The organism is Bradyrhizobium sp. AT1, assembly GCF_001590795.1.
GTDB lineage: Bacteria > Pseudomonadota > Alphaproteobacteria > Rhizobiales > Xanthobacteraceae > Bradyrhizobium.
The window spans coordinates 5,179,100-5,223,072 of record NZ_JXDL01000001.1 but is presented as its reverse complement, the minus strand read 5'-3'; the positions used below and the strand labels follow the sequence as shown (position 1 = coordinate 5,223,072).

Below are 43,973 nucleotides of genomic sequence, written 5' to 3'. Positions count from 1 at the left end.
CGCGCCCCGGCGCACCCGCTGCACGCCCTGGAACCACGACGGCCCGCCCTGGAACAACGACGGCGCGCCCCGGAAGCACCACGCAACGCCCCGGCGGCGGACCAGTGGGTCGCGCGCCAGCGGTCGCGGCCGGACCGGACGAGGACGATGGTCCGCGCCAGATCCGTCGTGGTCCCGGCGGCGCCGCGCGTCCCGTGGTCGCCCCCAAGCCCACCCACAAGCCCGGCCCGCAGAAAGAGCGCGGCCGCCTGACCGTGGTGACCGCCCTCAATGCCGACGAAGTGCGCGAGCGTTCGATCGCCTCGTTCCGCCGCCGCACGCAGCGCCTCAAGGGCCACGCTTCGAACGAGCCGAAGGAAAAGCTCATTCGCGAAGTGGTCATCCCGGAAGCGATCACGATTCAGGAACTCGCCAACCGCATGGCCGAGCGCGCTGTTGACGTCATCCGCATGCTGATGAAGCAGGGCGCGATGCACAAGATCACCGACGTGATCGACGCCGACACAGCGCAACTGATCGCCGAAGAGCTCGGTCACACCGTCAAGCGCGTCGCCGCGTCCGACGTCGAAGAGGGACTGTTCGACGTCACCGACGATTCCACCGACACCGAGACGCGGTCGCCCGTGGTGACCGTGATGGGTCACGTCGACCACGGCAAGACCTCGCTGCTCGACGCGCTCCGTCATGCCAACGTGGTCTCCGGCGAAGCCGGCGGCATCACGCAGCATATCGGCGCCTATCAGGTGGTGTCGCCCGAGAGCGGCAAGAAGATCACGTTCATCGACACGCCCGGCCACGCCGCGTTCACCGCGATGCGTGCCCGCGGCGCCAAGGTCACCGACATCGTCGTGCTGGTGGTCGCGGCCGATGACGGCGTGATGCCGCAGACGGTCGAAGCCATCAACCACGCCAAGGCGGCGCGGGTGCCGATCATCGTTGCCATCAACAAGATCGACAAGCCCGACGCCAAGCCCGAGCGCGTGCGCACCGAGCTGCTCCAGCACGAGGTGCAGGTCGAATCGTTCGGCGGCGACGTCGTCGACGTCGAAGTGTCCGCCAAGAACAAGACCAATCTCGACAAGCTGCTCGAGATGATCGCGCTTCAGGCCGACATTCTCGACCTCAAGACCAATTCGGAACGGCCGGCCGAAGGCACCGTGATCGAAGCCAAGCTCGACCGCGGCCGCGGTCCGGTCGCGACCGTGCTGGTCCAGCGCGGCACGCTCCGGGTCGGCGACATCATCGTCGCCGGCGCCGAGATGGGCCGCGTCCGCGCGCTGATCTCGGATCAGGGCGAGACCGTGCAGGAAGCAGGTCCGTCGGTGCCGGTCGAAGTGCTCGGCTTCAACGGTCCGCCGGAAGCCGGCGATCGTCTCGCCGTGGTCGAGAACGAAGCCCGCGCCCGCCAGGTCACCAGCTACCGCGCGCACCAGAAGCGCGAGAACGCGGCTGCCTCGATCTCCGGCATGCGCGGCTCGCTCGAGCAGATGATGTCGCAATTGAAGACCGCGGGCCGCAAGGAATTCCCGCTGATCATCAAGGCCGACGTGCAGGGCTCGCTGGAAGCGATCCTCGGCTCGCTGGAGAAGCTCGGCACCGACGAAGTCGCAGCCCGCATCCTGCATGCCGGCGTCGGCGGCATCTCGGAATCCGACGTGACGCTGGCCGAAGGCTTCAACGCCGCGATCATCGGCTTCTCGGTTCGAGCCAACAAGGAGGCCGCTGCGGCCGCCAAGCGCAACGGCATCGAGATCCGCTACTACAACATCATCTACGATCTCGTGGATGACGTGAAGAAGGCGATGAGCGGCCTGCTCGCGCCGACCTTGCGCGAAACCATGCTCGGCAATGCCGCCATCCTGGAGATCTTCAACATCTCCAAGGTCGGCAAGGTCGCCGGCTGCCGCGTTACCGACGGCACCGTGGAACGCGGCGCCAATGTGCGCCTGATCCGCGACAACGTCGTCGTGCACGAAGGCAAGCTGTCGACGTTGAAGCGCTTCAAGGACGAAGTGAAGGAAGTCCAGTCCGGTCAGGAATGCGGCATGGCCTTCGAAAACTACCACGACATGCGCGCGGGTGACGTGATCGAGTGTTACCGCGTGGAGACGATCCAGCGCTCCCTGTAAGTCCAAATCTTACCGAAGCGGTCCGGATCTTTTTGAGCTGAAATTGCGGGAGTGCGATGGCCGGATCTTATCCGGCCATCCACCCCTCATTCGTTTCAACAGGACAAATGACAATGCCCGTGTCCCAAACACGGGCATGACGAGGTGATTTTCGACAATGCCACGCCATCATCAGAAGAAGAGTTCCGCCCCCGGCGGAGGCTCGCAACGTCAGTTGCGCGTCGGCGAGCAGGTTCGCCACGCGATGGCCGATATTCTGGCGCAAGGCAATGTGCATGATGCGGATCTCGAAGGTCACATCATCACCGTGCCGGAGGTACGGATGTCGCCCGACCTGAAGCTCGCGACAGTCTATGTAATGCCGCTCGGTGGCCGCGACACCGAAATCGTCATCGCTGCGCTCGAACGCAACAAGAAGTTTCTGCGCGGCGAAGTCGCGCATCGCGTTAACCTGAAATTTGCACCTGATCTTCGTTTCCGCGTCGACGAACGATTCGACGAAGCGGAACGGATCGAGAAGCTTTTGCGAACACCTGCGGTGCAGAAGGATCTCGAACAGGATTTGGAACAGGATCCGGCGACGGATCGGGAAGAAGAGCGATGACGATGGACCCGGCTCACGACACGATCAGCGGCGAACAGGCCGATCAGCGCGACGTGCAGAAAAATAATTTCGCGGACATGAGCGGCAATTCCGAGCCGCATCAGGAGCCGCGCCGCGTCAACAACGATCCGCGTGCCAACAGCAAGCAGAAGGGCAACCAGCCGCGCCGCGACCGGCGCGACGTCCATGGCTGGGTCGTGCTCGACAAGCCGATCGGCATGACCTCGACGCAGGCGGTCGCAGTGCTCAAGCGCCTGTTCAACGCCAAGCGCGCCGGACACGCCGGCACGCTCGATCCGCTCGCCTCGGGCGGTCTGCCGATCGCGCTCGGCGAAGCCACCAAGACCGTTCCCTTCGTGATGGACGGCCGCAAGCGCTACCAGTTCACGGTGTGCTGGGGCGAGGAGCGCGACACCGACGATATCGAGGGCAGGGTGACCGCGACCTCGGACCAGCGTCCGACCCGGGAGGCCATCCTGGCTCTGTTGCCCCGTTTCACCGGGGTGATCGAGCAGATTCCGCCGCGTTATTCCGCGATCAAGGTCCAGGGCGAGCGCGCCTACGACCTCGCCCGCGACGGCGAGGTGGTCGAACTGGCCCCCCGGCCGGTCGAAATTCATCATTTAACCCTTGTGGATCAACCGGATAACGACCACGCCGTGTTCGAGGCCGAATGCGGCAAGGGCACCTATGTCCGGGCGCTGGCCCGCGATATGGGCCGGATTCTCGGCACTTTCGGCCATATTTGCGCGCTTCGGCGGACCCTGGTCGGCCCATTTGGCGAAAACGACATGATTCCGCTGGATCAGCTGGAGGCTTTGTGCGATAGAGCCGCGTCCGGCGAGGGTAGCCTCGCGGACGCGCTTATGCCCGTTGAGACCGCGCTGGACGACATCCCGGCACTGGCCGTCACTCGGGCTGATGCGGCAAGGCTCCATCGGGGTCAGGCCGTTTTGTTGCGCGGACGGGATGCGCCCACTTGTAGCGGCACAGTCTATGTCACGGTGGCAGGCCGTCTTTTGGCGCTTGCTGAAGTTGGCAATGGCGAAATCATCCCCAAGCGTGTGTTCAACCTGACCGGCCTGACTGCCAGCACCGGTCGCAACGAGAGAAATTGACGATGTCGATTGCCGCAGAACGCAAAGCGGAAGTCATCAAGACGAATGCCAACAAGGCCGGCGACACCGGCTCGCCCGAGGTTCAGGTCGCGATCCTGTCGGAACGCATCAACAACCTCACCAACCATTTCAAGACCCACGTGAAGGACAACCATTCGCGTCGTGGCCTCTTGAAGCTGGTCTCGACCCGCCGCTCGCTGCTCGACTACCTCAAGAAGCGGGACGAAGCGCGGTACAAGGCGCTGCTCGAGAAGCACAACATTCGTCGTTAACAGTTCTTGCGCGCGCCATCGGCGCGCGTTTTCGCACGTCGCTTCGAACGAAAGCGCCTATTTTAAGCTTTTTGATCGAGGCTGCGCGCACGTCGGATGCGAGTCGTTGACGGCTGGCATCCGGGGCACGATCGGCGAAGACCGCGGTTCGGTGTTCGCATTCGTGCCGACTGAAAGTCCAGCAGCAATCCGGCGGCTGGGCACAACGGGCAAGGCGCCCGTATGACCCGAAAGGATGGACGCCATCCGAAATCCAAAAACCATGGCAGGATCGCAGGACGCTGATCACCCGCTTCGATCAGCGCCCCGCAATCTTGCGCATGGTTTTTGTTTTTCGAGAGCCGTCTCCTCTTTCGAGAACCCATGAAAGAAGACATCTATGTTCAATAAGCATTCAGTCGAGATCGACTGGGGCGGACGCCCTCTCAAGCTGGAAACCGGCAAGATCGCCCGCCAGGCCGACGGCGCCGTCGTCGCCACCTATGGCGAGACCGTGGTGCTTGCCACCGTCGTCGCGGCGAAGGCGCCGCGTGAAGGCGTCGACTTCCTGCCGCTGACCGTCGACTACCAGGAAAAAACCTACGCTGCGGGCCGCATTCCCGGCGGCTATTTCAAGCGCGAGGGCCGTCCGACCGAGAAGGAGACGCTGGTCTCCCGCCTGATCGACCGTCCGATCCGTCCGCTGTTCGTCGACGGCTGGCGCAACGAGACCCAGGTAATCGTCACCGTGCTCTCGCATGACATGGAAAACGATCCCGACATCGTCGCGCTGGTGGCCTCGTCCGCGGCGCTGACCCTGTCCGGCGCGCCGTTCAAGGGCCCGATCGGCGCGGCCCGCGTCGGCTTCGCCAATGACGAGTTCATCCTCAACCCGACGCTCGACGAAATGGTCGACACCCAGCTCGACCTCGTCGTCGCCGGTACCGCCGACGCCGTCCTGATGGTGGAATCGGAAGCCAAGGAGCTGAACGAAGACATCATGCTCGGCGCCGTGATGTTCGGTCACCGCCACTTCCAGCCGGTGATCAACGCGATCATCGAGCTCGCCGAGAAAGCCGCCAAGGAGCCGCGCGAAGTCACCGTCATCGACAATTCCGCGCTCGAGAAGGAAATGCTCGGCCTCGTCGAGCAGGAGCTGCGCGCCGCCTACGCCATTCCGGTCAAGCAGGATCGCTACGCCGCGGTCGGCAAGGTCAAGGAAAAGGTGATCGCCCACTACTTCCCGGAGGGCCAGGAGCCGAAATACGACAAGCTGCGCATCGGCGCCGTGTTCAAGGAGCTCGAGGCCAAGATCGTTCGCTGGAACATCCTCGACACCGGCAAGCGCATCGACGGCCGCGACAGCAAGACCGTGCGCAATATCGTCGCCGAAGTCGGCGTGCTGCCCCGCGCCCACGGCTCGGCGCTGTTCACCCGCGGCGAAACCCAGGCGCTGGTCGTGACCACGCTCGGCACCGGCGAGGACGAGCAGTACATCGACGCGCTGTCGGGAACGTACAAAGAGACGTTCCTGCTGCACTACAACTTCCCTCCCTACTCGGTCGGTGAGACCGGCCGCCTCGGCGGCACCAAGCGCCGCGAGATCGGCCATGGCAAGCTGGCCTGGCGCGCGATCCATCCGGTGCTGCCGCCGCACCATGAATTCCCCTACACCACGCGCGTGGTGTCGGAGATCACCGAGTCGAACGGCTCGTCCTCGATGGCTTCGGTCTGCGGCGCTTCGCTCGCGCTGATGGATGCCGGCGTGCCGTTGAAGCGGCCGACCGCGGGCATCGCGATGGGCCTGATCCTCGAAGACAAGCGCTTCGCGGTTCTCTCGGACATCCTCGGCGACGAGGACCATCTCGGCGACATGGACTTCAAGGTGGCCGGCACGGAAGCGGGCATCACCTCGCTCCAGATGGACATCAAGATCGAGGGCATCACCGAAGAGATCATGAAGGTCGCGCTCGCCCAGGCCAAGGATGGACGCATCCACATCCTCGGCGAGATGGCCAAGGCGCTGACAAACGCCCGCGCCGAGCTCGGCGAATACGCGCCGCGCATCGAAACCTTCAAGATCGCCACCGACAAGATCCGCGAAGTGATCGGCACCGGCGGCAAGGTGATCCGCGAGATCGTCGAGAAGACCGGCGCCAAGGTCAACATCGAGGACGACGGCACCGTGAAGGTCGCCTCCAGCGACGGCGAGGCGATGAAGGCCGCGATCAAGTGGATCAAGTCGATCGCGTCCGATCCGGAAGTCGGCCAGATCTATGACGGCACCGTCGTCAAGGTGATGGAGTTCGGCGCCTTCGTGAACTTCTTCGGCTCCAAGGACGGCCTCGTCCACATCAGCCAGCTCGCTTCGGCGCGCGTGCAGAAGACCTCCGACGTCGTCAAGGAAGGCGACAAGGTCAAGGTCAAGCTGCTCGGCTTCGACGACCGCGGCAAGACCCGCCTGTCGATGAAGGTGGTCGACCAGACCACCGGCGAAGACCTCGAAGGCAAGGGCGGCGAGGGCGAGAAGGCCCCGCGCGAAGCCGCCGGCGAGTAAGCCGCTACACTGCAGAAAAACGAAAGGGCGGCCGAAAGGCCGCCCTTTTTGCTTGTCGCTCGCTCCGGGCGATCTGCGCCCCCTCTCCCGCACGCGGGAGAGGTGAGGCACGTCACGCCGCGAGGTCGTAGCGGTCGAGGTTCATCACCTTGGTCCAGGCCTTGGCGAAGTCAGCCACGAACTTCTCCTTCGCATCCGAGGTGGCATAGACTTCGGCGTAGGCGCGAAGCTGCGAGTGCGCGCCGAAGATCAGATCGACGCGCGTGCCGGTCCACTTCACCGCATTGGTCTTGCGGTCGCGGGCCTCGTAGCTGCCGTCAGCCACCGGGGTCCACTGCGTGCTCATGTCGAGCAGGTTGACGAAGAAGTCGTTGCTGAGGGTTCCCACCTTCGCGGTGAGGACGCCGTGCTTCGAACCGTTCGCATTGGCACCGAGCACGCGCAGACCGCCGACCAGCGCAGTCATCTCGGGGCCGGTGAGCCTCAAGAGCTGGGCGCGGTCGACCAGGGCTTCTTCCTGCTGCATGAACTGATGCCGCTTGCCGATGAAGTTGCGGAAACCATCAGCGCGCGGCTCCAGCGGAGCAAAGGAGGCGGCGTCAGTTTGTTCCTGCGAGGCGTCCATGCGGCCCGGCGTGAAGCCGACCTTGACGTCGACGCCGGCATCCTTCGCCGCCTTCTCGACCGCGGCGGTGCCGCCGAGGACGATGAGATCGGCGAGCGAGACCTTCTTAGCACCGGACGATGCGTTGAAGTCCTTCTGGATCGCTTCGAGCTTGCCGAGCACCTTCGAGAGCTGGGCCGGCTCGTTCACCTCCCAGTCCTTCTGCGGGGCCAGGCGAATGCGCGCACCATTGGCGCCGCCGCGCTTGTCCGAGCCGCGGAACGTCGAGGCCGACGCCCAGGCGGTCGAGACCAGCTCGGACACCGACAGGCCCGATGCCAGGATCTTGGTCTTCAGCGCCGCGATGTCCTGATCGCTGACCAGCTCGTGGTTCACGGCCGGAATCGGATCCTGCCAGATCAGCGTCTCCTTCGGCACCAGCGGGCCGAGATAGCGCTGGATCGGGCCCATGTCGCGATGGGTGAGCTTGAACCAAGCGCGGGCAAAGGCGTCCGCGAACTGAGCCGGGTTCTCAAGGAAGCGCCGTGAGATCTTCTCATAGGCCGGATCGAAGCGCAGTGAGAGGTCGGTCGTCAGCATCGTCGGCCGGTGCTTCTTCGACTTGTCGAAGGCATCGGGAATGATCGCGTCGGCGTTCTTGGCCGTCCACTGCTGCGCGCCGCCCGGGCTCTTCGTGAGTTCCCATTCGAAGTTGAACAGGTTCTCGAAGAAGTTGTTGCTCCACTTCGTCGGCGTCGTGGTCCAGGTGACTTCAAGACCGCTGGTGATGGCATCACCCGAGTGGCCTGACGCGTGCTTGCTCTTCCAGCCGAGGCCCTGATCTTCCAGCGCGCCCGCTTCCGGCTCCGGTCCGACCAGCGAGGGATCGCCCGCGCCGTGAGTCTTGCCGAAGCTGTGACCGCCGGCGATCAGCGCAACGGTTTCCTCGTCGTTCATCGCCATGCGCGCGAAGGTCTCGCGGATGTCCTTGGCCGCGGCGACCGGATCCGGCTTGCCGTTCGGACCTTCCGGATTAACGTAGATGAGGCCCATCTGCACTGCGCCGAGCGGTTCGGCGAGTTCGCGTTCGCCGCTGTAGCGCTCGTCGCCGAGCCAGGTGCCTTCCGGACCCCAATAGAGTTCTTCCGGCTCCCAGACATCGACGCGGCCACCGGCGAAGCCGAAAGTCTTGAAGCCCATCGATTCCAGCGCGACGTTGCCGGCGAGAACCATCAGGTCGGCCCAGGAGAGCTTGCGGCCGTATTTCTGCTTGATCGGCCAGAGCAGGCGGCGCGCCTTGTCGAGATTGGCGTTGTCGGGCCAGCTGTTGAGTGGTGCGAAACGCTGCTGGCCGGCACCGGCGCCACCGCGGCCGTCAGTGGTGCGATAAGTGCCCGCGCTGTGCCAGGCCATGCGGATCATCAGGCCGCCATAATGACCGAAGTCGGCGGGCCACCATTCCTGCGAATCCGTCATCAGGGCGGTGAGGTCCTTGATCACCGCGTTGAGATCAAGCGACTTGAACTCCTTGGCGTAATCGAAGTCCTCGCCCATCGGATCGGACTTGTCGGAATTCTTATGCAGCATCTCGATGCTGAGCTGCGTCGGCCACCAGTCGCGGTTCGCCGGCACGCGTTTTCCACCCGAAAACGGGCACTTCGAAGTGTCGTCCATGAATACCTCCTCTGGTGGCGTCGAACTCGCGCCTTTGACCAGGTAGAACCACTCTAAGCGCCGCCTCCCATCAGGTAAAGTTGACTTTAATGATCGCTGCGATAGGATTTTCTGATGATGAACCTGACGCTGCGTCAGCTCCGGTATTTCGACGCGCTGGCGCGGCACGGCCATTTCGGCCGCGCGGCCGAGTCCTGCGCCATCTCGCAACCGGCCTTGTCGATGCAGATCAAGGGGTTGGAGGAGACCCTCGGTGGCCTGCTGCTGGAGCGCAGCGCCCGGCAGGTGGCGCTGACCCGCTTCGGCGAGGAGCTCGCCCAACGCGTCCGCGACATCCTGCGCTCGGTCGATGAACTCGGCGATTTCGCCCGCGCCTCGCAGGACCGCTTCGCGGGCCGCCTGCGCATCGGCATGATCCCGACCATCGCGCCCTATCTCCTGCCCACCATCACCAAGAATCTCACGCGCATGCATCCGGAGCTCGACATCCGCGTGCGCGAGACCATGACGCCGCGACTGATACAGGAACTGGTGGAAGGACGGCTCGACACCGCCATCGTGGCGCTGCCGGTGTCCGAGCCCTCGCTGACAGAGGTCGCCCTGTTCGAGGAAAAATTCCTGCTGGTCCGGCCGGGCGCGGATGAGGGAACGCCGGCACCCTCGCGTGAGATGATGCGCGAGATGCGGCTGCTGCTGCTCGAGGAGGGCCATTGCTTCCGCGACCAGGCGCTGTCGTTCTGCAACATGCAGTCGGCGCCGCCGCGCGAGATGCTGGATGCCAACTCGCTGTCGACGCTGGTGCAGATGGTCAGCGCCGGCATCGGCGTGACGTTGATTCCGGAGATGGCGGTGCCGGTGGAGACGCGATCGGCCTCGGTCTCGCTCGCGCGTTTCCGCGATCCCGAGCCGTTCCGCACCATCGGCATGGTCTGGCGCAAGACCAGCCCCTTGGCGCGGCAGCTGCTGCAGATCTCCGAAGTGGTGTGCCTGTCGGCCGGCAAGGTGCGGGCGCGGCAATCCGTGCGCAGCCAAAGGGCTTAGCTTGTCGATGCCGCATCCCCTCATCCGCCCCGCGCGCGCAGACGAATACGATGAGGTCGGCCGGGTCTGGATGGAGAGCTGGGTCTCGACCGGCCTCGGCGAGGCCAGCGACTTCCTGCTGGCAAACCTGCGCGCACGCATCCGGCACGAGATCGCGGACGGCTGGAGCCTGTTCGTTGCCGACGATCGCGGCACGATCGCCGCCATGCTGGCGCTCCATGTGCCAAAACTCTATCTCGACATGCTGTTCGTCGCGCCGGCCTATCAGGGCCAATCGCTCGGCCGGCAATTGCTCGCCTTCACCCGCACGCAAATGCCGGATGAGATGCACCTGCGCTGCGTCCGCGAGAACGAAAAGGCCTGGCGCTGGTACGAGCGCGAAGGTTTTGTGTTCGAGAAGCAGGAGATCGAGCCGTCGAACGGGTTCATGATGAAGTACTATCGGTGGAGGCGGCTGCGGCCGGCCGGATAGGCAGCAATACGCGGGTGCAGCTTGCGGTTGTCACCGTCCTAATCTAGGGTGGCGTGATCGATATTCTCCCGCTGTTGATGCCCTGGAATCCATGATTCGATTTGCTGCTTCCGCGATCGTTTTGCTGTCTTCTCTAGCTCTGGCAGCAGCTCAAACTCCTCCTGCAACCACCGCGCCACCCGCGCCTTCCTCAAAGCCGACCGTCAAGAAAGCGGCGACGAAGCCGAAAGCTGCGGCAGTCAAACCAGCCGAGCAGATGAGCAGCGGTCCGTGCCGTCTCGGTGTAATCTCGGTAATCGGCGAGCATTACTCCGTACAGAAGTTCGGCGTGACAATCTTCGAGGCGGAAGCAAAGGAGGTCCCGATCGACTGGGGCCTAGACGATCTCGTTTTCGCGCGCGTGCGCGCGGCAACGAACAACGATCCCTCGATACGCAGGATCGCTTATCCCAAGGGTGCCTTCGATCCCTTCTATCATGCGAAGGCGATCTTCATCCCGGACCCCAAAGAGACTCTGCCGGTGATCGTGAAGGGGTTCACCATGAATGCGAATTGCGATCGCTATCTCGTCGCAACCACTTTCAAGACCAAGCTGCCGAACTCGAACATGACGTTGAACGGTATCGGCACCTACAACCAGGGGCTTGGCAGCTTGATTCGGCACTCACACCTTTTCGCCAATGTTGCGATCACGCTGATTGACGGCCGCAGCTACGAACAGATCAAACGCCCCCTTACGGACATCGGCGCGAACCTCGCCACAAGCATGCGTCTGTTTGAAGACCCGATCACGAAGCTCGACAATTCGCTGTTCCCAGATCCGCCCGAGACAGCTTCGACCAACGCGGGGTTGCGCGAGAGAACGCGTGCGCTCGTCGTAGAAAGGCTCGACCGGAGTCTCCCCGGCTATCTAAAGAAAGAGTAAGCGCCTTTGCCGACACGACGCGCCAAAGGATCAAGTTTGGCTGCGCCTGCGAACACAGCCGCATTCAGCATCATCGCCCGGCTGCTCGTCATTACGATCATCCTGTGTTTTTCAACTCAGGCGCGGGCACAAGCCCAGCCGGAGACGGCACAATCAGCCGTCAAACAAGCCAACGGCAAGCTAACCACGCGGCGTGAGGCGACGGGCAAGCCCGTTCCCGTGGCCGGCGGCTCGTGCGACGTCGGTGTCGTCGTCACCACCGGCGATGAGTTCACCGTGCAGACGACCGGCCTGACCATATTTCAGAACAAGAAGACCGTGGTCCCGATCCCAGGCTGGGGACTGAGCGATCTGATCTTCGCGCGGGCTCGCGCCGCGATCCCTGCCGGCATGTCCGTCCTGAGAATTCCCTACAACCCGGCGAAATTTCCTCCCCGCAATGAGAAGGATACATTGAAGGACAGGTTGTTCCGCGATCCCGACGCGGAGCTGGCCGAATACATGCGCCAGGTCGCGAAAGGAACGAATTGCCGGCACTATATCCAGATCCTCAACTCAATCAGCCCTATCGGGTCATCCAACTACACGGTCCGCGGCTTCGGCATCCTCAACCAGGATGTGGTGCTCGGGCGTCGCATCTTTCTCCACGCCCTGGCGTTTATCCGCATCTTTGACGGGCGCGACTTTGCCATCGTCAGACAGAGCTCTGCGCTGATCAACCTGGATCATTCGCTGGCAGTGCAGAGGTTTTTGGGCAAGCTCGTCGGCGGCCCTTATCGCGAGTTGCCCGCAGAATCGTTTCCAGCGCGCCCTGAAGATGCCGCCGACAATCTCGCACTGCGCGACGGCGTGCGCGCCATGCTGGCGGCAAGTCTCGACAAGACGCTGCCGCTTTTGCTTGGACGTCGACCTGCAACGCGCCAAAGCGACACCGAACAACATTGACCCACATGTCGTTTACGCTGGTCGGCATCTACCCAGACCTGGTGCGTTGCGAATGCGCTGCAAACGCGTCATGAATTGTGCGCTGTTTGCTTGCCGCCGATGAAAGGGTTCCGCGCCATGATCAAGCTCTATTGGTCGCCCCGCTCGCGCTCGTTCACGACGCTCTGGCTGATGGAGGAGAGCGGCCTGCCCTATGAGCGCGTGCTGACCGACATCTCGACCGGCGCGCAGAAGGCGCCGGACTTTCTGAAAATCAACCCGATGGGCAAGGTGCCGGCGCTCACCGACGGCGACGTCGCGCTCGGCGAAGCCGCCGCGATCTGCGCCTACATCGCCGACCGCTATCCCGAGACCAGGCTTGCGCCCGCGGTGACCGACCCGCGCCGCGCGCGCTACCTGCAATGGCTGTTCTTCTCGCCAGGCTGCATCGAGCCCGCCATCATCCAGATCTTCACCAAGATCGAGATCCCGACCTCCACTGCGGCCTGGGGCAGCGCGACGCAGGTGTTCGACGTGCTGGAAGCGGCGCTCGCCAACGGGCCATGGATTCTCGGCGAGGAATTTTCCGCCGCCGACATCACGATCGGCTCGGGCCTCAATTTCGCGGTGCGCCAGTTCAAGATGGTGCCGACGCGACCCGCCTTCGATGCTTACCTGGCCCGCTGCACCGCGCGGCCGGCTTTCCAGCGTGCGGAGAAGATCGCGGCGGGATAAAGCCGCCCGCTGCCTACAGCTTGATCTTGAGGACGGCGAGCCCGGACTGCTGAAGCAGTCCGGAGGATGTCGCGGCAACGCCGAAGCGAATGCCGAGATCAAACCCCTTGCCGTCGGCCGCAACGAGGCCAAGCGCGGTCGAGTAGATCCAGGGCGATAATGCCAGGCCGTTGGTGACAAAATGATCGCCGCCGCCGGCGAATGCCGACTTGATCTGCAATCCCTGGTTCAGCGTGTTGTAGCCGACGCCGACATCGCCGGTGAGGTAGACCTGCTTCGTGATCTGGTAGGCGCTCTTCAGCCCAGCCGTCAGGGTCAGCTCGCGATAGGTTTGCGAATCCACGTTGAGGCTGAAGCCGCCCGCACCGGCCTCCTGAAAGGCGGTCGAGCGAACCTGCCCATAGTCCAGCCGCAGCGACGGCGCGATGGTAAGTCCCGGCTCGACCGGAATCAGCTTGCGGACGCCGGTTCCGACGTGACCGCTGTAGGAGCGATAGCCTGCGCCGGCCGTGCCGTTGATGAAGGTGAGCGAGCGGCTCTCACCATTGTCGTTCAGTGCGCCGTCGAGCTGGCCGTCGATTTGAACGCCATGGCCGAGGGCATAGGCGCCGTAGAGACCCGCCTGATAGGAGTCGATCGCGAGCCGGTTCGGCACAGCGTTGTCGCTGCCGGTGATGGCCTGATGCGAATAGGCGAACACGCCGCCGAGCATCGCGCGCGGGGAGATCGTAGCGTCTGCACCGGCCGCGATGCCGCCGCCGGACGCGTTATAGCCGGGGACGCCATCGACGCTGCCCTGCCGAATGCTGCCGCCGAGCGGCTTCATCCAAAGATGCCGCTCAGGCATGACGCCCGTGTTCAGCCCGAGCACATCGTCCAGCCGCCCCGTCATCGCCTGCTGGAACATGCGCTGCGTAGCGTAAGTCGCCTGCGACGCCGCGCCGGTGAGAACAGGCAAAGTCTGATTGACGGCATTGACGAGACCGGAGCCGCTGAGATTGTCGAGCGCCGTGAAACCGCTGGCCATGCCGCCGGTCCAGCCGAGCGAGGTCGCCGACAGGCGATAGAGCATCTCGGCCGCTCCCAGGCCCGCGCGGCTATTCTGCGCCTGAAGCGTCTCGGCATAAGGGCGTACCAGGGAGAGAGTGGCGACGCCGCCGGTCGGATTGCCCGAGAGGTCATAGGTGCTGACGAGCATCTGCGCCCCCGAGGCGTCGCCGCTGGCTGCGCCGTAAAGACTGGCGAGCGTGCCCTTCGAGAGCGTATTGAAGAGGACATTGCCCTCCGGGGTCACCGAGCCCAGCAGTGTGAAGTTCGCGGCACCGCTGCCGGCTGGTGCGACGCCCGCACCCCAAAAATATCCGTTCTGGTAGTTCGTGATGACGAAGCGGCCTGGGGCTGACGTACCGAACAAGGAGCTGCTGGTGATCCGCCATGGCGTGCCTGCCGTCCACGCCCATTGCGGGACGGAGTTGGCGGGAACGGGCTGCGAAGCGGGCGGCGTGAAGGTCGCGGGGTCGTAAGGTAGCATGTAGGCCCAATGCGTCACGAGCACGCTGTCGCCCGTGATCATCTGCATCTCCATCGACGTCACGCCGCCAACGGTCCTCATTTGGCCAAGCCCAACCGTCACCGCGCCGCCGGATGTCGGCGTGAACTGCATCGTGATCTGGCCGGCGGTCGTGACAAACCCCTGGATGGTGGAGGTATCGGTCAGCAGCGCGGGCCCGATCTTGAGTTGCGCCACGCTCGTTCCGGTGAACGAGCCGTTGGTTGCGGTCGCGAGCGACCACAGGGTCTGATCGCCGATCGGGATCGGATTGGAGAAGCCGGTCTTCGGCGCGGCATAGGCCAGCAGTTGCGCCGTCGGGACGTACCAGTTTGTGTTGGAGAGGGTGGTGTCCCAGATCGTCGACTGCGCCAGGGCTTGCGAGCCGCCGCACAGCAGCATCGCGCCGGCAACGGACGCCAGCGCGCTCGCGCGACACATCGCATGCACCTTCGACACGATCACTCCTTCCGAACCGCAGAGGATACGGCTCCACGGGGTCACCGGGAAGCAGCAAGCACAACGATAGGGTGGGGTCAGCCCCATGATCGTGGGGCAGAAGGAAACGTCGCGCTGCGATCGCCGAGAGTTGGGGGGCACGGCGCGCAAAGAGCGCGCCTTCGCCCACCTTACGGAATCCCGGCTATTCCGAGGCCTTCAAATCGTCCGGCCGCGGCATCAGGACGATGTTGTAACCGGAATCGACATAGTGGATCTCGCCGGTCACACCGCCGGACAGATCCGACAGCAGATACAGCGCCGAGCCGCCGAGTTCGTCGAGCGTGACGCCGCGGCGGAGCGGCGAATGCTTCTGCATGTAGGCAAACATCGCGCGCGCCTCGCCGATGCCGGAGCCGGCGAGCGTGCGGATCGGACCTGCGGAGATCGCGTTGACGCGGATGCCGCGCGGTCCGAAATCCGAGGCAAGATAGCGCACCGAGGCTTCCAATGCCGCCTTGGCGACGCCCATCACATTGTAATTCGGCATCGCGCGCTCGGAGGCGCCGAAGGTCAGCGTGATCATGCTGCCGCCGTCGGTCATCAGCTCGGCCGCGCGCTTGGCCACTTCCGTGAACGAGAAGCAGGAGATCACCATGGTGCGCGAAAAGTTCTCGCGGCTGGTATCGGCGTAGCGGCCCTTCAGCTCGTTCTTGTCGGCAAAGCCGATCGCGTGGATGACGAAATCGAGCTTGCCCCACTTTTCGCGCAGCACATCGAAGGTCGTATCGACGCTGGCGATGTCCTCGACGTCGCACGGCAGCACCAATTCCACACCGAGCTGCTCCGCCAGCGGCTTGACGCGCTTGCCGAGGGCTTCGCCCTGGAAGGTGAAGGCGAGCTCGGCGCCGTGGGCATGCAACGTCTTCGCCATGCCCCAGGCGATCGAATGATCATTGGCGATGCCCATGATCAGACCGCGCTTGCCTTTCATCAAACCTTCCATCTCAAGACCACCTTCCGCTTTCGTCATGCCCGGGCTTGTCCCGGGCATCCACGCCCTTCGGAGCCTGAGGCCAAGACGTGGATGGCCGGGACAAGCCCGGCCATGACGAGAAAATCAACGGTGCACCAACAAGGACGTCACACATCCAGCCGGCTGAACACCAGCGTGGCGTTGGTGCCGCCGAAGCCGAAGGAGTTCGACAGCACGGTGCCGATCTTGACGTTGTCGATGCGCTTGCGGACGATCGGCATGTCGGCGAACACAGGATCGAGCTCCTGGATGTGCGCGCTCTCGCAGATGAAGCCGTTGTTCATCATCAGCAGCGAGTAGATCGCCTCCTGCACGCCGGTGGCGCCCAGCGAATGGCCGGTCAGCGCCTTGGTTGCCGAGATCGGCGGGCATTTCTCGCCGGCGCCGAACACGCGGCGGAGCGCGTCGATCTCCGGGGGATCGCCGGCCGGAGTCGAGGTCGCGTGGGGATTGATATAGTCCACCTTGGTCTTCACCGTCGACATCGCCATGCGCATGCAGCGCTCGGCGCCTTCGCCCGATGGCGCGACCATGTCGTAGCCGTCCGAGGTCGCGCCGTAGCCGACGATCTCGCCGTAAATGCGGGCGCCGCGCGCCTTGGCATGTTCGAGCTCTTCCAGCACCAGCACGCCGGCGCCGCCGGCGATGACGAAGCCGTCGCGGTTGACGTCGTAGGGACGCGAGGCCGTTGCGGGCGTGTCGTTGTACTTCGAGGACATCGCGCCCATGGCGTCGAACAGAACCGACAGCGACCAGTCCAACTCCTCGCAGCCGCCGGCGAAGATGACGTCCTGCTTGCCGATCTGGATCGTCTCATAGGCATTGCCGACGCAATGATTCGACGTCGCGCAGGCCGAGGAGATCGAGTAGTTCACGCCCTTGATCTTGAACCAGGTCGCAAGCGTCGCGGAGGCCGTGGACGACATCGCCTTCGGCACTGCAAACGGTCCGACGCGCTTCGGTCCCTTGGTGCGGGTGATGTCGGCGGCTTCGACGATGGTGCGCGCGGAGGGGCCGCCGGAGCCCATGATGATGCCGGTGCGAATGTTGGAGACTTCGTCAGGCGACAGACCGGAGTCCTGGATCGCCTGCTCCATCGCGATATGGTTCCACGCCGCGCCCTGACCGAGGAAACGCATGGCACGGCGGTCGACCACGGTCGCAGGATCGAGCGTCGGCGCGCCTTGCACCTGCGAACGAAAGCCGAGCTCGGCATATTTTTCAGCCCGAGAAATGCCCGACTTCGCCTCGTGAAGGCTCGCAAGCACTTCCTGGGTGTTGTTTCCGATCGACGAGACAATGCCCATCCCGGTGACCACAACCCGCCTCATGACAGCCTCGCCCTGCTCGTTGTCTTCTTGCTCGTTTTCTTCGTGGTGATGCGCGTTAGCCCAGGCTCGTGCCCTGCTTGAACAGGCCGACCTTCAGGTCCTTCGCGCGATAAATAATCTGCTCATCGACCGAAAGCCACCCGTCGGCAATACCGAGCACCAGCTTAGAACGCATCACGCGCTTGATATCGACGTTGTACACAACCTTGCGCGCCTCCGGCAGCACCTGGCCGCTGAACTTTAATTCGTTCAGACCGAGCGCGCGGCCACGACCTTCGCCCCCGGTCCAGCCCAGGTAAAAGCCGACCATTTGCCACAGCGCGTCGAGGCCGAGGCAGCCGGGCATCACGGGATCGTTCTTGAAGTGGCAGCCGAAGAACCAGAGGTCGGGTTTCACGTCGAGCTCGGCGCGCACCACGCCCTTGCCAAACTCCCCGCCGGTCTCGTTGATCTCCGTGATGCGATCGAACATCAGCATCGGCGGCAACGGCAGCTGGGCATTGCCCGGACCGAACATTTCGCCGCGGGCACAGGCCAGCAGATCTTCGTATTCGTAACCGTTGCGCCTGTTCAGCATGCACGAGCCTCTGTTTGAATTCCGATTGAGCGGCGTTTCTTGGCGAAAATGGGCCCCGTCTCGGTCGGAGAGCAACGCCAATTGCCATAGTCCGGCGCGGCTCCCGCATGCCCCGGATGGACTGCCGACCGGGCCTCCATGCCCGGCTGCGCCGAAATCGGCTAAGCGGAACCGCGCGCTCTCTAACACAGGCCATTCGGGTGGCAAAGCGCATCCATGAAGGTAAAATGACGGGATCCCGGCGCGGTTCCAAGCCTGACCAAAACCTCCAAGGCTGATTAGAACCTCTCTAGTTGCGAGAAACTTGCATCTGCATCTTTCCCTCCTTATATTGCAAAGACATATCGTTCACGCGTGCCGAAATCTGGAAATGAGCGAGAATACCGCGCCACATCACGACGACGACGTTCACGCCGCGGCCCTGCTGTCGGGCCGCCAGCCGGCTTTGACCGGCTGCCCCTGGCACGACGTCAACGAAATGCTCCAGTCCGCCGGCCTTCGTCCGACGCGCCAGCGCATGGCCCTCGGCTGGTTGCTGTTCGGCAAGGGTGCACGTCACCTCACGGCTGAAATGCTCTACGAGGAAGCGACCCTGGCCAAGGTTCCGGTGTCGCTTGCGACCGTCTACAACACGCTGAACCAGCTCACCGATGCCGGCCTGCTCCGCCAGGTCAGCGTGGACGGTACCAAGACCTATTTCGACACCAACGTCACCACTCACCACCACTACTACCTCGAGAACAGCCATGAGCTGGTCGACATTGAGGATCCGCATCTGGCGCTGTCCAAGATGCCCGAGGTGCCCGAGGGTTACGAGATCGCGCGCATCGACATGGTGGTGCGCCTGCGCAAGAAGCGCTGAGATCAATCCGAACTGCTGAATTCGTCGTCATGGCCGGGCTTGTCCCGGCCATCGTCGTTTTGCGCGGTCATCCCGGGACGGTGTGGAGGACCGAGCCCGGGGTGACGTTTCGCGTCAATTCACCTGCTCGTCCGAGTACACGCCCCAGAGGCGCTCCTGCTGAATCCAGCCGTCGAAGCCGTTGCCGGTGACACGGCACCAGTTTGCAGTGCACTTCTTGACCTGTGTGACGACGCCGGCCTGGAGCTTTGCAGCAACCGCACTGTCGGGGTCGGCCCGGTCATAGATCGGGGCGAGTTCGTCCTTGTGCTTCATGGTGACGACCGCGGTGCGGCGGCCCGACAGCAGCGAGTGATAGACCCAGCCCTCGGCGCCCTCGGAATCGCGCACCCGGCGCCAGTTCTCGAACTCGGCGGTGATTTCGACCGGCAGGCCGGCACGGGTGTAGACCCAGGCGACATCATTGTCCTTGGTCGGGCCGGCACGGACGTTGACGTGATCCGACTTGAGGCTGACGTAGCGCGGCACCGGCAGGCCGCTGGCGGTCTGCGGGGTGTTGTCCTTGGCCGAATGCGAGGGGCCGACCGAGGCGCTCCACCAGGTGCAGACAAGCGCCATCACCGAACAAAAACGCCCCAACGCCATCAACCCGTCTCCTGTCGAGGACCCGGCCTCGCCGGACCCTCACCCCAAATTTCCAAATCCTGCCGCGTACGTTCCGACCCACCCCACGCGGGTGTTCCCCAAGCCTGGCCCGTGGTTCTTGTCTTGGCCCGGCCTTCTGCTAGAGAGGACGGGCACTTGAACAACCAGTTTGCCCCGATTTTCCGGCCGGAAATCTCGGGAGAGCTTGAAGGAAACGCCGGGGACGGACACGGCAAGGGCAGTGTCGAACAACCGGGTTAATGAGGCCTCAACGACCAGCCTTTGGCGACAGGGGCGGCCTGCGACGCCTCATGAGAGCAGGACATGTCGGTGAAGAAAAAGCCCCTCGTCGTGGTGACGCGCAAGCTGCCGGATTCCATCGAGACGCGGATGCGCGAATTGTTCGACGCGCGGATCAATCTCGATGACACGCCGATGTCCACTGAACAGCTCGCCGAGGCCGCGCGCACCGCCGACGTGCTGGTTCCCACGGTCACCGACCACATCAGTGCCGACATCGTCAACCAGCCCGACTGCAAGCTGCGGCTGATCGCCAATTTCGGCAACGGCGTCGACAATATCGACGTCGAGGCCGCGCATGCCCGCGGCATTACCGTCACCAACACGCCGAAGGTCCTGACCGAGGACACCGCCGACATGACCATGGCGCTGATCCTCGCCGTGCCGAGGCGAATGATCGAAGGCGCCTCGATCCTGACCGAGGGGAAACCGTGGCCGGGCTGGTCGCCGACCTGGATGCTCGGCCACCGCATCGGCGGCAAGCGGCTCGGCATCATCGGCATGGGCCGCATCGGCCAGGCGGTGGCGCGCCGCGCCCGCGCCTTCGGCCTGCAGATCCACTATCACAACCGCCGTCCCGTCGCCCCGAAGATCGCCGAAGAACTCGGCGCGACCTATTGGGAAAGCCTCGACCAGATGCTGGCGCGGATGGACATCATCTCGGTGAACTGCCCGCACACGCCGGCGACCTATCATCTGCTCTCGGCACGGCGGCTGAAGCTGATCCGGAAAGACGCCTACATCGTCAACACCGCGCGCGGCGAGGTCACCGACGAGGACACGCTGATCAAGCTGATCGAAGGCGGCGAGATCGCGGGCGCCGGCCTCGACGTCTACGAGCACGAGCCCGCGGTGAACCCGAAGCTGGTGCGGCTCGCCAAGGCCGGCAAGGTGACGCTGATGCCGCACATGGGCTCGGCCACGATCGAAGGCCGCGTCGAGATGGGCGAGAAGGTGATCATCAACATCCGCACCTTCCTCGACGCCCACAAGCCGCCGGATCGCGTGCTGCCGAGCATGCTCTGAGAGCTTATTTGGTTCGCGCTTCGCGCTTGCGCCAGTCGGTGACGAAATCGATGAAGGCGCGCAGCGCCGGCGGCGTCTGGCGCCGGCTCGGGTAATACAGGAACGGGCCGGGAAACGGCTCGCACCAATCTTCCATCAGGCTGATCAACGCACCGGATTTCAGGGCGTCGCCGACATAGCCGTCGAGCGTCGCCCAGATGCCGACGCCATCGAGCGCTGCGCGCATCGCAAGGTTCATGTTGGTCGAGATCAGCTTTGCGGGCGGATCGACCTTCACGACCTGACCGGCCTTCTCGAACTCGAGATCGTGCATGACGCCGCTCGAATAGCGCGCGCGGATGCAATCATGCTCGAGCAGATCCTTCGGATGTTTCGGCCGGCCGCGGCGTGCGAGATAAGCAGGCGATGCGACGACGACGTAGCTCTGCGGGCCGCTCAGCGGAATCGCCACCATGTCCTGCGCGAGATGCTCACCGTAACGTACGCCGGCGTCGTAACCCGCGCTGACGATGTCGACGAAGCCGCTTTCGGAGACGATGTCGAGATCGACCTGCGGATAGACGCCAAGAAACGGCCCGACCATCGGCGCCAGCACGAGATCGACGGCTGGCGGCGGTGCATTGATGCGCAGGCGACCCGAGGCGACCTCGCGAAGGCCCCGCACCTGATCGAGCGCATCGCCGACATCGCGCAAGGCCGGCGCCACCCGCGACAGCAGCAACTCGCCCGCCTCGGTCAGGGCGACGCTGCGGGTGGTGCGGTTCATCAGGCGGACGCCAAGGCGCTCCTCCAGGTCCCGTAACCGCTGGCTAAGGCTCGACACCGACACGCGAATTTCGACCGCAGCCCGCCGGAAATTACGGGTGCGGGCGACCGCCACGAAGACATCGAGATCGCGCAGATCGGGCTCGGCCATTGTTCGATATTCTGAACAAGCTATTCCAGATTGTCCAGCTTATCGGCGCAATCGAGCAGGCGCATATCCGGCCTCGTCACGCGGCGGCATCCGCCGCCCTTTTCGAGGAGAGCCATCATGGAACAGCGCAAACTCGGTTCAACCGGCCCGACCGTCTCAGCCCTCGGCCTCGGCTGCATGGGCATGTCCGAGGTCTATGGCCCCGCCGACCGCGGCGAAGCCGTCGCCACGGTGCAAGCGGCGCTCGATGCCGGCATCACGCTGGTCGATACCGGCGATTTCTACGCCATGGGCCACAACGAGATGCTGGTGCGCGAGGCGCTGACAGGCGTGCCGCGCGACAAAGTGCAGATCAGCGTCAAGTATGGCGCGCTGCGCGGGCCCGCCGGCGAATTCGAGGGCATGGACACCAGGCCGGCCGCGACCAAGAACTTCCTCGCCTATTCGCTACAACGCCTCGGCACCGACTATGTCGACATCTACCGTCCGGCGCGGCTCGATCCCAACATTCCCATCGAGGAGACCATCGGCGGCCTCGCCGATCTCGTGAAGGCCGGCTATGTCAGGCATATCGGCCTGTCCGAGGTCGGCTCGGACACGATCCGCCGCGCGCACGCCGTGCATCCGATCGCAGACCTCCAGATCGAATATTCGCTCATCGAGCGCGGCATCGAACGAGACATTCTAAAGACCTGCCGCGAGCTCGGCATCGGCATCACCGCCTATGGCGTGCTGGCGCGCGGCCTGATTAGCGGCCATTGGTCGAAGGACGCCGGCAAGGCCGGCCGTGACTATCGGCTGATGACGCCGCGCTTTCAGGGCACAAATCTCGATGCCAATCTCGCGCTGGTGGATCAGCTACGCATCATCGCCGCTGATGTCGGCGCGACGCCGGCGCAGGTGGCAATCGCCTGGGTATCCGCGCAGGACAAGGCGATCGTGCCGCTGGTCGGCGCCCGCACCCGCAACCGTCTCACCGAGGCGCTGGGGGCAACGCAGCTGACGCTAACGCCGGCGCATCTTGCCGCGCTGGCAAAAGCCTTCCCGCCGAACATCGCGTCCGGCACGCGCTACGCCGCCGAGCAGATGGCGCATCTCGACAGCGAGAAACCCGCCACGGCGTAACCGCGGCAATCAGGTGCGATGGGCGCTGAGGTCGGTGACCACGGGCCCATCGCCGTTGAGCGGGTTGGCCGGATCGCGCCCGTAGCGCAGCGTCTCGAAGCGCATCGCTCGCGCATCGATCATCAGGAGGCGGCCGACGAGGCCCTCGCCGAAGCCGACGATCTCGCGGATCGCCTCCAGCGCCATCATCGAGCCGAGCATACCCGCCAGCGCACCCATGACGCCGGCTTCCGCACAGGCCGGCACGGTGCCGGGCGGCGGAGCCTCCGGAAACAGGCAGCGATAGGTCGGGTTGAATTCGCCCTGCTCGTTCCTCTCATGCGCGCGGATGGTGGTGAGCGAGCCGTCGAAGGTGCCGAGCGCGGCGGTGATCAGCGGCCGCTTGGCGAAGAAGCAGGCGTCCGAAACCAGATAGCGCGTCGAAAAATTGTCGGAGCCGTCGAGCACGAGGTCGTAGTCGCCAATCAGGCTGAGCGCATTGTCGGCATTCAGCCAGGTGGCATGACCGACGAAGCGGACATGCGGATTGAGCGCCGCGATCCGCTCGGCGGCGCTCTCGACCTTGTGCCGGCCGATATCGGGTGTGGTGTGGATCACCTGGCGCTGCAGATTGGACAGCGACACCACGTCGTCGTCGACCACGCCGAGCGTGCCGATCCCGGCGGCGGCCAGATACATCAGGGCGGGCGCGCCAAGCCCGCCGGCGCCGATCACCAGCGCTGAGGCCCGCTTCAGCGCGGCCTGGCCCGGGCCGCCGACATCGCGCAGCACGATATGGCGGGCATAACGTTCGAGTTCGTCCGGGCTCAGCATCGTCTTTCGTTCCTCTCACCCCTCATGGTGAGGAGCCAACACCTGAACCACCCCAACGTTGTTCGCGACCAACGAGATGTGCTTCAATGGCACTGCGTTCAATGGGCTGGTTGGATTTGTCATGAGATCGATGCTTGCGGCAACCCTCGTGTTCGCGGCCGCCACGGGCGCGAACGCCCAGATGACGACGCCGCAGATCCCCGGCACGAAGCCGAAGACGGTCCAGACCGTGCCGATCCAGCCACCAGCCATGCAGACGCCGGCGGCGACGGCGGATGCCATGGCAAAGGCCGAGCGGCTGGCGCTGCAATCCGACCTCGCCTGGGTCGGCCAGTACAACGGCGCCATCACCGGCGACGTCAGCGAGCGCATGGTCAACGCCATCAAGGAATTCCAGAAGGCCAAGGGCGGCAAGCCGACCGGCGTGCTCAACCCGCAGGAGCGCGCCGCGCTCGCCGAGACCGCGCGAAAGAAGCAGGACGGCGTCGGCTGGAAGATCGTGACGGAGCCGACCAGCGGCGCCCGGCTCGGTATCCCCACAAAGCTGGTGCCGCAGCAGGCGAGCGATGCCAATGGATCGAAATGGACCTCGCCGACCGGAACCGTGCAGGTGCTGCTGAGCCGCCGCAAGGAGGCGAACCCGACCACGGCGAAGCTCGCGGATCTGGAGAAAGAGCCGTCCGGGCGCAAGGTCGACTACACCGTGGTGAAGCCCGACTTCTTCGTGCTGTCGGGCTTGCAGGGCCTGAAGAAATTCTACGTCCGCGGCACCTTCAGGGGCGATGAGGTTCGCACCATGACGATCCTCTACGACCAGGCGACCGAGAACACGGTCGAGCCGGTCGTGATCGCGATGTCGAGCGCCTTCAACGCGTTTCCGCCGGGACCGCAAGCCGGGCCGCCGCCACGCAAGACCGTCGAATACGGCACCGGCATCGTCGTCAGTGACGACGGTGCGATCGTCACCGACCGTCTCGTCACCGATGGCTGTCTCGCCATCACGATCGCCGGCCATGGCAGTGCCGATCGTCTCACTGATGACAAGGAGCGCGGTCTGGCGCTGCTACATATCTACGGCGCACGCGGCCTGAAGCCGCTCAGCCTTGCTGGCGGCGCGGCAAAGACCAACGTGGATGTCGTCGGCATCGCCGATCCGCAGAGCCGGGGCGGCGCGGGCGGCGTGTCGGTCGTCAAGGCCGCACTGGCGCCGGCCCCGAGCAGCGAGTCCATGCTGTCCCCGCCGCCGGCGGTCGGGTTTTCCGGCGCTGCCGCGATCGACGGCGACGGCAAGTTCGCTGGCATCGCGCTGTTGAAGCCGACCATGGTGGCGGGACCTGCGACATCGGTACCGGCGTCACAGGCCGTGATGGTATCCGCGGACGCCGTGCGTGATTTCCTGAAGGCCAACCAGATCGCGGCGAACGGCACGTCGACGGATGCCAAGGCTGCCGTCGTGCGCGTGATCTGCGTCAGGAAGTAGAGCGAGCGATCCTCATGCTCTCTCGTGTCCGATGCGGTGCGGCACGTGAGGCTTTCCGCTGGACCGCGCCCATGCAGAGTCTCACGTGATATTTTGCGAAGTCCCGAGATTTCCGAGAGGCGCCGTCAGACGACATTTGAGCCCGGCCGAGCCATAGGAAACATCGACGGAACCGCTGAAGTCGTCTGCCAGCACGCGCGAAATGAGCCTGGAGCCGAAACCAGCGCGGACAGGCTCCGTCACAAGCGGACCGTCAATCTCCTCCCAGACAAAAACGAATTTTGACTCATCGTCCTCCGCTTCGACCGCCCATGTGATGGATACAAAGCCTGCCGCCACGGTCAAAGCGCCGTACTTCAAGGCGTTGGTCGCAAGCTCATGAAGCGCCAAGGACAGAGCAAGCGCTTGTCGAGACTTCACGACGAGTGGAGGACCCGACACCGTGAAGCGGCCTTCACCAGTCCGATAAGGTGCAAGAGCCGTGCGGATCACATCGTGGAGCGGCGCGGCCGCCCAGTTCGACGCCGTCAGCAGGTCCTGCGCGCGTCCGAAGGCGCCCAGCCGCGCCTGGTACTTTTCGAGTCCCGCTTTGCTCGTGGGATCGCGAAATGTCTGCGCAGCGACCGCGCTCAACACTGCAAGCGTATTCTTGACGCGGTGCTTCAGCTCCTCGTTGATGAGGTTGAGCGCTTCCCTTGCCATATGCTCGGACGTGACATCCCTGCAGACGACAAGCACGCCGCCGACCTTGCCTTCGAGATCGATGGGACCGAAGCTATAGGTCCACCAAACATCCTCGCGACGTCCGTGACGCGTGACCGGCACCAATTGGTCCTCGTTCCAGGTCGCTCCCTTGCCGGACATGACGTACTCGATCTGCGGACCAATGATGTCCCAGATCTCCGCCCAGCACTCACGGCCGCGGCTCCCCAAAGCGCTTGGGTGCCTTTCCGGCCCCATCGTCTCCCGGTATGCATCATTGTAGAACTGGATGAGTTCCGGCCCCCACCAGATGAACATGGGGTGCCGCGAGGTCAGAACGAGCCGCACCGTAACGCGAAGACTTTGGGGCCAGCTTTCGGGAGGCCCGAGGGATGTGCTCGACCAGTCAAACGCTCGCGTCAAAGCGCCCAACTCGCCTCCGCCAGCCAAGAAGTCGCCGCCGATATCCCTGCCCATATACGCGCAGCCTTACTGAGACGTTGACCGACGCGCCTGCCGCCAGCCAGCCTTAACATACACTGTCGGGCTCATGCCGTCATCCGCAGGGGATCGGGTCCGGGGTGACGTCGATGTCCACCGGCAAAGGCCAGTGTTCGAATAATGCCGCGGCAGTCCGAGAATTGCCAAACGCTGGAACGAAGGCGATGCCGTCCGCAGGCGATTGGACGAGTTCAGTGGCCTCGGCGGCCGAGCGAACCGGTCTTGTAATTTCCCGGTTAGCCCAACCTGAATCTGATGCCACTGCGCGCAAGACCGCCCGATATCCCGACCGGCGTGCCGTCAGCACGCCAGCAGGCGGCACCGGTCATGGTGCCATCGTCGTCGAAAGCGATGCCGTTCATGCCGCCTGCGACCGTCGCAACGGGCTGCACCGTGTGGCCGAGACCTTCGAGCCTGGTGCGCACGCTCGCCGGCACCGTCTGCTCGACCTCGAGCGCGTTGCCCTCGGTCCAGACCCGGGGCGCCTCGACGGCCTCCTGCAGGCTCATGCCGTGGTCGATCAGATTGACCAGCGCCTGCATCGCGCTCGGGAAGATGCGCTTGCCGCCGGGCAAGCCGAGCGCGTAGCGCAGCTTGCCGTCCTTCAGCGCCATCATCGGCGACATCGAGGTCGTCACGCGCTTGCCGGGCGCCAGCGACAATGCATGGCCCGGACGCGGGTCGAACAAGTTCATATAATTGTTGGCGATCGCCCCAAGTCCCGGGATCATGATCTTGGCGCCGAACAGATTGTTGATGGTCTGCGTGGTTGCGACCACGTTGCCGAAACTATCTGCCGCGGTCATGTGCGTGGTGTGCGCACCTTCGAGCTGCGACACGCCCGCGCCCCAAGCCTGTGCGCGCACGGGATCGATGGCGCGGCGGCGCTCCTCAGCATAGGCTTTCGAGGTCAGTTTCTCCACGGGGACGCCGACATAATCAGGATCGCCGCTGGCCGCAGCGCGGTCGGCAAAGGCGATCTTCAGCACCTCGGCGAGATAGTGGATCGTCTCTGGCGTGCCGAAGCCGAGGCCGCCGATGTCATAGCCCTCGAGAATGTTGAGCATCTGCGCGATGTGCACGCCGGATGCGGCGGGCGGCGGCGGACCGAGAATGGTCCAGCCGCGGTAGTCGGCGCGGATCGGCTGGCGCTCGACCGTCTTGTAGGCCGTGAGATCGTTGCGGCGGATGAAGCCGCCGGCCTTCTCCATGTAGTCGACCAGGATATCGCCGAGGGGCCCTTCGTAGAGCGCCTGGTCGCCGTGATCGGCGATGTGACGCAGCGTCTCCGCATATTCCGATTGCACCACGCGCTCGCCGACCTTCAGCGGCTCCCCGCCAGGCAGGAAGATCGCCGCGATCGTCCGGTCCTTGCGCATCTCATCCGCACTCTCGCTGATGCATTCGTGGAGATAGGGCGTCGTCGCATAGCCGCGCGCGGCATGCTTGATCGCGGGCTGCATCACGTCCGCAAGGTTCATGGTGCCAAACCGGCGCAGCGTCTCGCACCAGGCCTTGAGCGAGCCCGGCGTGGCCACCGCCTTCGGACCGTTGAGATTCTCGTTGCCGATTGTGTCGAACACGTCGTGGGCCGAGCCCGGCTTGGACGTATAGGTCGTGTCGCGAACGGCCGAGGGCACGGTGCTCTGGCCGTCGATGAAGCGGTGGCTGCCGTCGGCCAGCCGGATATGTGCCATGCCGCCGCCGATGATGCCGACCATCATCGGCTCGACCACGGTCAGCGTGAACAGGGTCGCGATCGCGGCATCGATGGCATTGCCGCCGGCGGCCAGCATCTCGGCGCCGGCACTGGAGGCCAGGGGGTGGTTGCTGACCACCATGCCGCGGCTCGAGACCGCCGGCATCTTCTGGCAGTCAAAGGTGGTTGTTGTCCGGTCGCGCCAGTTACCGCTCATTGCCTGCCCTTTCCATCACGGCAACGAGCACATCACACGTACGACTACTGGTCCAGTAATGGTACGGATTAGCTGGCATTCCCTATTCCGCCATCATCATTGCCGTTGATTCGGACCTCCGCGATCCCCTTTGGATCGGGCCGGCACGTCCTGAGCGAGAAGAGCTCAGCATCGCGATAGATGCACGTTCGCGTGGCGTATTCCTGACCCAAGCACTCCAAAGGATTGATCTTCAAATGCACACGATCGTACTGGCCACCCAAAAGGGTGGCAGCGGGAAGAGCACGCTCGCCATCGGTCTCGCGCTCGCGGCCAAGCAGGCCGGCTTCACCGTCCGCCTGATCGAAACCGACCCGCAGGGCACCCTGTCCAACTGGCAGCGCCGCCGCGCGAGCGACGATCTCGTCGTCGAGCCGATCTATCATGCCGCAGACATCGCGCCGCGCCTGAAGATGCTCGCCGACAGCGGCCTCCAGCTCGCGATCGTCGACACCGCCGCCGGCCTCAGCGCCGCGACCACCGCGGCGATCCGCCATTCCGACCTCTGCCTGATCCCGGCCCGCCCGAGCGTCGCCGACATCGAGGCGACCGTCTCCACCCTCAGCGTCGCGCGCGCCTGGAAGCGTCCCTACAGCTTCGTGCTCAACCAGACGCCGATCCGCGGCCAGCGCATCGACAACGCTGCCAACACGCTTGCCGAGGAAGCCGCACTCGATCTCGCTGACGTGCTCGCGCGTCCGCTGATCGTGATGCGCAACGATCACCAGGATTCGCTCGCGAGCGGCCTTGCCGTCAGCGAGTTCGCGCCGAACGGCAAGTCCGCGGACGAGATCCGCGGCCTCTGGCGCTGGATCGAGACCCGGCTCGAGCTCGAAGCCACGAGCAATGTCCTGATCGACCAGGTCATGTCGGCCGCGGACGGCATGCTGCACGCCGCAACGGAGCTGGCGGCGGACGAGACCACGACACTGGCGTCCTGAGCGGGGCGATCGCTCAGACGACAGCCGGCCCTTCGCCATCCGGAAGGGCCCTAGCGACGAAGCAATCCGGCTACCAGCCCGGCCGGATTGCTTCGCGCTTTTTGGAAATGCTCTATCCGCTCGTCGTAGCCCCGATGGAGCACAGCGCAATCCGGGAAAGTCTCTCTGCGGTGAAGCTGGACCCGGATTGCGCTGCGCTTCATCCGGGCTACAAGTTCGCACTTTCAGGCTTCGGCCTTCACGCTCACTTCTGACATTTCGGACACCAGAAGGTCGACCGGCCATTCTGGGTGAAACGCTTGATCGTGCCGCCGCAGCGCGGCGTGGTGCATTTCTCGCCCTCACGGTCGTAGACTTTGAACGAATGCTGGAAATAGCCGAGCTCGCCGGAGGTCTGGCGGTGATCGCGCAGTGACGAGCCGCCGGCCTTGATGGCGTCGTTCAGCACGGTGTGGATCGCACCGACCAGCCGCTTCGCATGATCGGTCGGCTCGCCCGCGCCGACGCCCTTGCGACCCTTGGTCGCGAGCGTCGCGGCGATCCGGCGTGGCGACAGATGCGAGCGATGCAGGGCTTCGCAGACATAGATGTTGCCGAGCCCGGCCACCACGCGCTGATCGAGCAGCGCGGCCTTCAGGCTCGTGAGCTTGCCTGCACAGGCCCGCGCCAGCATCGCGGCATCGAATTCGTTGCCGAGCGGCTCGGGACCGAGCCCGCGCAGCAGCGGCTCCTCATCGAGCGCACTGCGCGCGATCACTTTCATGTAACCGAAGCGGCGAGGATCGTTGAACACGATGTCCGCGCCGGAGGACATCCGAAACAGCACGTGGTCGTGCGCGGAGTCCTTGCCCTTCGGATAGTGAAACTCACCCGGCGCCGCCTCGTTGTCGGGCTTGATGACGCGGAACGAGCCCGACATGCCCAGATGCATCAGGAGCACATCGCCCGAGGCGAGGTCCGCCATGAGATATTTTGCGCGTCGGCCAAGGCCCGTGACGACCTGGCCCTGGAGCCGGGCCACGAAATCCGGCTGGAACGGAAAGCGCAGATCCGGCCGGCGGGCCTCCGCCTTGAGTATTTTCGCGCCCTCCATGACGGGCTGAAGGCCGCGACGGACGGTCTCGACTTCGGGCAATTCAGGCATGGTCAGGCATTCACCTTATGAGGGCGGTGTGATAGCGCCATTGCGGCGGGCAGGCTATGGTCCGCCCATTGGAGTAGAGTAATGGATCGGCCGGGCGAAACCACGCATTTTGGCTTCAAGGACGTTCCCCTCGGGGACAAGCAGACGCTGGTGAACGACGTGTTTCACAGCGTGGCGTCGCGCTATGATTTGATGAACGATTTGATGTCCGGCGGCCTGCACCGGGTCTGGAAGGACATCATGATCACGGCGCTCGACCCGCCGAGGGGCGACCGGCCGTTCGCATTGCTCGACGTGGCCGGCGGCACCGGCGACATCTCGTTCCGCGCCGCCAAGGCCGCGGGTGCGGGCTTCCATGCCACCGTCTGCGACATCAACACCGACATGCTGGCCGTGGGCCGCGAGCGCGCCGCGAAGCGCCATCTCGAAGCCAAAGTCGATTTCGTCGAAGGCAACGCCGAGGCGCTCGCCTTCGCCGATCGCAGCTTCGACGCATATACGATCGCTTTCGGCATTCGCAACGTGCCCCGGATCGATCTGGCGCTGCGCGAGGCCTATCGCGTGCTGAAGCCCGGCAGCCGCTTCCTCTGCCTGGAATTCTCCAGCGTCGAGATGCCGGGGCTGGATCGCCTCTATGACCTGTTCTCGTTCAAGGTGATCCCGCCGCTCGGTCGCATGATCACGGGCGATGCCGAGTCCTATCAATATCTCGTCGAATCGATCCGCAAGTTTCCAAAACCCAACGCGTTCGCCGACATGATCCGCGACGCCGGCTTTGCCCGCGTCAGTTGGCAGACATTGTCCGGCGGCATCGTCGCACTGCATTCGGGCTGGCGTTTGTGATCTCTGCCTTTACCCACATTGCGCGCCTGATCCGCGCCGCGTTCGTCTTCGCGCGCGAGGGAGTATTCGGCTCGGTCGATCCGAGCCTGGTGCCGCCGCCGGGACAGCTCGCGCTGAAGCTGGCGCGCCTGGTCGAACGCCGCGGCACCAAGCACGGCCCCCGGATCGCTCGCGCGCTGACACGGATGGGCCCCGCCTATCTCAAACTCGGACAGTTCCTGGCGACGCGCCCCGACGTCGTCGGCGTCATCATGGCGCGCGACCTCGAAAGCCTCCAGGACCGCCTGCCGCCGTTTCCGCAGGATGAAGCCGAGGCCGCCATCGCGACGTCGCTGGAGCGGCCGCTGAAGGACGTCTTCGTGAATTTCGGCCCGCCCGTCGCGGCCGCCTCGATCGCGCAGGTCCATCGCGGCGAAGTCTTGCACGACGGGATCCGCAAATCGGTCGCGGTCAAGGTGCTCAGGCCGAACGTGGCGGCACGCTTCCGCCGCGATCTCTCCGACTTCTTCTTCGTCGCCCACAAGGCCGAGACCTATTCGGCGGAAGCGCGGCGGCTGCGCCTGATCGAGGTCATCAACACCATGTCGCGCTCGGTCGCCATGGAGATGGACCTGCGACTGGAGGCGGCTGCGCTGTCGGAGATGGCGGAGAACACGCGCGACGACCCTGACTTCCGCGTGCCGGAGGTCGACTGGGATCGCACCACGCACAACGTGCTGACGATGGAGTGGATCGACGGCATCGCGCTGAACGATCACAAGCGCCTGGAAGAGGCGCAGGTCGATTTGCCCGACCTCGGCCGCAAGGTGATCCAGAGCTTCCTGCGCCACGCGCTGCGCGACGGCTTCTTCCATGCCGACATGCATCCGGGCAATCTGTTCCTCGACGACGCCGGCCGCCTCGTCGCGGTCGATTTCGGCATCATGGGCCGGCTCGGCATGAAGGAGCGGCGCTTCCTCGCCGAAATCCTGCTCGGCTTCATCACCCGCGATTATCGCCGCGTCGCCGAGGTGCATTTCGAGGCGGGCTACGTGCCGGCGCATCACTCGGTCGAGAATTTCGCGCAAGCCATCCGCGCCATCGGCGAGCCGATCCACAACCGCACGGCGGAAGAGATCTCGATGGCGCGGCTCTTGACCCTGCTGCTCGAGGTCACCGGCCTGTTCGACATGACGACGCGGCCCGAGCTGATCCTGCTGCAGAAGACCATGGTGGTGGTCGAAGGCGTGGCGCGCGGCTTCGATCCCAAGCTCGACATCTGGAAGATCGCCGACCCCGTGGTGCGCGAATGGATCGAGCGCAATCTCGGCCCGATCGGCCGGGTGCAGGGCGCGCTCGCCGGAACCGGAGACATCGCGCGGGTGCTGATGCGCCTGCCGGAGATCGCCGAGCGGTCCGTGAAGGTGCTGGAGCAGCTCGAGACCATGACGCGGGAGGGCATCAGGCTGTCGCCGGAGAGCATCGCCGCGATGGGCCGTAGCGAGGGCCGCAAGAACCGGTGGCGCACCGTCGCGCTCTGGATCATCGCCGCGACCTTCATCGGAATCCTGGTTGCCGTCCGGAATCTATGATTGCACTGCAATCACACGGATGATAGCATCGCTATCATTCCGTGCTGGAGGGCGCCGTGGCAAGCCTGACCATCCGCAAGCTCGACGAACACGTCAAAACCTATCTGCGGCTGCGCTCGGCCAAGAATCGCAGGTCGGTCGAGGAGGAGGTCCGGGTCATCCTGCGGGAGCTGATCGAGGGTCGCGAGGAGCCGCTGACGCCGTTTGCGGCACCGCCTGCGCCCTCGTCCGCCCCCACTCTCCAGCGCACCGGCGCCGCCCCCGAGGCCAGCGTCACCCTGATCATTGGCGGCGGCATCGCGGCCTATAAATCGCTCGACCTGATCCGCAGGCTGAAGGAGCGCCGCGTCGAAGTCCGCTGCGTCCTGACCAAGGCAGCGCAGCAATTCGTCACGCCGCTGGCGGTGAGCGCGCTCTCGCATGAGCGCGTCTACACCGACCTGTTCGATCCCCAGAGCGAGTTCGACGCCGGCCATATCCGCCTGGCGCGCGACTGCGACCTGATCGTGGTGGCGCCGGCGACCGCCGACCTGATGGCCAAGATCGCCAACGGCCACGCCGACGATCTCGCCAGCGCGATCCTGCTCGCGACCAATCGCAAGGTCTTGCTGGCCCCGGCGATGAATCCGCTGATGTGGAACAATGCGGCGACGCGCCGCAATGTCACGCAGCTGCAGCGCGACGGCTTGGTGCTGATCGGGCCGAATTCCGGCGAGATGGCCGAAGCGGGTGAGGCTGGTGTTGGCCGCATGTCGGAAGCGATCGAGATCGCCAATGCCGCCGAGCGGCTGCTGCGGCCGCCGGTGCCGAAGCCGCTTGCCGGCAAACGCGTGCTGATCACCGCCGGTCCCACCCACGAGCCGATCGACCCAGTGCGCTACATCGCCAACCGTTCCTCCGGCAAGCAGGGCTTTGCCATTGCCGCCGCCGCGCAGGCCGCGGGCGCCGAGGTGATCCTCGTCAGCGGCCCGGTCGATCTCGACGACCCCCAGGGCGTCACCGTCAAGCATGTGGAATCGGCGCGGCAGATGCTGGAGCAGGTGCAGGCCGCGCTGCCCGCCGACATCGCGATCTTCGCCGCCGCCGTCGCCGACTGGCGCGTCGCAAACGAGGGCGAGCAGAAGCTGAAGAAGACGTCCGCCGGCATGCCGCCGCTGCAGCTGGTCGAGAATCCCGACATCCTCGCCACGATTTCAAAACTGACCGACAAGCGCCCACCGCTGGTGATCGGCTTTGCCGCCGAGACCGAGCACCTGATCGACAACGCCAAATCGAAACTTGCCCGCAAGGGCTGCGACTGGATCGTCGCCAACGACGTCTCGCCCGCCACCGGCGTGATGGGCGGCGACCGCAACACCGTGCATCTGATCAGCCGCAAGAATGGAGAGATTGCGGTTGATTCCTGGCCGGTGATGACCAAGGAACAGGTCGCCATCGAACTGGTCGCGCACATCGCAAAGAGCGCGACCGACAAATCCCGGGAGCCGGCATCTTGAGCACGAAGGTCACGGTCGAACTGCAGCAATTGACGCATGCCGACGGTTTGCCACTCCCGGCCTATCAGACCGCGGAAGCCGCCGGCCTCGACCTGATGGCAGCGGTGCCGGAGGGCGAGCCGCTGACGCTCGTGCCCGGCCAATACGCGCTGGTGCCGACGGGCCTTGCGATCGCCTTGCCGCCCGGGCACGAGGCCCAGGTGCGGCCGCGCTCCGGACTCGCGGCCAAGCACGGCGTCACCGTGCTGAATTCGCCCGGGACGATCGACGCCGACTACCGCGGCGAGATCAAGGTCATCCTGATCAATCACGGCGCAGCACCCTTCGTGATCAAGCGCGGCGAGCGCATCGCGCAGATGGTGATCGCGCCCGTGGTGCAGGCCGCGCTGGTTCCGGTGACGACGTTGTCGACGACCGATCGCGGCGCTGGCGGCTTCGGCTCGACCGGGCGCTAACGCACGGCAGATCCAGCCGAATCATCCCGAAGAACCACGTGAGCTGGAACACGTCGCCCCGCATTTTTTTGGGGCCGCCTTTACGTTCACGATCTGGACTCTTACCGGCGGAGTCACGGTGAGGGTATTGTCTTTTGATTCGCGCGCGACGGGGGTCGCCGCGCGTAGATTCGTGCGGTCTTGGGGCAACTATGTCAGGCGTGATCGTGTCGATGCGTCGGACGCTGCTGTCGTGCACATCGCTTGCGCGCAACGGCCTCGTGGGAGGCGCTCTCGCAGCGCTGTTGCCGGCTGCGCCGGCCGAGGCCGCCGACCTCATCGACACCCTCTCCATCGTGCTGGATTTCAACCGGCAGGAACTCGCGGTGCTCGCCACCGCGCTGGCCCTGCTCGGCTTCTCGGTGGTGGCCGCGATCCTGCTGATGCGCACACGCGTGCGGACAGCGAAGAACGAGGCGCGGCTGCGCGCCCGGATCGGGGAACTGCAACTGCAGGCCGACCGCTTCGGCGCGCTGCTGTTCGCCGAGCCGCAGATCCTGATCTCATGGCCCGCCGGCGATAACCGCGCGCAAATCTCCGGCGACATCTCCATGGTGCTGCCGCGCGACTCCTCGCCGCAGCGCGTGCTCGCCTTCGGAACCTGGCTGCCGCCGGAACCCGCGCTGCAGATGGATCATGCGGTCGATGCACTGCGCGACCGCGGTGACGGGTTCCAGCTGACGCTGACGACCGCGCACGGCCACACGCTGGAGGCCATCGGCCGCGCCATCGGCGGCCAAGCCATTGTCCGGATTCGCGAACTCTCCGGGCTGCGCCGCGACCTGGCCGAGACCAATCTGCGCTACAACGCGCTGTCCGACGAGACCGAGATGCTGCGCGGCTTTGCCGCCGCTGCACCCTGGCCGATCTGGGCCAAGGGCGAGAACGGCGCGCTGACCTATGCCAACCCGGCCTATGTCCGCGCCACCGAAGCAGCCAGCGTCACCGACGCGCAGGAGCGCAAGCTCGAGCTGCTCGACAGCGCCGACCGCTCCGCGATGGAGCGGGGCCTGAAGGACGCCGCGGGCTTCACCTCGCGGCTGCCGATCGTGATCAGCGGTGAGCGGCGCATCTACGACGTGCGCGCCGTCAATGTCGGCAGCGGCAGCGTGGGCGTCGCCATCGATGCCAGCGAGGCGGATGCGCTCAGCTCCGCGCTGGTGCGGATGGCGGAGGCGCACCGCCGCACGCTGGACCAGCTCTCCTCCGGCGTTGCCGTGTTCGACGGCCAGCGCCGGCTCGCCTTCTACAACGATTCCTACCGCCGGCTGTGGGACCTCGACCGCAGCTTCCTCGACGCCAATCCCGACGATTCCAGCGTGCTCGACAAGCTCCGCGCCGCGCGCAAGCTGCCCGAGCAGCCCGATTTCCGCGCCTGGAAAGCGAAACTGCACGAGGCCTATCGCGCGGTCGAGGCCGCGAAGGACACCTGGTATCTGCCCGACGGCCGCGCGCTCTCGGTCGTCACCACGCCGAACCCGGAAGGCGGCGTCACCTATCTGTTCGACGACGTCACCGAAAGCCTCGAGCTTGCCCGCCGCTTCGACGGCATGATCCGGGTTCAGCGCGAGACGCTGGACAGCCTCGCCGAAGGCGTCGCGGTGTTCGGCAGCAACGGCAAGGCCCAGCTGTTCAATCCGGCCTTCGTCCGGATGTGGAAGCTGTCGAGCGATGCCATGCGCGACGAGCCGCATATCCAGACCGTCGAAGGCTGGTGTCATCAGCTGTTCGACGATCCCGCGGTCTGGCGCCAGATCCGCGAGGCCGTCACCTCGATCGAGAGCCGCGCCGACGTGCCGCTGAAGCTCGAGCGGAAGGACGGCAGCGTGCTCGACGGCATGATCCGTCCGCTGCACGACGGCGCGACCATGCTGACGTTCCAGGACATCACCGACACCGAGAATGTCGAGCGCGCGCTACGCGAGCGCAACGAGGCGCTGGAGGCCGCGGACCAGATGAAGGTGGATTTCGTCCACCACGTTTCCTACGAGCTGCGCTCGCCGCTCACCACCATCATCGGCTTCGCGCATTTCCTCAGCGATCCCTCGACCGGGCCGCTGACGCCGAAACAGGCCGAATATCTCGACTACGTCACCAAATCGACCAACGCGCTGCTGGCGCTCACCAACAACATCCTCGATCTCGCCACCATCGACGCCGGCGCCATGAAGCTGGAACTCGGGCCCGTCGACGTCAGCAAGACCATCGAGCTGGCCGCGGAGGGAATCCAGGACCGGCTTGCCACCGACCGCATCCGCCTCAAGGTCGAGATCGCGCCCGACGTCGGCAGCTTCGTCGGCGACGAGAAGCGCGTGGTGCAGGTGCTCTATAACCTCCTCGCCAACGCCGTCGGGTTTTCTCCACAGGATTCCACCGTCGGTATCAGCGCGCGGCGCACCGAGCGAAGCGTGGTCTTCACCGTGACAGATTCCGGGCCTGGAATACCTGCCGACATGAAGGACAAGGTGTTCAACTGGTTCGAAAGCCGCTCGCAGGGCTCGCGTCACCGCGGCGCCGGGCTCGGCCTGTCGCTGGTGCGCTCCTTCGTCGAGCTGCATGGCGGCAAGGTGCTTGTGGATTCGATCGTCGGCCGCGGCACGGTCGTAATCTGTGATTTCCCGACCGACCAGGCGGCGCATCGCGACGCCGCCGAATGACAGAGCCCACCAAACTTTCCGTCGCGCTTCACAACGAGACGGCCACCGCGCAATTGATGGCCGACCTCGCGCTCCTGATCGGCCCCGGCGACGTCATCACTCTCACCGGCGATCTCGGCGCCGGCAAGACCGCGGCGGCGCGCAGCCTGATCCGCTACCTCGCCGGCGACGAGGAGCTGGAAGTGCCGAGCCCGACCTTCACCCTCGTGCAAAGCTATGAGCTGCCGCCTTTCCCGGTGATGCATGCCGACCTCTACCGGATCGAGGACGAGAGCGAGCTCGAGGAGATCGGGCTGTCGCCGCTCCCCGAGGCCACGCTGGTCCTGATCGAATGGCCGGAGCGCGCGCCGTCGGCAATGCCCGCAGATCGCATCGACATCGCGCTGACGCATCGGCCGGCGCTGGGCTCGAACGCACGCGCAGCCGATATCACCGGGTATGGCAAGGCCGCTGCGACTGTGCCGCGGTTGAAGGCGCTGCGCGAATTCCTCGACAACTCGGGCTATATCGACGCTGGACGCAAGCGCATGGCCGGGGATGCCTCGACGCGGTCCTATGCGCGCCTGATCCGCGACGACGGCGTCGTCATTCTCATGAATTCACCGCAGCGCCCCGATGGCGCGGCGCTCTATAACGGCAAGTCCTACAGCGCAGCAGTGCATCTGGCGGAAAACATCAAGCCGTTCGTTGCCGTCGATGAAGGCCTGCGCGCGGCGGGAGTATCCGCGCCGGCGATCCACCATTTCGATCTCGACCACGGTTTTCTGATCTCGGAGGATTTCGGCAGCGAAGGCGTAATCGAAGGCCATCCGCCGCGCCCGATTGGCGAGCGGTACGAGGCTGCGACCGACGTGCTCGCCGCGCTGCACGCCAAGACGCTGCCGGAAACCTTGCCGCTGGCCGGCCAGAGTTACGACATCCCGGTCTTCGACGTCGAGGCGCTCTTGATCGAAATCGGCCTGATGCCGGAATGGTATCTGCCCGATCGCAACGCGCCGCTCAGCGAAGCGGCCCGCGCGGAGTTCTTCGCGATGTGGCGCGAGCTCTTGAAGAAGCCGCTGGCCGCGCCGAAGACGTGGGTCATCCGCGACTACCACTCGCCGAACCTGATCTGGCTCGACGATCGCAGCGGCATCGAACGCGTCGGCGTGATCGACTTTCAGGACACGGTACTCGGTCCGCACTCCTATGACGTGGTGTCGCTGCTCCAGGATGCCCGCATCGACGTGCCCGAAAACATCGAGCTCACGCTGCTGTCGCGCTACATCAAGGCGCGCCGCGCCAGCGACGCGGCCTTCGACGCCGCCGGCTTCGCCGAGCTCTACGCCATCATGTCGGCGCAGCGGAACACGCGCCTGCTCGGCACCTTCGCCCGGCTCAACCGCCGCGACGGCAAGCCGCACTATCTGCGTCACCAGCCGCGGATCTGGACCTATCTCCAACGCTCGCTGGCGCATCCTGCGCTGGGCTTCCTGCGCGACTGGTATCTCGCCAACGTGCCGCCGCCCAAAAGTCCGCCTCAGCCCTGATTTGGGACCTGATTTACCGGCTGTTAGCCAAGACGTCGGTATTCTGGCGGCCAGGCAGCCGGATAAATACGGGCTGGAGCGGGCAGATGGCGGTAAAGACGGACCAGCGTGGCAACAGCCGGGTCGTTTTCGAGCGTGGGATTCCGGCCCAGATGATGGGTATCGACGGGACCTGGCGGCGCGAATGCACCATGGAGGACGTCTCCGACAGCGGCGCCAAGCTGACCATCGACGGCTCGGTCGAAGGCCTGCACCTGAAGGAATTCTTTCTGCTGCTGTCCTCCACCGGGCTGGCCTATCGGCGCTGCGAATTGGCCTGGGTCAATGGCGACCAGATCGGCGTCAATTTCCTGAAAGTCGGCGACAAGAAGAAGAAGGCGCGTTCCACAGCCGTCGGGGCATGACGGCAACACCCGTCGTACAACCGTCACGGCGGCTGGCTAAGGCGATTGAGATGCGGTGCGGCCGATCGAACCTCGTGTTAGGGTTGCTGCGAACGCGAAAGGTCTGAGAAAGCGAGATGTCCGTCAAACCGACCAAAGCCATGGTGCTCGCCGCAGGGTTCGGCCTGCGCATGCGTCCACTGACGGACAAGATGCCGAAGCCGATGGTGCCGGTAGCCGGCCAGCCGCTGCTTGACCACGTGCTCGACAAGCTCGGCCAGGCCGGCGTGACCGACGCCGTGGTCAACGTGCATTACCTGCCGGACCAGATCATCGAGCACACCGCCTCGCGCCAGCATCCGCGCGTCACCATCTCCGACGAGCGCGACCAGGTGCTCGGCACCGGCGGCGGCGTGGTCAAGGCGCTGCCGCTGCTCGGCGATGCGCCGTTCTACCATGTCAATTCCGACACCTTGTGGATCGACGGCGTGCGCCCGAACCTGACGCGGCTCGCCGAGAATTTCGACCCTGAGCGCATGGATATCCTGCTGCTGATGGCGCCGACCGCGACCAGCATCGGCTATAGCGGCCGCGGCGATTACGGCATGCTGCCCGACGGCGCCTTGCGCAAGCGCAAGGAAAAAGAAGTCGTTCCGTTCGTCTATGCGGGCGCTGCGATCCTGTCGCCCACGATCTTCGACGGCGCGCCGCAAGGCGAGTTCTCGCTGACAAAAATGTTCGACCGTGCCAACGAGCAGGAGCGCCTCTTCGGCCTCCGCCTCGACGGCGTCTGGATGCATGTCGGCACGCCCGATGCCGTGCACGCCGCGGAAGAGGCGTTTCTGGAGAGCGTGGCGTAGAGCCAGCCCCAAAGACGGTGCCGTAGCCCGGATGAAGCGGAGCGCAATCCGGGGCCCCAGGGCTTGTGGCACGAATCCCGGATTGCGCTCCGCTCCATCCGGGCTACGAAACGCCGAACAACGGGGACGATTCCTCCCCGCCCCATGACCATTCGACCCCGCCTCCCTATATTGCCTGTTCCTCCGAATCAGGCAGCCCATGCGCGTTTTCAGCGTCCCCATCTCAGTTCCGTTCCTGCGCACGGTCGTCACGGCCCTGCTCGAGGGACGGCTGGTCGAGGGCTTCGAGGCGCGCAGGGAACCGGCGCGGCTTGCCGACGCAACGCTGTATTTGCCGACCCGCCGCGCCATGCGCGTCGTGCGCGAGATTTTCCTCGACGAGATGAAGGCCGATGCCGTCGTGCTGCCGCGCATCGTCGCGCTCGGTGACATCGACGAGGATGAGCTCGCCTTCGCCGATGACGGCGAGCAATTTTCCGGCGCGACGCCGCTCGATATTCCGCCGCGGCTTGGCGAGCTCGAGCGGCGGCTGACGCTGGCACAACTGGTTGCGGCGTGGGCCAAGGGCCCGGTGCTGGCGCCGCTGGTAGTCGGCGGGCCCGCCTCGACGCTCGCGCTCGCCGGCGACCTCGCACGCCTGATCGACGACATGGTCACGCGCGGCGTCGACTGGAACGCGCTCGACGGCCTCGTGCCTGACAACCTCGATCGCTATTGGCAGCACTCGCTCGAATTCTTGCGCATCGCGCGCATCGCCTGGCCCGGTCATCTCGCCGAGATCAACCGGATCGAGCCCGCGGCGCGGCGCGACCTCCTGATCGCGGCGGAAGCCAAGCGGCTGACCGCGCATCCGCATGGACCTGTCATCGCGGCGGGCTCGACCGGCTCGATGCCGGCCACCGCGAAATTCCTGCACGCGGTCGCATCGTTGCCGCATGGCGCCGTGGTGCTGCCCGGCCTCGACACCGATCTCGACGACGACGCCTGGCGCAGCATCGGCGGATTGCGCGATTCGCTCGGCAAATTCGTCGAGCACCCGGCCTCGAACCATCCGCAATACGCCATGAATGCGCTGCTGGATCGATTCGGCATCAAGCGCAGCGACGTCGAGATTTTACGGCCGCCGGCCGAAGGCGGTCGCGATCTGCTCGCCTCCGAATCGATGCGGCCCTCCGCCAAGACGGAAGTCTGGCACGACCGGCTGAAGCAGCCTGACGTCGCCGCGAAGATCGCCGGCGGCATGACAAATCTTGCGGTCGTCGAGGCCCCCAACCCCGAAATGGAAGCGCTCGCGATCGCGATTGCGATGCGCGAGGCACGGCATCTCGACAAGTCGGCAGCGCTGGTGACGCCGGACCGCGCGCTGGCGCGGCGGGTGATGGCGGCGCTCACCCGATGGGGCCTCAGTTTCGACGATTCCGGCGGCGACGTCCTGATGGAAACTTCAGCCGGCGTTTTCGCGCGCCTTGTGGCGGAAGCGGCGACCAAGGGCCTGGAGCCACCGACGCTGCTGGCGCTGCTGAAGCATCCGCTATGCCGGCTCGGCCGGCTGCCCGGCGCTTGGAAGGCGGCGATCGAAGATCTCGAGCTCGCAATCTTGCGCGGCACGCGTCCGCCTGCCGGCACGGCCGGCCTGTTGCGCGAATTCAACCGCTTTCGCGATGAGCTTGCAAAATTGTGGCGCAGCGAGGTCTCCGCGCTGCATCGCGCCGAGCCCCGCGCGCATCTCAAGGCCGAGGATCTCGACCGTGTCCAGGCGCTGATCGATATTTTGCAAAAGGCGTTGGCGCCGATCGAGAGCCTGGCCTCTCTAAAACCGTATGACTTCGCCGAGCTTGCGCATCGTCACCGCGAGATCATGATCGAGCTGTCGCGTGACGAGCAGGGCATTCCGCTGGCCTTCGAGGAGCGCGAGGGCCTCGCACTCGCGAGCGCCTTCGACGATCTCCTGCGCGGCGGCACGACCAGCGGGTTGCTGGTGACGCTGCCCGACTACGCGGATGTCTTCCAGACCGCGTTCAGCGATCGCGCGGTGCGGCGGCGCGACAAGCCTGGCGCGCGGCTGCAGATCTACGGCCCGCTGGAATCGCGCCTGATGCAGGCCGACCGCATCATCGTCGGCGGCCTGATCGAGGGCGTCTGGCCGCCGGCGCCGCGCATCGATCCCTGGCTGAGCCGGCCGATGCGGCACGAGCTCGGCCTCGATTTGCCGGAGCGCCGTATCGGCCTCTCCGCGCATGATTTTGCCCAGCTGCTCGGCGGCCATGAGGTGATCCTCACCCACTCCGCCAAGGCCGGCGGCGCACCGGCCGTGACCTCGCGCTTCCTGCACCGGTTGGAAGCGGTGGCGGGCGACGAGCTCTGGAAGGCGGCCGTTCATGCCGGCGAAAACTACGTGCGATTTGCAGAGCGGCTGGACCAGCCCGACAAGGTCGAGCCGATCAAGCAACCCGAGCCGCGACCACCCCGCGCGACGCGGCCATTGAAGATGTCGGTGACCGCGATCGAGGATTGGCTGCGCGATCCCTACACCATCTATGCAAAGTATATCCTGCGGCTGGATGCGCTCGATCCCGTCGACATGCCGCTGTCGGCCGCCGATCGCGGTTCCGCGATTCACGATGCGATCGGTGAGTTCACCGAAAGCTACGCCACGCGTCTGCCCGACGATCCCGCCCGCGTGCTGCGCGCCATCGGCGAGAAGCATTTCGCGCCGCTGATGGAACGTCCCGAGGCGCGCGCGCTGTGGTGGCCACGCTTTCAGCGCATTGCGCGCTGGTTCGGCGAATGGGAGACCGCCCGGCGCGAGGCGATCGAAGGGATCACGGCGGAAACGCGCGGCGAGATTTCGATCCCGCTCGACGGCACGCGCAGCTTCAAGCTGTCCGCGCGCGCCGACCGCATCGAGCGGCGCCAGGGCGGCGGCTACGCCATCCTCGACTACAAGACCGGCCAGCCGCCGACCGGCAAGCAGGTCCGCATGGGCCTGTCACCGCAGCTGACGCTGGAAGCCGCCATCCTCCGCGAAGGCGGTTTCCCCGATATAGACGCGGGTTCGTCGGTAAGTCAGCTCGTCTATGTGCGCTTGAGCGGCAACAACCCGCCGGGCGAGGAGCGCATCCTCGAGCTCAAATACAAGCCGGGCGAGGAGCCGCAGCCGCCGGACACCGCAGCCGCGGAAGCACGGGCCAAGCTGGAAGCGCTGATCCGCGCGTTCGACGACGAGAACCAGCCCTACACCTCGCTGAACCTGCCGATGTGGACCAACCGCTACGGCGCCTATGACGACCTCGCCCGGATCAAGGAATGGTCCGCGGCCGGCGGCCTGGGGATCGAGGAATGGTGAAGGCGCCGCGTCCCATCCCGGATGAAGTGCGCGCGCGGCAGGCCCGCGCGTCGGATCCGACTGCCTCAGCTTTCGTGTCGGCCAATGCTGGCTCGGGCAAGACCCATGTGCTGGTGCAGCGCGTGATCCGCCTCTTGCTGTCGGGCGTGCCGCCGGAAAAGATCCTCTGCATCACCTTCACCAAGGCCGCTGCGGCCAACATGGCCGAGCGCGTGTTCACCACGCTCGGTCACTGGGTGACGCTGGACGACCTCGCGCTCGACGCCGCAATCCGCGCGGTCGGCATTCCCCATCCCGATCGAAAATTGCGACGCAACGCGCGAAAACTGTTCGCCTGCGCGCTGGAGACGCCGGGCGGGCTGAAGGTGCAGACCATCCACGCGCTGTGCACGCGGCTGCTGCAGCAATTCCCGTTCGAA

The 43,973-nt window shown here is 65.1% G+C and carries 36 protein-coding genes (1 of these 36 cut by a window edge); 25 read left to right on the top strand and 11 right to left on the bottom strand.

Annotated elements, in window-relative coordinates:
- From infB to pnp, 5 genes are all read left to right on the top strand, one after another.
- Nucleotides 1–2,129 (top strand): translation initiation factor IF-2 (gene infB, locus SE92_RS24270; RefSeq protein ID WP_063198971.1); only part of this gene is annotated, 2,129 nt, incomplete at its 5' end.
- A gap of 157 nt (nucleotides 2,130–2,286) precedes the next feature.
- On the top strand, nucleotides 2,287–2,733 hold the full coding sequence (rbfA, locus tag SE92_RS24265) for a 30S ribosome-binding factor RbfA (protein WP_063198969.1): 447 nt from the start codon (nucleotides 2,287–2,289) through the stop codon (nucleotides 2,731–2,733).
- Entirely contained in the window at nucleotides 2,730–3,851 is a 1,122-nt protein-coding gene (gene truB / locus SE92_RS24260; protein ID WP_063198966.1) for a tRNA pseudouridine(55) synthase TruB, read from the top strand. The genes rbfA and truB overlap by 4 nt, the downstream gene beginning before the upstream one ends.
- A gap of 2 nt (nucleotides 3,852–3,853) precedes the next feature.
- Nucleotides 3,854–4,123, top strand: coding sequence for a 30S ribosomal protein S15 (rpsO, locus tag SE92_RS24255; RefSeq protein ID WP_008131787.1), 270 nt, complete (start codon nucleotides 3,854–3,856; stop codon nucleotides 4,121–4,123).
- Nucleotides 4,124–4,502: 379 nt separating this feature from the next.
- Complete coding sequence (gene pnp / locus SE92_RS24250) at nucleotides 4,503–6,659, top strand: polyribonucleotide nucleotidyltransferase (RefSeq protein WP_063198964.1); 2,157 nt, start codon at nucleotides 4,503–4,505, stop codon at nucleotides 6,657–6,659.
- Nucleotides 6,660–6,771: 112 nt separating this feature from the next.
- On the opposite strand, the gene katG is transcribed toward pnp, so the two are convergent.
- Nucleotides 6,772–8,937, bottom strand: a complete 2,166-nt coding sequence (katG, locus tag SE92_RS24245; protein WP_063198961.1) for a catalase/peroxidase HPI — start codon at nucleotides 8,935–8,937, stop codon at nucleotides 6,772–6,774.
- Between the two features lie 114 nt (nucleotides 8,938–9,051).
- On the opposite strand from katG, the gene SE92_RS24240 reads away from it, so the two are divergent.
- The 5 genes from SE92_RS24240 to SE92_RS24220 all read left to right on the top strand — a co-directional run bounded on the left by SE92_RS24240 (nucleotide 9,052) and on the right by SE92_RS24220 (nucleotide 13,034).
- Nucleotides 9,052–9,978 (top strand): hydrogen peroxide-inducible genes activator, encoded by a 927-nt coding sequence (locus SE92_RS24240; RefSeq protein ID WP_063198959.1) that lies wholly within the window; start codon nucleotides 9,052–9,054, stop codon nucleotides 9,976–9,978.
- Between the two features lie 7 nt (nucleotides 9,979–9,985).
- The gene (locus SE92_RS24235; protein WP_063203733.1) at nucleotides 9,986–10,450 is read left to right on the top strand and encodes a GNAT family N-acetyltransferase; all 465 of its coding nucleotides are present in this window, start codon (nucleotides 9,986–9,988) and stop codon (nucleotides 10,448–10,450) included.
- A 91-nt stretch (nucleotides 10,451–10,541) separates the two neighbouring features.
- Nucleotides 10,542–11,375: a hypothetical protein gene (locus SE92_RS24230; protein ID WP_063198956.1), complete on the top strand. Its 834-nt coding sequence runs from the start codon at nucleotides 10,542–10,544 to the stop codon at nucleotides 11,373–11,375.
- A 36-nt stretch (nucleotides 11,376–11,411) separates the two neighbouring features.
- Complete coding sequence (locus SE92_RS24225) at nucleotides 11,412–12,320, top strand: hypothetical protein (RefSeq protein ID WP_157095646.1); 909 nt, start codon at nucleotides 11,412–11,414, stop codon at nucleotides 12,318–12,320.
- Nucleotides 12,321–12,437: 117 nt separating this feature from the next.
- Complete coding sequence (locus SE92_RS24220; protein WP_063203731.1) at nucleotides 12,438–13,034, top strand: glutathione S-transferase family protein; 597 nt, start codon at nucleotides 12,438–12,440, stop codon at nucleotides 13,032–13,034.
- A 13-nt stretch (nucleotides 13,035–13,047) separates the two neighbouring features.
- On the opposite strand, the gene SE92_RS24215 is transcribed toward SE92_RS24220, so the two are convergent.
- The 4 genes from SE92_RS24215 to fabA form a co-directional block, all read right to left on the bottom strand.
- Nucleotides 13,048–15,024 carry an autotransporter outer membrane beta-barrel domain-containing protein gene (locus SE92_RS24215; RefSeq protein WP_063203730.1) on the bottom strand — a complete coding sequence of 659 codons (1,977 nt, stop codon included), beginning with the start codon at nucleotides 15,022–15,024 and terminating at the stop codon, nucleotides 13,048–13,050.
- Between the two features lie 202 nt (nucleotides 15,025–15,226).
- A complete protein-coding gene (gene fabI / locus SE92_RS24210) occupies nucleotides 15,227–16,027 on the bottom strand; it encodes an enoyl-ACP reductase FabI (RefSeq protein ID WP_063198953.1) in 801 nt (266 codons plus the stop codon).
- Nucleotides 16,028–16,164: 137 nt separating this feature from the next.
- Nucleotides 16,165–17,388, bottom strand: coding sequence for a beta-ketoacyl-ACP synthase I (gene fabB / locus SE92_RS24205; protein ID WP_063198951.1), 1,224 nt, complete (start codon nucleotides 17,386–17,388; stop codon nucleotides 16,165–16,167).
- A 55-nt stretch (nucleotides 17,389–17,443) separates the two neighbouring features.
- Nucleotides 17,444–17,965, bottom strand: coding sequence for a bifunctional 3-hydroxydecanoyl-ACP dehydratase/trans-2-decenoyl-ACP isomerase (fabA, locus tag SE92_RS24200; RefSeq protein ID WP_063198948.1), 522 nt, complete (start codon nucleotides 17,963–17,965; stop codon nucleotides 17,444–17,446).
- Nucleotides 17,966–18,335: 370 nt separating this feature from the next.
- On the opposite strand from fabA, the gene irrA reads away from it, so the two are divergent.
- Complete coding sequence (irrA, locus tag SE92_RS24195; RefSeq protein ID WP_008131763.1) at nucleotides 18,336–18,827, top strand: iron response transcriptional regulator IrrA; 492 nt, start codon at nucleotides 18,336–18,338, stop codon at nucleotides 18,825–18,827.
- 114 nt (nucleotides 18,828–18,941) lie between these two features.
- Here irrA and SE92_RS24190 read toward each other — a convergent pair whose 3' ends face one another.
- Nucleotides 18,942–19,472: an SH3 domain-containing protein gene (locus SE92_RS24190; protein WP_063198945.1), complete on the bottom strand. Its 531-nt coding sequence runs from the start codon at nucleotides 19,470–19,472 to the stop codon at nucleotides 18,942–18,944.
- Nucleotides 19,473–19,796: 324 nt separating this feature from the next.
- Here SE92_RS24190 and SE92_RS24185 point away from each other — a divergent pair, with 324 nt between their 5' ends.
- Complete coding sequence (locus SE92_RS24185) at nucleotides 19,797–20,798, top strand: 2-hydroxyacid dehydrogenase (protein WP_063198942.1); 1,002 nt, start codon at nucleotides 19,797–19,799, stop codon at nucleotides 20,796–20,798.
- Nucleotides 20,799–20,802: 4 nt separating this feature from the next.
- Here SE92_RS24185 and SE92_RS24180 read toward each other — a convergent pair whose 3' ends face one another.
- Nucleotides 20,803–21,714: a LysR family transcriptional regulator gene (locus tag SE92_RS24180; RefSeq protein WP_063198940.1), complete on the bottom strand. Its 912-nt coding sequence runs from the start codon at nucleotides 21,712–21,714 to the stop codon at nucleotides 20,803–20,805.
- A 117-nt stretch (nucleotides 21,715–21,831) separates the two neighbouring features.
- Between SE92_RS24180 and SE92_RS24175 the strand changes: the two genes are divergently transcribed.
- The gene (locus tag SE92_RS24175; RefSeq protein ID WP_063198937.1) at nucleotides 21,832–22,839 is read left to right on the top strand and encodes an aldo/keto reductase; all 1,008 of its coding nucleotides are present in this window, start codon (nucleotides 21,832–21,834) and stop codon (nucleotides 22,837–22,839) included.
- A gap of 9 nt (nucleotides 22,840–22,848) precedes the next feature.
- Here SE92_RS24175 and SE92_RS24170 read toward each other — a convergent pair whose 3' ends face one another.
- The gene (locus SE92_RS24170) at nucleotides 22,849–23,652 is read right to left on the bottom strand and encodes a HesA/MoeB/ThiF family protein (protein ID WP_063198934.1); all 804 of its coding nucleotides are present in this window, start codon (nucleotides 23,650–23,652) and stop codon (nucleotides 22,849–22,851) included.
- A 121-nt stretch (nucleotides 23,653–23,773) separates the two neighbouring features.
- Between SE92_RS24170 and SE92_RS24165 the strand changes: the two genes are divergently transcribed.
- Nucleotides 23,774–25,132: a peptidoglycan-binding protein gene (locus SE92_RS24165; protein WP_063203729.1), complete on the top strand. Its 1,359-nt coding sequence runs from the start codon at nucleotides 23,774–23,776 to the stop codon at nucleotides 25,130–25,132.
- Nucleotides 25,133–25,213: 81 nt separating this feature from the next.
- Here the strand turns inward: SE92_RS24165 and SE92_RS24160 are convergent, their stop codons facing one another.
- The gene (locus tag SE92_RS24160; RefSeq protein WP_245324678.1) at nucleotides 25,214–26,152 is read right to left on the bottom strand and encodes a sensor histidine kinase; all 939 of its coding nucleotides are present in this window, start codon (nucleotides 26,150–26,152) and stop codon (nucleotides 25,214–25,216) included.
- 419 nt (nucleotides 26,153–26,571) lie between these two features.
- Nucleotides 26,572–28,251, bottom strand: a complete 1,680-nt coding sequence (gene ggt, locus SE92_RS24155) for a gamma-glutamyltransferase (protein WP_063198931.1) — start codon at nucleotides 28,249–28,251, stop codon at nucleotides 26,572–26,574.
- A 236-nt stretch (nucleotides 28,252–28,487) separates the two neighbouring features.
- Here ggt and SE92_RS24150 point away from each other — a divergent pair, with 236 nt between their 5' ends.
- The gene (locus SE92_RS24150; protein ID WP_063198929.1) at nucleotides 28,488–29,231 is read left to right on the top strand and encodes a nucleotide-binding protein; all 744 of its coding nucleotides are present in this window, start codon (nucleotides 28,488–28,490) and stop codon (nucleotides 29,229–29,231) included.
- 244 nt (nucleotides 29,232–29,475) lie between these two features.
- Here SE92_RS24150 and mutM read toward each other — a convergent pair whose 3' ends face one another.
- The gene (mutM, locus tag SE92_RS24145) at nucleotides 29,476–30,375 is read right to left on the bottom strand and encodes a bifunctional DNA-formamidopyrimidine glycosylase/DNA-(apurinic or apyrimidinic site) lyase (RefSeq protein WP_063198927.1); all 900 of its coding nucleotides are present in this window, start codon (nucleotides 30,373–30,375) and stop codon (nucleotides 29,476–29,478) included.
- An 81-nt stretch (nucleotides 30,376–30,456) separates the two neighbouring features.
- Here mutM and ubiE point away from each other — a divergent pair, with 81 nt between their 5' ends.
- The 10 genes from ubiE to addA form a co-directional block, all read left to right on the top strand.
- The gene (gene ubiE, locus SE92_RS24140) at nucleotides 30,457–31,218 is read left to right on the top strand and encodes a bifunctional demethylmenaquinone methyltransferase/2-methoxy-6-polyprenyl-1,4-benzoquinol methylase UbiE (protein WP_063198925.1); all 762 of its coding nucleotides are present in this window, start codon (nucleotides 30,457–30,459) and stop codon (nucleotides 31,216–31,218) included.
- Entirely contained in the window at nucleotides 31,215–32,789 is a 1,575-nt protein-coding gene (ubiB, locus tag SE92_RS24135; protein ID WP_063198923.1) for a 2-polyprenylphenol 6-hydroxylase, read from the top strand. The genes ubiE and ubiB overlap by 4 nt, the downstream gene beginning before the upstream one ends.
- A 56-nt stretch (nucleotides 32,790–32,845) precedes the next feature.
- Nucleotides 32,846–34,285, top strand: coding sequence for a bifunctional phosphopantothenoylcysteine decarboxylase/phosphopantothenate--cysteine ligase CoaBC (gene coaBC, locus SE92_RS24130; RefSeq protein WP_063203728.1), 1,440 nt, complete (start codon nucleotides 32,846–32,848; stop codon nucleotides 34,283–34,285).
- Nucleotides 34,282–34,740: a dUTP diphosphatase gene (gene dut / locus SE92_RS24125; protein WP_063198921.1), complete on the top strand. Its 459-nt coding sequence runs from the start codon at nucleotides 34,282–34,284 to the stop codon at nucleotides 34,738–34,740. Before coaBC ends, dut begins: the two co-directional genes overlap by 4 nt.
- Nucleotides 34,741–34,931: 191 nt before the next feature.
- Complete coding sequence (locus SE92_RS24120; protein WP_063198919.1) at nucleotides 34,932–37,436, top strand: sensor histidine kinase; 2,505 nt, start codon at nucleotides 34,932–34,934, stop codon at nucleotides 37,434–37,436.
- Complete coding sequence (gene tsaE, locus SE92_RS24115; protein ID WP_063198918.1) at nucleotides 37,433–38,965, top strand: tRNA (adenosine(37)-N6)-threonylcarbamoyltransferase complex ATPase subunit type 1 TsaE; 1,533 nt, start codon at nucleotides 37,433–37,435, stop codon at nucleotides 38,963–38,965. Before SE92_RS24120 ends, tsaE begins: the two co-directional genes overlap by 4 nt.
- An 86-nt stretch (nucleotides 38,966–39,051) precedes the next feature.
- Complete coding sequence (locus SE92_RS24110; protein WP_063198916.1) at nucleotides 39,052–39,369, top strand: PilZ domain-containing protein; 318 nt, start codon at nucleotides 39,052–39,054, stop codon at nucleotides 39,367–39,369.
- A gap of 116 nt (nucleotides 39,370–39,485) precedes the next feature.
- On the top strand, nucleotides 39,486–40,208 hold the full coding sequence (locus SE92_RS24105; RefSeq protein ID WP_063198914.1) for a nucleotidyltransferase family protein: 723 nt from the start codon (nucleotides 39,486–39,488) through the stop codon (nucleotides 40,206–40,208).
- A 199-nt stretch (nucleotides 40,209–40,407) separates the two neighbouring features.
- The gene (gene addB, locus SE92_RS24100; RefSeq protein ID WP_063198912.1) at nucleotides 40,408–43,554 is read left to right on the top strand and encodes a double-strand break repair protein AddB; all 3,147 of its coding nucleotides are present in this window, start codon (nucleotides 40,408–40,410) and stop codon (nucleotides 43,552–43,554) included.
- Nucleotides 43,548–43,973, top strand: partial view of a double-strand break repair helicase AddA gene (addA, locus tag SE92_RS24095; RefSeq protein WP_063198910.1) — the 5' end (the start) only. The gene runs 3,081 nt beyond the window's last position; 426 of the gene's 3,507 nt are visible here — the first part of the coding sequence; its start codon is at nucleotides 43,548–43,550; its stop codon lies beyond the right edge, outside the window. Before addB ends, addA begins: the two co-directional genes overlap by 7 nt.

What these genes read in the sequence shown, in the direction of transcription:
- SE92_RS24105 (WP_063198914.1), top strand. Translation starts at nt 39,486, where the DNA reads ATGTCCGTCAAACCGACCAAAGCCATGGTGCTCGCCGCAGGGTTCGGC.
- SE92_RS24110 (WP_063198916.1), top strand. Translation starts at nt 39,052, where the DNA reads ATGGCGGTAAAGACGGACCAGCGTGGCAACAGCCGGGTCGTTTTCGAG.
- SE92_RS24175 (WP_063198937.1), top strand. Translation starts at nt 21,832, where the DNA reads ATGGAACAGCGCAAACTCGGTTCAACCGGCCCGACCGTCTCAGCCCTC.
- truB (WP_063198966.1), top strand. Translation starts at nt 2,730, where the DNA reads ATGACGATGGACCCGGCTCACGACACGATCAGCGGCGAACAGGCCGAT.
- SE92_RS24180 (WP_063198940.1), bottom strand. Translation starts at nt 21,714, where the DNA reads ATGGCCGAGCCCGATCTGCGCGATCTCGATGTCTTCGTGGCGGTCGCC.
- ggt (WP_063198931.1), bottom strand. Translation starts at nt 28,251, where the DNA reads ATGAGCGGTAACTGGCGCGACCGGACAACAACCACCTTTGACTGCCAG.
- SE92_RS24170 (WP_063198934.1), bottom strand. Translation starts at nt 23,652, where the DNA reads ATGCTGAGCCCGGACGAACTCGAACGTTATGCCCGCCATATCGTGCTG.
- SE92_RS24165 (WP_063203729.1), top strand. Translation starts at nt 23,774, where the DNA reads ATGAGATCGATGCTTGCGGCAACCCTCGTGTTCGCGGCCGCCACGGGC.
- mutM (WP_063198927.1), bottom strand. Translation starts at nt 30,375, where the DNA reads ATGCCTGAATTGCCCGAAGTCGAGACCGTCCGTCGCGGCCTTCAGCCC.
- SE92_RS24230 (WP_063198956.1), top strand. Translation starts at nt 10,542, where the DNA reads ATGATTCGATTTGCTGCTTCCGCGATCGTTTTGCTGTCTTCTCTAGCT.
- rpsO (WP_008131787.1), top strand. Translation starts at nt 3,854, where the DNA reads ATGTCGATTGCCGCAGAACGCAAAGCGGAAGTCATCAAGACGAATGCC.
- addB (WP_063198912.1), top strand. Translation starts at nt 40,408, where the DNA reads ATGCGCGTTTTCAGCGTCCCCATCTCAGTTCCGTTCCTGCGCACGGTC.
- irrA (WP_008131763.1), top strand. Translation starts at nt 18,336, where the DNA reads ATGAGCGAGAATACCGCGCCACATCACGACGACGACGTTCACGCCGCG.
- fabB (WP_063198951.1), bottom strand. Translation starts at nt 17,388, where the DNA reads ATGAGGCGGGTTGTGGTCACCGGGATGGGCATTGTCTCGTCGATCGGA.
- tsaE (WP_063198918.1), top strand. Translation starts at nt 37,433, where the DNA reads ATGACAGAGCCCACCAAACTTTCCGTCGCGCTTCACAACGAGACGGCC.
- pnp (WP_063198964.1), top strand. Translation starts at nt 4,503, where the DNA reads ATGTTCAATAAGCATTCAGTCGAGATCGACTGGGGCGGACGCCCTCTC.
- SE92_RS24240 (WP_063198959.1), top strand. Translation starts at nt 9,052, where the DNA reads ATGATGAACCTGACGCTGCGTCAGCTCCGGTATTTCGACGCGCTGGCG.
- rbfA (WP_063198969.1), top strand. Translation starts at nt 2,287, where the DNA reads ATGCCACGCCATCATCAGAAGAAGAGTTCCGCCCCCGGCGGAGGCTCG.
- SE92_RS24190 (WP_063198945.1), bottom strand. Translation starts at nt 19,472, where the DNA reads ATGGCGTTGGGGCGTTTTTGTTCGGTGATGGCGCTTGTCTGCACCTGG.
- SE92_RS24220 (WP_063203731.1), top strand. Translation starts at nt 12,438, where the DNA reads ATGATCAAGCTCTATTGGTCGCCCCGCTCGCGCTCGTTCACGACGCTC.
- katG (WP_063198961.1), bottom strand. Translation starts at nt 8,937, where the DNA reads ATGGACGACACTTCGAAGTGCCCGTTTTCGGGTGGAAAACGCGTGCCG.
- ubiE (WP_063198925.1), top strand. Translation starts at nt 30,457, where the DNA reads ATGGATCGGCCGGGCGAAACCACGCATTTTGGCTTCAAGGACGTTCCC.
- SE92_RS24185 (WP_063198942.1), top strand. Translation starts at nt 19,797, where the DNA reads ATGTCGGTGAAGAAAAAGCCCCTCGTCGTGGTGACGCGCAAGCTGCCG.
- SE92_RS24150 (WP_063198929.1), top strand. Translation starts at nt 28,488, where the DNA reads ATGCACACGATCGTACTGGCCACCCAAAAGGGTGGCAGCGGGAAGAGC.
- SE92_RS24120 (WP_063198919.1), top strand. Translation starts at nt 34,932, where the DNA reads ATGTCAGGCGTGATCGTGTCGATGCGTCGGACGCTGCTGTCGTGCACA.
- SE92_RS24215 (WP_063203730.1), bottom strand. Translation starts at nt 15,024, where the DNA reads ATGTGTCGCGCGAGCGCGCTGGCGTCCGTTGCCGGCGCGATGCTGCTG.
- SE92_RS24235 (WP_063203733.1), top strand. Translation starts at nt 9,986, where the DNA reads ATGCCGCATCCCCTCATCCGCCCCGCGCGCGCAGACGAATACGATGAG.
- fabA (WP_063198948.1), bottom strand. Translation starts at nt 17,965, where the DNA reads ATGCTGAACAGGCGCAACGGTTACGAATACGAAGATCTGCTGGCCTGT.
- SE92_RS24160 (WP_245324678.1), bottom strand. Translation starts at nt 26,152, where the DNA reads ATGTTCATCTGGTGGGGGCCGGAACTCATCCAGTTCTACAATGATGCA.
- fabI (WP_063198953.1), bottom strand. Translation starts at nt 16,027, where the DNA reads ATGGAAGGTTTGATGAAAGGCAAGCGCGGTCTGATCATGGGCATCGCC.